The sequence below is a fragment of the Rhodanobacteraceae bacterium genome (genome assembly GCA_016713135.1).
Taxonomy (GTDB): domain Bacteria; phylum Pseudomonadota; class Gammaproteobacteria; order Xanthomonadales; family SZUA-5; genus JADKFD01.
This window is the reverse complement of record JADJPR010000007.1, coordinates 172,312-228,733: the sequence shown is the minus strand read 5'-3', so window position 1 is coordinate 228,733 and position 56,422 is coordinate 172,312. Positions and strand designations below refer to the sequence as shown.

Annotated in this window: 51 protein-coding genes, 1 tRNA gene and 2 pseudogenes (1 of these 54 cut by a window edge); 23 read left to right on the top strand and 31 right to left on the bottom strand. The window is 68.1% G+C overall.

The genetic code is table 11. The features are described from left to right. Positions 1–490 carry the 5' portion of a lipid IV(A) 3-deoxy-D-manno-octulosonic acid transferase gene (gene waaA / locus IPK27_09320; protein ID MBK8067812.1) on the bottom strand. 809 nt of this gene lie to the left of the window's left edge, so only the first 490 of its 1,299 coding nucleotides appear in the window; the start codon lies at positions 488–490; the stop codon falls past the left edge of the window. Between the two features lie 403 nt (positions 491–893). Between waaA and lpxL the strand changes: the two genes are divergently transcribed. The 4 genes from lpxL to IPK27_09300 all read left to right on the top strand — a co-directional run bounded on the left by lpxL (position 894) and on the right by IPK27_09300 (position 7,250). Next, positions 894–1,814, top strand: a complete 921-nt coding sequence (lpxL, locus tag IPK27_09315) for an LpxL/LpxP family Kdo(2)-lipid IV(A) lauroyl/palmitoleoyl acyltransferase (GenBank protein MBK8067811.1) — start codon at positions 894–896, stop codon at positions 1,812–1,814. Positions 1,815–1,829: 15 nt separating this feature from the next. Next, positions 1,830–2,762, top strand: coding sequence for a metalloregulator ArsR/SmtB family transcription factor (locus IPK27_09310; GenBank protein ID MBK8067810.1), 933 nt, complete (start codon positions 1,830–1,832; stop codon positions 2,760–2,762). Between the two features lie 2,764 nt (positions 2,763–5,526). Then, positions 5,527–6,558 (top strand): hypothetical protein, encoded by a 1,032-nt coding sequence (locus IPK27_09305; protein MBK8067809.1) that lies wholly within the window; start codon positions 5,527–5,529, stop codon positions 6,556–6,558. Beyond that, entirely contained in the window at positions 6,558–7,250 is a 693-nt protein-coding gene (locus tag IPK27_09300; GenBank protein ID MBK8067808.1) for a GNAT family N-acetyltransferase, read from the top strand. Before IPK27_09305 ends, IPK27_09300 begins: the two co-directional genes overlap by 1 nt. An 836-nt stretch (positions 7,251–8,086) precedes the next feature. Here the strand turns inward: IPK27_09300 and IPK27_09295 are convergent. Next, entirely contained in the window at positions 8,087–8,230 is a 144-nt protein-coding gene (locus IPK27_09295; GenBank protein MBK8067807.1) for a hypothetical protein, read from the bottom strand. Between the two features lie 487 nt (positions 8,231–8,717). Here IPK27_09295 and IPK27_09290 point away from each other — a divergent pair, with 487 nt between their 5' ends. Further along, a complete protein-coding gene (locus IPK27_09290; protein ID MBK8067806.1) occupies positions 8,718–9,749 on the top strand; it encodes a VIT1/CCC1 transporter family protein in 1,032 nt (343 codons plus the stop codon). Positions 9,750–9,761: 12 nt separating this feature from the next. Here the strand turns inward: IPK27_09290 and IPK27_09285 are convergent, their stop codons facing one another. The 5 genes from IPK27_09285 to IPK27_09265 form a co-directional block, all read right to left on the bottom strand. Beyond that, on the bottom strand, positions 9,762–10,382 hold the full coding sequence (locus tag IPK27_09285; protein ID MBK8067805.1) for a DUF2058 family protein: 621 nt from the start codon (positions 10,380–10,382) through the stop codon (positions 9,762–9,764). A gap of 97 nt (positions 10,383–10,479) precedes the next feature. Next, positions 10,480–10,986 carry a transcription/translation regulatory transformer protein RfaH gene (locus IPK27_09280; GenBank protein ID MBK8067804.1) on the bottom strand — a complete coding sequence of 169 codons (507 nt, stop codon included), beginning with the start codon at positions 10,984–10,986 and terminating at the stop codon, positions 10,480–10,482. Between the two features lie 239 nt (positions 10,987–11,225). Next, positions 11,226–12,533, bottom strand: coding sequence for an N-acetylmuramoyl-L-alanine amidase (locus tag IPK27_09275; GenBank protein MBK8067803.1), 1,308 nt, complete (start codon positions 12,531–12,533; stop codon positions 11,226–11,228). A gap of 137 nt (positions 12,534–12,670) precedes the next feature. Beyond that, a complete protein-coding gene (tsaE, locus tag IPK27_09270; protein MBK8067802.1) occupies positions 12,671–13,090 on the bottom strand; it encodes a tRNA (adenosine(37)-N6)-threonylcarbamoyltransferase complex ATPase subunit type 1 TsaE in 420 nt (139 codons plus the stop codon). Between the two features lie 59 nt (positions 13,091–13,149). Then, positions 13,150–14,649: an NAD(P)H-hydrate dehydratase gene (locus tag IPK27_09265; protein ID MBK8067801.1), complete on the bottom strand. Its 1,500-nt coding sequence runs from the start codon at positions 14,647–14,649 to the stop codon at positions 13,150–13,152. Between the two features lie 77 nt (positions 14,650–14,726). On the opposite strand from IPK27_09265, the gene queG reads away from it, so the two are divergent. Continuing rightward, a complete protein-coding gene (queG, locus tag IPK27_09260) occupies positions 14,727–15,872 on the top strand; it encodes a tRNA epoxyqueuosine(34) reductase QueG (GenBank protein MBK8067800.1) in 1,146 nt (381 codons plus the stop codon). Positions 15,873–15,962: 90 nt separating this feature from the next. Here queG and pgi read toward each other — a convergent pair whose 3' ends face one another. The 5 genes from pgi to pcnB all read right to left on the bottom strand — a co-directional run bounded on the left by pgi (position 15,963) and on the right by pcnB (position 21,525). Then, the gene (gene pgi / locus IPK27_09255) at positions 15,963–17,576 is read right to left on the bottom strand and encodes a glucose-6-phosphate isomerase (GenBank protein ID MBK8067799.1); all 1,614 of its coding nucleotides are present in this window, start codon (positions 17,574–17,576) and stop codon (positions 15,963–15,965) included. Between the two features lie 230 nt (positions 17,577–17,806). Then, on the bottom strand, positions 17,807–18,652 hold the full coding sequence (locus IPK27_09250) for a pantoate--beta-alanine ligase (protein ID MBK8067798.1): 846 nt from the start codon (positions 18,650–18,652) through the stop codon (positions 17,807–17,809). A gap of 145 nt (positions 18,653–18,797) precedes the next feature. Next, the gene (panB, locus tag IPK27_09245) at positions 18,798–19,625 is read right to left on the bottom strand and encodes a 3-methyl-2-oxobutanoate hydroxymethyltransferase (protein ID MBK8067797.1); all 828 of its coding nucleotides are present in this window, start codon (positions 19,623–19,625) and stop codon (positions 18,798–18,800) included. 14 nt (positions 19,626–19,639) lie between these two features. Continuing rightward, positions 19,640–20,155, bottom strand: a complete 516-nt coding sequence (gene folK, locus IPK27_09240) for a 2-amino-4-hydroxy-6-hydroxymethyldihydropteridine diphosphokinase (protein ID MBK8067796.1) — start codon at positions 20,153–20,155, stop codon at positions 19,640–19,642. Then, on the bottom strand, positions 20,152–21,525 hold the full coding sequence (gene pcnB, locus IPK27_09235) for a polynucleotide adenylyltransferase PcnB (protein ID MBK8067795.1): 1,374 nt from the start codon (positions 21,523–21,525) through the stop codon (positions 20,152–20,154). The genes folK and pcnB overlap by 4 nt, the downstream gene beginning before the upstream one ends. A 121-nt stretch (positions 21,526–21,646) precedes the next feature. Here pcnB and IPK27_09230 point away from each other — a divergent pair. Beyond that, positions 21,647–21,721, top strand: a tRNA-Glu gene (locus IPK27_09230). 21 nt (positions 21,722–21,742) lie between these two features. Beyond that, on the top strand, positions 21,743–22,066 hold the full coding sequence (locus IPK27_09225) for a ferredoxin family protein (GenBank protein ID MBK8067794.1): 324 nt from the start codon (positions 21,743–21,745) through the stop codon (positions 22,064–22,066). Positions 22,067–22,125: 59 nt separating this feature from the next. Here the strand turns inward: IPK27_09225 and bamC are convergent, their stop codons facing one another. Further along, entirely contained in the window at positions 22,126–22,674 is a 549-nt protein-coding gene (bamC, locus tag IPK27_09220) for an outer membrane protein assembly factor BamC (protein ID MBK8067793.1), read from the bottom strand. A gap of 41 nt (positions 22,675–22,715) precedes the next feature. Continuing rightward, positions 22,716–23,609: a 4-hydroxy-tetrahydrodipicolinate synthase gene (locus IPK27_09215; GenBank protein ID MBK8067792.1), complete on the bottom strand. Its 894-nt coding sequence runs from the start codon at positions 23,607–23,609 to the stop codon at positions 22,716–22,718. Positions 23,610–23,742: 133 nt separating this feature from the next. Between IPK27_09215 and IPK27_09210 the strand changes: the two genes are divergently transcribed. Continuing rightward, positions 23,743–24,303 (top strand): transcriptional regulator, encoded by a 561-nt coding sequence (locus IPK27_09210; GenBank protein MBK8067791.1) that lies wholly within the window; start codon positions 23,743–23,745, stop codon positions 24,301–24,303. A gap of 240 nt (positions 24,304–24,543) precedes the next feature. On the opposite strand, the gene IPK27_09205 is transcribed toward IPK27_09210, so the two are convergent. Beyond that, positions 24,544–26,589 carry a TonB-dependent receptor gene (locus IPK27_09205; protein MBK8067790.1) on the bottom strand — a complete coding sequence of 682 codons (2,046 nt, stop codon included), beginning with the start codon at positions 26,587–26,589 and terminating at the stop codon, positions 24,544–24,546. A gap of 148 nt (positions 26,590–26,737) precedes the next feature. Between IPK27_09205 and IPK27_09200 the strand changes: the two genes are divergently transcribed. After that, complete coding sequence (locus tag IPK27_09200) at positions 26,738–28,135, top strand: PhoH family protein (GenBank protein MBK8067789.1); 1,398 nt, start codon at positions 26,738–26,740, stop codon at positions 28,133–28,135. 200 nt (positions 28,136–28,335) lie between these two features. Here IPK27_09200 and IPK27_09195 read toward each other — a convergent pair whose 3' ends face one another. Then, positions 28,336–29,580 carry a hypothetical protein gene (locus IPK27_09195; GenBank protein ID MBK8067788.1) on the bottom strand — a complete coding sequence of 415 codons (1,245 nt, stop codon included), beginning with the start codon at positions 29,578–29,580 and terminating at the stop codon, positions 28,336–28,338. 50 nt (positions 29,581–29,630) lie between these two features. Between IPK27_09195 and thiD the strand changes: the two genes are divergently transcribed. Then, entirely contained in the window at positions 29,631–30,434 is an 804-nt protein-coding gene (gene thiD, locus IPK27_09190; protein MBK8067787.1) for a bifunctional hydroxymethylpyrimidine kinase/phosphomethylpyrimidine kinase, read from the top strand. Between the two features lies 1 nt (position 30,435). Here thiD and IPK27_09185 read toward each other — a convergent pair whose 3' ends face one another. Further along, positions 30,436–31,446, bottom strand: coding sequence for an isocitrate dehydrogenase (locus IPK27_09185; GenBank protein MBK8067786.1), 1,011 nt, complete (start codon positions 31,444–31,446; stop codon positions 30,436–30,438). A gap of 128 nt (positions 31,447–31,574) precedes the next feature. Between IPK27_09185 and IPK27_09180 the strand changes: the two genes are divergently transcribed. After that, complete coding sequence (locus IPK27_09180; GenBank protein MBK8067785.1) at positions 31,575–32,681, top strand: hypothetical protein; 1,107 nt, start codon at positions 31,575–31,577, stop codon at positions 32,679–32,681. Between the two features lie 15 nt (positions 32,682–32,696). Here IPK27_09180 and IPK27_09175 read toward each other — a convergent pair whose 3' ends face one another. From IPK27_09175 to IPK27_09150, 6 genes are all read right to left on the bottom strand, one after another. Next, a complete protein-coding gene (locus IPK27_09175) occupies positions 32,697–33,065 on the bottom strand; it encodes a carboxymuconolactone decarboxylase family protein (protein ID MBK8067784.1) in 369 nt (122 codons plus the stop codon). Further along, positions 33,062–33,328, bottom strand: coding sequence for a glutaredoxin 3 (gene grxC, locus IPK27_09170; protein ID MBK8067783.1), 267 nt, complete (start codon positions 33,326–33,328; stop codon positions 33,062–33,064). The genes IPK27_09175 and grxC overlap by 4 nt, the downstream gene beginning before the upstream one ends. Positions 33,329–33,573: 245 nt before the next feature. Further along, the gene (locus IPK27_09165; protein ID MBK8067782.1) at positions 33,574–33,900 is read right to left on the bottom strand and encodes a TusE/DsrC/DsvC family sulfur relay protein; all 327 of its coding nucleotides are present in this window, start codon (positions 33,898–33,900) and stop codon (positions 33,574–33,576) included. Continuing rightward, on the bottom strand, positions 33,891–34,178 hold the full coding sequence (locus IPK27_09160; protein ID MBK8067781.1) for a hypothetical protein: 288 nt from the start codon (positions 34,176–34,178) through the stop codon (positions 33,891–33,893). The genes IPK27_09165 and IPK27_09160 overlap by 10 nt, the downstream gene beginning before the upstream one ends. A gap of 1 nt (position 34,179) precedes the next feature. Then, the gene (locus IPK27_09155) at positions 34,180–34,503 is read right to left on the bottom strand and encodes a hypothetical protein (GenBank protein MBK8067780.1); all 324 of its coding nucleotides are present in this window, start codon (positions 34,501–34,503) and stop codon (positions 34,180–34,182) included. Beyond that, the gene (locus IPK27_09150; GenBank protein ID MBK8067779.1) at positions 34,500–34,847 is read right to left on the bottom strand and encodes a DsrE family protein; all 348 of its coding nucleotides are present in this window, start codon (positions 34,845–34,847) and stop codon (positions 34,500–34,502) included. The genes IPK27_09155 and IPK27_09150 overlap by 4 nt, the downstream gene beginning before the upstream one ends. Here IPK27_09150 and IPK27_09145 point away from each other — a divergent pair. The 7 genes and pseudogenes from IPK27_09145 to IPK27_09115 all read left to right on the top strand — a co-directional run bounded on the left by IPK27_09145 (position 34,846) and on the right by IPK27_09115 (position 43,853). Next, entirely contained in the window at positions 34,846–36,366 is a 1,521-nt protein-coding gene (locus IPK27_09145) for a M48 family metallopeptidase (GenBank protein ID MBK8067778.1), read from the top strand. The two genes, IPK27_09150 and IPK27_09145, sit on opposite strands and share 2 nt — an antisense overlap. Positions 36,367–36,567: 201 nt before the next feature. Next, on the top strand, positions 36,568–37,257 hold the full coding sequence (gene phoB, locus IPK27_09140; protein MBK8067777.1) for a phosphate regulon transcriptional regulator PhoB: 690 nt from the start codon (positions 36,568–36,570) through the stop codon (positions 37,255–37,257). Positions 37,258–37,295: 38 nt separating this feature from the next. After that, positions 37,296–38,600, top strand: coding sequence for a phosphate regulon sensor histidine kinase PhoR (gene phoR / locus IPK27_09135; protein ID MBK8067776.1), 1,305 nt, complete (start codon positions 37,296–37,298; stop codon positions 38,598–38,600). A gap of 14 nt (positions 38,601–38,614) precedes the next feature. Continuing rightward, positions 38,615–40,702: a polyphosphate kinase 1 gene (gene ppk1 / locus IPK27_09130; protein MBK8067775.1), complete on the top strand. Its 2,088-nt coding sequence runs from the start codon at positions 38,615–38,617 to the stop codon at positions 40,700–40,702. Then, positions 40,699–42,264 carry an exopolyphosphatase gene (ppx, locus tag IPK27_09125; protein MBK8067774.1) on the top strand — a complete coding sequence of 522 codons (1,566 nt, stop codon included), beginning with the start codon at positions 40,699–40,701 and terminating at the stop codon, positions 42,262–42,264. Before ppk1 ends, ppx begins: the two co-directional genes overlap by 4 nt. Positions 42,265–42,389: 125 nt before the next feature. Next, positions 42,390–42,835: pseudogene (locus tag IPK27_09120) on the top strand (Hsp20/alpha crystallin family protein). Between the two features lie 115 nt (positions 42,836–42,950). Further along, positions 42,951–43,853 (top strand): DnaJ domain-containing protein, encoded by a 903-nt coding sequence (locus IPK27_09115; protein ID MBK8067773.1) that lies wholly within the window; start codon positions 42,951–42,953, stop codon positions 43,851–43,853. Between the two features lie 201 nt (positions 43,854–44,054). Here the strand turns inward: IPK27_09115 and pilH are convergent, their stop codons facing one another. Together pilH and IPK27_09105 are read right to left on the bottom strand one after the other, a co-directional pair. Beyond that, complete coding sequence (pilH, locus tag IPK27_09110; protein MBK8067772.1) at positions 44,055–44,420, bottom strand: twitching motility response regulator PilH; 366 nt, start codon at positions 44,418–44,420, stop codon at positions 44,055–44,057. Positions 44,421–44,545: 125 nt separating this feature from the next. Further along, positions 44,546–45,565: an oxidoreductase gene (locus IPK27_09105; GenBank protein ID MBK8067771.1), complete on the bottom strand. Its 1,020-nt coding sequence runs from the start codon at positions 45,563–45,565 to the stop codon at positions 44,546–44,548. Between the two features lie 253 nt (positions 45,566–45,818). On the opposite strand from IPK27_09105, the pseudogene IPK27_09100 reads away from it, so the two are divergent. After that, positions 45,819–46,777 (top strand): annotated as a pseudogene (locus IPK27_09100) (GNAT family N-acetyltransferase). Positions 46,778–46,785: 8 nt separating this feature from the next. On the opposite strand, the gene IPK27_09095 reads toward IPK27_09100, so the two are convergent. From IPK27_09095 to efp, 5 genes are read right to left on the bottom strand one after another with little or no spacing between them, the layout of a single operon-like run. Continuing rightward, positions 46,786–47,529 carry a hypothetical protein gene (locus tag IPK27_09095; protein ID MBK8067770.1) on the bottom strand — a complete coding sequence of 248 codons (744 nt, stop codon included), beginning with the start codon at positions 47,527–47,529 and terminating at the stop codon, positions 46,786–46,788. After that, entirely contained in the window at positions 47,523–48,206 is a 684-nt protein-coding gene (locus IPK27_09090; GenBank protein ID MBK8067769.1) for an HAD-IA family hydrolase, read from the bottom strand. Before IPK27_09090 ends, IPK27_09095 begins: the two co-directional genes overlap by 7 nt. Further along, positions 48,203–48,898: a bifunctional 2-polyprenyl-6-hydroxyphenol methylase/3-demethylubiquinol 3-O-methyltransferase UbiG gene (gene ubiG, locus IPK27_09085; protein MBK8067768.1), complete on the bottom strand. Its 696-nt coding sequence runs from the start codon at positions 48,896–48,898 to the stop codon at positions 48,203–48,205. Before ubiG ends, IPK27_09090 begins: the two co-directional genes overlap by 4 nt. Next, positions 48,895–50,232 carry a TRZ/ATZ family hydrolase gene (locus tag IPK27_09080; GenBank protein MBK8067767.1) on the bottom strand — a complete coding sequence of 446 codons (1,338 nt, stop codon included), beginning with the start codon at positions 50,230–50,232 and terminating at the stop codon, positions 48,895–48,897. The genes ubiG and IPK27_09080 overlap by 4 nt, the downstream gene beginning before the upstream one ends. 24 nt (positions 50,233–50,256) lie before the next feature. Next, complete coding sequence (efp, locus tag IPK27_09075) at positions 50,257–50,826, bottom strand: elongation factor P (protein ID MBK8067766.1); 570 nt, start codon at positions 50,824–50,826, stop codon at positions 50,257–50,259. Between the two features lie 94 nt (positions 50,827–50,920). On the opposite strand from efp, the gene epmB reads away from it, so the two are divergent. Beyond that, complete coding sequence (gene epmB, locus IPK27_09070) at positions 50,921–52,054, top strand: EF-P beta-lysylation protein EpmB (protein ID MBK8067765.1); 1,134 nt, start codon at positions 50,921–50,923, stop codon at positions 52,052–52,054. A gap of 933 nt (positions 52,055–52,987) precedes the next feature. After that, positions 52,988–54,211 (top strand): EAL domain-containing protein, encoded by a 1,224-nt coding sequence (locus tag IPK27_09065; GenBank protein ID MBK8067764.1) that lies wholly within the window; start codon positions 52,988–52,990, stop codon positions 54,209–54,211. A gap of 148 nt (positions 54,212–54,359) precedes the next feature. Here the strand turns inward: IPK27_09065 and htpX are convergent, their stop codons facing one another. After that, on the bottom strand, positions 54,360–55,235 hold the full coding sequence (gene htpX / locus IPK27_09060) for a protease HtpX (GenBank protein ID MBK8067763.1): 876 nt from the start codon (positions 55,233–55,235) through the stop codon (positions 54,360–54,362). Between the two features lie 313 nt (positions 55,236–55,548). Between htpX and gluQRS the strand changes: the two genes are divergently transcribed. After that, positions 55,549–56,409: a tRNA glutamyl-Q(34) synthetase GluQRS gene (gene gluQRS, locus IPK27_09055; GenBank protein MBK8067762.1), complete on the top strand. Its 861-nt coding sequence runs from the start codon at positions 55,549–55,551 to the stop codon at positions 56,407–56,409. Positions 56,410–56,422: the final 13 nt, after the last annotated feature.

The following is a 56,422-nucleotide window of genomic DNA, read 5'->3' as shown; positions in this document are numbered from 1 at the left end:
TCAGGCTGCGCTCGGACAGGCGCGCATTGGCGATGAAGATCGGGATCCCGCGCTCGCGGCAGGCGAAATAGAGGTTCGGCCAGATCTCGGTTTCCATCACCACCGCGATGCGCGGCTTCACCCGCGCGAAGAAGCGCTCGACCGCCGCCGGCAAATCGTAGGGCAGGTAGACATGGAAGACCCGGTCGCCGAACTGCTTCTGCACGCGCTCCGAACCCGTCGGGGTGATCGTGGTCACCACCAGCGGCGTGTCCGGGTGCTTCTCCATCAGGGCCTTGATCAGCGGAATCGCGGCATTGAACTCGCCCACCGAGACCGCGTGCACCCAGATCGATTCGGCGAAACCAGGATCGCGGAACCAGCCGAAGCGCTCCAGCCAGCGCGAGAAATAGCCCCGGTTGCGCAGCCCCCGGAACGCCAGGCGATACAGGATCACCGGCATCGCCAGGTACATCGCCAGCGTGTAGAAGCGGCGCGAGAGGAGGCGCATGCGGTGGAGGCCGGGAGGGGGGCGCAGTATCGCGCAGCGAGGGGGCCTGGTGGGCCGGTTGTGGGTGCTGGTGAGGCCGGTTCTGGGTTCTGGGTTCTGGGTTCTGGGTTCTGGGTTCTGGGTTGTGGGTTCTGGGTTGTGGGTTCTGGGTTGTGGGTTGTGGGTGGGTGTGGGTTGTGGGTTGTGGGCAGCAAAGCTGGGACCCCGGGGGTCTGTGGGAGCCGACTCCGTCGGCGATCTTTTTGGAAAAGATCGCGGCTGAATCCCAGAGATCGGCGGTACCCGCGCTCTTGCCGCCCACAACCCACAACCCACAACCCACAACCCAGAACCCACAGCCCACAACCCACAACCAGCATGGCCCGGTGCCCAGAACCCGCGCCGCGCCCCTAGACTCGCCCCCATGCGCAAGGTCAAGACCGCCACCCGTTCGCTGTGGCACCCCTACTGCTGGCCCGGCTGGATTGGCGTGGCCCTGCTTTGGCTGATCGCCAGGATCCCGCACCGGGCGGCGCTGGCGTTGGGTGCGGCCTGCGGGCCGCTGGTGCTGGCGCTGCTGCCGCGCCGGCGGCGGGTGCTGGAGCGCAACCTGGCGCTGTGTTTCCCCGAATGGAGCGAGGCCGAACGCCAGCGCGCCGCGCGCGAGAACGCGCGCGAGTCGGGGCGTATGCTGGCGGCCTTCGCCTGGGGCTGGTTCGGCTCGGCGCGGCGCGTCGCCAGGCTGCCGGTCAGCATCGAGGGTATCGAGCACGTCGAGGCCGCACGCGCCGCCGGGCGCGGCGTTCTGCTGGTCGGCGGACATTTCAGCCACCTGGAACTCGCCGGGCGCCTGGTTTGCCGCTTCCTGCCGCTCGCCGGAATGTACCGTGAGCACCATGACCCGGCCTTTGAATGGGCGGTCAAGCGCGCGCGCCTGTGCTATGCCGACGCGATGTTCCGTCGCGACGAGTTGCGCGGCGTGCTGCGCTACCTCAAGTCCGGCGGGATGATCTGGTACGCACCGGACCAGGAGTACCGCCGCGGCGAGCGCGTGTTCGCGCCCTTCTTCGGCATTCCCGCCTCCACCCTCACCGCCACCCACCAGCTGGCACGCATGTCCGGGGCGGTGGTGATCGGCTTCGAGCACCGGCGCGAGCCGGACGGCAGCTATCGCCTGAAGCTGCATCCGCCGCTCGAGGATTTCCCCAGCGACGATCCACTCGCCGACACCGCTCGCGTCAACACCCTGCTCGAACAGATCATCCGCGCCGCGCCCGAGCAGTACCTGTGGCTGCACGCACGCTTCAAGACGCGCCCGACGCGCGACGAGCCCTCGCTGTACTGATTCCCGGAGATCCCCATCGAACTCACTGCCGCCACCGACCTGCTGCGCCTGTTGGCCGACGCCAGCCGCGTGCGCCTGCTGGCCTTGCTGACCGACGAGGAGCTGACCGTCGCCGAGCTGTCGAGCATCCTGCGGCTGAAGCAGCCGCGGGTGTCCACCCACCTGGCCAAGCTCAAGGAAGCGGGGCTGGTGGTCGACCGGCGCGCGGGCGTGGCTGCCTACTACCGCGCGGCACTCGAAGACTGGCCGGCGGCGACGCGGGCGCTGTGGGAAGGCCTGCACGCGAGCACCCGCGATGCCTTGCTGGCGGAGGACCGCGAGCGCCGCAGCGCGGTGCTGGCGGCGCGCATGGCCAGCGCCAACTGGGCCGACAGCGTGGCGGGGGACATGGAGCGCCACTACTCGCCGGGCCGTAGCTGGGAAACCACCATGCGCGCCTGCCTCGGCCTGCTGGAGTTGGGCGATGTGCTCGACGTGGCCTCCGGCGACGGCGCGCTGGCCCAGTTGCTCGCGCCGCGCGCGCGCTCGCTCGCTTGCGTGGACTTGAGCGAGCGAGTGGTCGAGGCCGCGCGGACGCGCCTTGCCGGCCTGCCGCAAGTACGCGTCCTGCAGGGCGACATGCACGAACTGCCGCTGGCGGGCGCCAGCGTCGACCTGGTGCTGCTGATGCAGGCGCTGCCCTATTCGGACCGGCCGGGCGAGGTGCTCGCCGAGGCCGCGCGCGTGCTGCGTCCCGGCGGAAAGTTGCTGTTGACCTGCCTGGATCGGCATGAGCACCGCTCGGTGGTGACGCCTTTCGGCCACCGCAACCTGGGGTTCACCGCCGACGAGTTGCGGGCCGCGCTGGTCGGCGCAGGTTTCGATGACGTGGCGATCACCTCCGGCGGCGTCGAAGCCCGGCCGCCGCATTTCGCCAGCTGGGTGGCGACGGCAAGGACGCCCGCGTAGGCCGGCGTATCGCGCCAGCGATTCACCGGCTCGGGCCGCCGCACATAGCGCCGGAGAGGCTCTGCGCCACTCCGGCCTACGCATCCCGCAACGCGCGCCCCGCCGCACAGCTCCAATCTTCCCGCGTACAATCCATCCTTCCATCGCGATGAAAGGATCGGCCGTCCATACGGCCGTACACGGATGATCGAACTGCCGTACAAGAATCCCGCCGAATCCGAACGCCTGATTGCCGACGCGCAACGCCGCATCCTGGTGCTGGACGGCGCGATGGGCTCGATGCTGCAGCGCTACCGGCTGGAGGAGAGCGATTTCCGCGGCGACCGCTTCCGCCACTTCGGGCATGACCTGAAGGGCAACAACGATCTGCTGGTGCTGACCCAGCCGAAGATCGTGCAGGCGGTGCACCAGGCCTACCTCGATGCCGGCGCCGAGCTGATCGAGACCAACAGCTTCAACGCGACGCGCGTCAGCCAGGCGGATTACCACCTGGAAGAGGCCACCTACGACCTCAACGTCGCCGCGGCGAAGCTGGTCCGGGAACTCTGCGACCGCAAGTCGGACGAGACCCCGGACCGCCCGCGCTACTGCGTCGGCGTGATCGGCCCGACGAGCAAGACCCTGTCGATCTCGCCGGACGTCAACAACCCGGGCTTCCGCGCGATCAGCTTCGACGAGCTGACGGCCGCCTATCGCGAAGCCGCCGAGGGCCTGATCGACGGCGGCGCGCAGATCCTGATGGTCGAGACCATCTTCGACACGCTGAATGCCAAGGCCGCGCTGTACGCCATCGACGAGGTCTACGCGCGGCGCGGCTACCGCCTGCCGGTGATGATCTCCGGCACCATCACCGACCGTTCCGGGCGCACCCTGTCCGGCCAGACCGCCGAGGCCTTTGCCTACTCGGTGCGGCATGTGCGGCCGTTCTCCATCGGGCTCAACTGCGCGCTCGGCGCGAAGGATTTGCGCCCGCACATCGAGGACCTGGCGCGCACCGTCGACGCGCTGGTCTCGACCCACCCGAACGCCGGCCTGCCGAACGCCTTTGGCGAGTACGACGAGACGCCGGCGGACATGGCCGGCACCATCGGCGAGTTCGCCGCCTCCAGCCTGGTCAACATCGTCGGCGGCTGCTGCGGCACCACGCCCGAGCACATCCGCGCGATCGCCGAAGCGATGGCCAAACTGCCGCCGCGCGAGATCCCCGCGCCGCCGACGCACACCCGGCTGGCCGGCCTGGAACCCTTGGTGATCACGCCGGAGCTGAACTTCGTCAACGTCGGCGAGCGCACCAATGTCACCGGCTCGGCGCAGTTCAAGAAGCTGATCAAGGACGACCGCTACGACCAGGCCGTCGAGGTGGCGCGCCAGCAGGTGGGCAACGGCGCGCAGATCATCGACGTCAACATGGACGAGGGCCTGCTCGATTCGGAAGCGGCGATGACCCGCTTCCTCAACCTGATCGCGGCCGAACCGGATATCGCCAAGGTGCCGGTGATGATCGACAGCTCGAAGTGGAGCGTGATCGAGGCGGGCCTGAAGTGCGTTCAGGGCAAGGCGATCGTCAACTCGATCAGCCTGAAGGAGGGCGAGGACGCCTTCCTGGAACACGCGCGCAAGGTGCAGGAATACGGCGCCGCCTGCGTGGTCATGGCCTTCGACGAGCAGGGCCAGGCGGACACCGTCGAGCGCAAGGTGGCGATCTGCAAGCGCGCCTACCACCTGCTGACCGAGAAGGTCGGCATGGCGCCGGAAGACATCATCTTCGACCCCAACATCTTCGCCATCGCCACCGGCATCGACGAGCACAACGATTACGCCGTGGCCTTCATCGAAGCCACGCGCCAGATCAAGGCCGCGATGCCCGGCGTGCACGTCTCCGGCGGCGTGTCGAATGTCTCCTTCGCGCTGCGCGGCAACAATCCGGTACGCGAGGCGATCCACTCGGTGTTCCTGTACCACGCGATCCGCGCCGGCATGGACATGGGCATCGTCAACGCCGGCGCGCTGGCGATCTACGACGAACTGCCGGCGGAATTGCGCGAGCGCGTCGAGGACGTGGTGCTCAATCGCCGCGCGGATGCGACCGAACGCTTGCTGGAGATTGCGCCGAAGCATCAGAGCGGGGCACGGGACGCGGGACCCGGGACCCGGGAAAGCGCCGAGTGGCGCACCTTGCCGGTCGAGAAACGCCTGGAGCATGCGCTGGTGCATGGCATCGACGAGTTCGTCGAGGGCGATACCGAGGAGGCGCGGGCGCGCGCGGTCAAGCCGCTGGAGGTCATCGAGGGGCCGCTGATGGCGGGCATGAACGTGGTCGGCGATCTGTTCGGCGCCGGCAAGATGTTCCTGCCGCAGGTGGTCAAGTCGGCGCGCGTGATGAAGAAGGCGGTCGCCTACCTGATCCCGTACATCGAGGAAGAGAAAAAGCGCAGCGGCGAGGTCGCGAAGAACAACGGCAAGATCCTGCTGGCGACGGTCAAGGGCGACGTGCACGACATCGGCAAGAACATCGTCGGCGTGGTGCTGGCCTGCAACAACTTCGAGGTGATCGACCTCGGCGTGATGGTGCCGACGCAGAAGATCCTCGACACCGCGCGCGAGGTCGGCGCCGACATCATCGGCCTGTCCGGACTGATCACGCCCTCGCTCGACGAGATGCACCACGTCGCCAAGGAAATGAAGCGGCAGGGCATGATCCAGCCGCTGCTGATCGGCGGCGCCACCACCAGCCGCGCGCACACCGCGCTGAAGATCGAGCCGCATTACGACCAGCCGGTGGTGTGGGTCAAGGACGCCTCCCGCGCGGTCGGCGTGGCGCAGAACCTGGTCAGCGTGGCCGAGCGCGCGCGCTTCGTCGCCGAGGTGCGCGCCGACTACGCCGACGTGCGCGAGCGCCACAAGGACCGCGGCCCGGGCAAGCGCCTGGTCTCGCTGGCGCAGTGTTCGGCCTGTGGCCGGCAAACAGCGTTGGCGAGGACGTGGAGGTGTACACGGGAGAAGCGGGACTGGGGACTGGGGACTGGGGGCTGGGGCCGGGGACGAAACCGCCTCGCAGGGCGCCAGCTCTGCATCCGCAGATCCTGAGCGAAGCGCCCCAGCCCCCAGCCCCCAGCCCCGCTCTGCAAACACGGATTCGGCACCGCGCGCCAGCTCCACGCCGGGCCTGCTCGCCTCGCTGTCCTTCCTGCGCCAGCAAGCCGACAAACCACCCGGTCGCCCGAACCTTTGCCTGGCCGACTTCGTTGCGCCGAAGAGCAGTGGCAAGCAGGACTGGATCGGCGCCTTCGCCTGTACCGCGGGGATCGGCATTGACGCGCGGGTGGCGGCATTCGAGGCCGCGCACGATGACTACAGCGCGATCCTGCTGAAGGCATTGGCCGACCGCCTCGCCGAAGCCTTCGCCGAACGCCTGCACCAGCGCGTGCGGCGCGAGTTCTGGGGCTACGCGGGTGATGAGTCGCTGGACAACGACGCGCTGATCGACGAACGCTACCGCGGCATCCGCCCGGCGCCCGGCTACCCGGCCTGCCCGGACCACACCGAGAAGCGCGTGATCTTCGATCTGCTGCAGGCCGAGACGAACGCCGGGATGGCGCTGACCGAGAGCTATGCGATGACGCCCGCCGCCGCCGTCAGCGGCCTGTATTTCGCGCACCCGGACAGCCAGTACTTCGTTGTCGGCCGGGTCAGCAAGGAACAGGTCGAGGACTATGCGCACCGCCGTGGCCAGTCGCTGCGCGAGGCCGAGCGCTGGCTGGCGCCGGTGCTGGACTACGATCCTGACGAGAACTGATGGACGCCGCGCCCGCGGCGGTCGCACTGCGACGCGCTCGTCTGGCCGATCATGACGCGATCGGCGCGCTGCTCTCGCAGGTCGATTCGATGCATCGCAGCGCGTTGCCTTGGCTGTTTCGGGAGCCCGTTGGCCCCGCGCGTCCGCTGGCCGAGTTCGAGGGCCTGCTGGCGGGGCCTGACAGCGCCGTCTGGGTGGTGCCCGATTCCGCCGACCAGCCGCTCGGCGTCGCCATCGGGCTGATGCGCCCGACCACCGTGCATCCGCTGATCCGGCCGGCCCGCTACGGTTTGCTCGATGTGCTGGTCGTCGATCAGGCGGCCCGCGGGCGTGGGCTTGGCCGCGCGCTGACGCAGGCTTTCGAGGCGTGGGCTCGGGGGCAACGGGCCGAGTGGCTGGAGGTGAAGGTCTACGCCTTCAACGAGCCCGCGCGACGGGCGTATGAGGCGCAGGGATATGCGCCGCTGGCGCTGCAGTTGCGCAAGCCGCTGGGGGGCGACTGCGCGGGCGCTGATGCCCGTTCCCACGTGCTCGCCGATGGCTCTTGCTGTAAGTGGGAGCGGGCTCCGCCCGCGATCTTTTCGCTGTGGCTGTGGCTCTTCGCTCTGCGGTCTGCGGTCTGCGCTTCAGAAGCAAAGCGTTTCGGCCTGACGGCCGAGTCACTTCTTTCTGCTTGCCCAGAAAGAAGGTGACCAAGAAAGAGGGCACCCCGCGTCCGCGCCCCGTGTGCGTCGTGCACACGGGGTCCCCTGCGGTGCTCACGAAGCGCAGGCCGCTGCGCAACTCGCACATCCCTGTGCTCGGACATGCTCGCTTTCCCCTGCGCTTCGCTCCGCTCCTCGGCGCTCCCGAGGGGCCCCGGGTTCCTTCGACTCGGCTTCCTGCCTGGTTCTTGAGGAAGGGCGGGCCGTCCGGCTTGCGGGTCTTGAGCGGAAGGAAGCCAACGGCAGAAGCAAAGCCAGAGTCAACATCGAAGCAAAGCCCGTAGAGCGAAGCCGAAGCCCGTAGGGCGGAGCTTGCTTCGCTGCTGTGGCCTCGCACCTGGCTGTGTCTGTGGCTTTGCTTCGGGCTGTGGCTTTGCTTCTGGCTGTGGCTTTGCTTCTGGCTGTGGCTTTGCTTCTGGCTGTGGCTTTGCTTCTGGCTTTGGCTTCGCTTCTGGCTGTGGCTTCGCTTCTGGCTTTGGCTTCGCTTCTGGCTGTGGCTTCGCTTCGCTCTGGCTTCCGTTCGGGAACCGATTCGCAAGCCGGCAGACACACTTCCCCTCGAAATCCAGGCAGGAAGCCGGGTCGAAGGATAATGGGGCCCCTCGGGAGCGCCGAGGAGCGGAGCGAAGCGCAGGGGAAAGCGAGCATGTCCGAGCACATGGACGTGCGAGTTGCGCAGCGGCCTGCGCTTCGTGAGCACCGCAGGAACTTGCCGCGCACGACGCGCGGCAAGCGCGGACGCGGGGTGGCCTTTCTTTTGGTGACTTTTCTTTGGCCACTCAAAGAAAAGACACTCGGCCGCCAGGCCGAAACGCTCTTGCTCTTCAGGCAGGAGCAAAAAGCAACAGCAACAGCGAAAAGATCGCGGGCAGAGCCCGCTCCCACAAGTGCCAAGGCGACAGCGACAGCGACAGCGACAGCGACAGCGACAGCGACAGCGACAGCGACAGCGACAGCGACAGCGACATTACCTTTGCCGAACCCCCGCAAGGGTTCCACCAACCCATCTTGCGGTCCGGCAAACCCATCGCTGGGTTTCCCAAACCCTCCGCTGCGTTGCGGGAACCGGCGCGAGCCCCGCGCCAATCAGCGCGAGCCATACCCGAACCGGCCCATGACTTTCAGAAAGCCGCGATTCGCGCGCAAGAACCTGAGCGCGGGTTTCCGCAGCCCGCGAGTCGCTTGCACCAACCAAAGTGCCCCGCCCGCGAACCAAAGCATCGCGTCTCGCAAGCTCAGCACGACGTGCGACAACCGGCACGCGGCTGGGCGCAATTCCACGCAGCCGCAGTCGTCAATTCCCCGAGAACACACCGCCGGCCGCGAACATGCCGGCAGGGGCCAGGATGCCCGGCAAGAGCAGCAAAACGGCGGAGAGCGGGCTGTTGTGCCCCAACAATCCCTCCCCGCGCCCGCACTGGCATATTGCAGGCCACGGAGATCGAGGAAGAGGCCATGTCGGCACCCGAAAGCTGGCTCGAAGAGACCCGCTCAGCCTGGCTGTACCGCCAGTTGGCGACAATCGAACCGGAGCAACGGGTGGCTGCGCTGTTCCGCTCGCTCGGGGACGAGGCCGAAAAACAGGCGCAGACCTGGGCGGCGATCGCCGCGCGGGAGAATGCGGCGTTGCCGGCATTCCAGCCGGGCGCGCGGGAGCGGCTGACCATGGCGCTGGCGCGACGCCTCGGCCCGCGGCGGGTCAAGACCATGCTGGCGGCGCTCAAGGTGCGCGGGCTTTCCGCCTACGATGCCGTAGTGCCCGGCCACGCCACGCCGATGCGCCTGGAAGACGTGGGGCACCGGCACAAGGGCTTCGGCGGCGGCAATCTGCGCGCGGCGATCTTCGGCGCGAACGACGGCCTGGTGTCGAACACCAGCCTGATTCTCGGCGTGATCGGCGCCTCGGCCTCCACCCAGGCCACGATCACCGCCGGGGTTGCCGGCCTGCTCGCCGGCGCGCTGTCGATGGCTGCGGGCGAGTACGTCTCGGTGCGCTCGCAGCGCGAGTTGTTCGAATACCAGATCGAGCTGGAACGCCAGGAGCTGGCCGAATACCCGGAGGCCGAGGCGGCCGAGCTGGCGCTGATCTACCAGGCCCGCGGGCTGTCGCCGGAAGAGGCGCTCGCGCTGGCGAATCGCCTGACCGCGGATCCGAAGATCGGCCTCGACGTGCTCGCGCGCGAGGAACTCGGCCTCAATCCGGATGAGCTCGATTCGCCCTGGGGCGCGGCCGGATTCTCGTTCGCGTCCTTCTCGATCGGGGCGCTGATCCCGCTGGTCCCGTTCTTCGCGGGCGGCAGCCTGCCGAATGCGGGGTACCTCGGTGCGGCGATGGCCGCGGTCGGGCTGTTCGCGACCGGCGCATCGTTGAGCCTGTTCACCGGGCGCTCGGCGCTGGGCGGCGGCGCGCGCATGCTCGCCATCGGTGCCGGCGCGGGCGCGCTTACGTGGTTAATCGGAGGTTTGTTCGGCGCGGCGGTCGGCTGACCGACAGGCCGATCACCAGACCAGGTCGTCCGGCACCTGGAAACGCGGGTCGCTGTAGTCCTCGTCCGGGTTGGCCGAGGCACCAATGCCATCAGGCACGAACAGCGCCACATGCTGCGGCGCCAATGCGAGCACTTCGCGGATGATGTCCGGCGCCAGGATCAGGAAACGGCCATCCACCTGAGCAACCCCCAACTCGCCCGCGTTCAGCTGGCGCAACTGCTCCGGGGTGACGTTGACCTTGCGGATCTTCTTGCCGTAGGTGAAGTTGCGCGCGTGTTCGCCGTTGGGATCGTTCTGCGCCTTGCCGGCGACCAGCGCGGACAGCTTCTGGCGCTGCTCGCGCTTGCGCTGGGCTTCTTCCTGGGCGCGCCGCTGGGCTTCCTCGCGCTCGCGTTTCTCGGTCTCGGCGCGGATCTGGTAGGCATGCGCCAACGAGGGCTCGCCGCCGGGCTTCGGCTCGCGCGGCGGCTGCGGCTGCTGCGGGCGCGCCTGTTCGGGCGGCTTGCCACCATGCCGCGCATGCGGCGGCTTGCCCTGCGGTGGCTTGTGGTCGCGCCGCGGCTTGGGCGGCTCGGGCGCAGGCGCCTTGAAGCCGGCAGCCAGCAACTGATCGCGTAGGGAGAGAGACATCGGGCGATGGGGTCCGGGCATCAAGGTCCGCGGAGCTTGCCGCGAACGCGTGGCCTATGCCAACTGCCGCCCGTCATGCGGGCGGCAGGATGGCGCTTCAGGCGGCGACCTGCGAGCCTTCGAGCTGGTCTTCCGGCAGGTTGACCTTGTTGTAGTCGCCCAGCACGCGCATCAGCAGGATGACGCGCTCGGAGCCATCGGTGGTCAGGAACACGCCACCGAAATCGACCAGCGCGCTGTCGGCGAACTTGGCTGCAACTGCCTGGCGCGCGGGGCCGGACAGGCGGATCACGCCACCCTGCTTGTCGCCGCAGAGTTGCAGTTCCTCGATGACCTCGGGCGGCACTTCGGCCGGCTCAAGACCAAAACGCACCAGATTGCGGACGCCGCGGGTGGAACGCACCCGTGCCAGGTTGTCCGTCATCGGGTTGGCGTGCAGGAACAGATAGTTGGGGAATAGCGACTCGACGCGGTCCACCAGACCCTTGGTGGTGCGCAAGGTGCGACGGATACGGGGATACAGGCACTGGTAGCCCTCACGGGTGAGGTGCTCCACTGCGCGCGCTTCTTCACGGGGACGGGTATTGACGACGTACCACTTCACGATCGCGGTCCTCTCCTGCAGATTGGCGAGTGCGAACCACCGTTCAAGGAAACGGGCGACCCCTCATCGTCGCGTAGACATTGCAGTCTGCACGCCGGGCAACTCGGGTGAAGCCGGCGCCGCTCAGGACGCCGTGGAGGGTGGATTCTAGAGGATGCCACCTGCCCCGACAATTCTTGACGGCGAGCACGGAACGTGCAGCAGTGTCCCGTCTGAACGCGATATTCAGCAGAGCCGATTCAGGAGGCAGTCGGAATCTTCAACACGGCACCGGCGCGAACCATGTCGGAACGCAGCGAATTCTCCTTGCGGATCTTCGCCACCGATACCCCGTGTCGCGAGGCGATTTCGCTCAGCGTCTCGCCGCGCGCCACCACATGCGCCCGGGTTTTCACGTTGGCAGCGATCCACGTCCCCGGCGGCGGCGCCGAGTGGAAATAGTCGCGGATCCCGAGCATCACGGCCTCGGCCAGGCGCGCGCGATGACGCGGATCGTTGAGCTTCTTCTCTTCCTCCGGATTGCTGATGAACCCGGTCTCGACCAGCAGCGAGGGCACGTCCGGCGAGCGCAGCACGACGAAGTTGGCGCGTTCGACCTGGCGCTTGTGCGCCTTGCCCATGCGCGTCAGCGAGGCCAGCACATGCTCGGCCGCGACCGCGCTGGCTTCGAGCGTGGCGCCCTGCGACAGGTCCAGCAGCACCGCGGCCAGCATCTTGTCCTTGTCGTTCAGGGACACGCCGCCGACCAGGTCGGCACGGTTCTCGCGCTCGGCGAGGTAGCGCGCCGCCTCGTTCGAGGCCCCGCGCGTGCTCAGCATGTAGACCGACGAGCCCTTGGCGCTGCGGTTCAGCGCGGCATCGGCGTGGATCGACACGAATAGATCGGCTTTTTCCGTGCGCGCCTTCTGGAAGCGCTCGTGCAATTGCACGAAGGTGTCGTCATCGCGGATCAGCACGGCGCGCATGCCGGGCTCGGCATTGATGCGCTCGGCCAACAGTTGCGCCACCTTCAGGGTGATCGCCTTCTCGTGCGTGCCCTTGGCGCCGATCGCGCCTGGATCCTGGCCGCCGTGGCCGGCGTCGATGGCCACAATCACCTCGCGCTCGCCGACCGGCGCCGCCGGCTGCGGAGGCGCAGGCGCAGCAACCGTTGCGACGGCCGCCGCAGCAGCACCCGCCGGAAGCATGTCGACCACCAACCGATGGCGTGCGCGCCCAGTCGAATCGAGCATGAAGCTCTTCGGACGAACGGGGCCGGCGAGGTCGAACACGATGCGCAATCGATCGCTTTCCGGCTGTCCGGAGCGCACCTTGCGCACGACGCCATCACCGTCGCCATCGATGTTGCCGCGCAGCCGTCCCTGACGGATGTCGACTACCAGGCGATCGGGATTCGCCAGCGTGAATACGCGGTAATCGGGCGAATCCGAAAGATCGATCGTGGCCCGCGTGTGATCGTCCGCCGCACGCACGCGCACGGACTTGACCTCGGTGGCCGAGGCCGCCGATGCGAGTCCGATCAACGTGAAAACGAAGGCGCGCAGCATCGAACAGCCATTCTGGTGACGAATACTGCCATTGAAACGCATCTGAGCCACCGATGACAAGTGTTTTTCTTGTTTATCCAATACTTGGCCGACATTCTTGAACAGATGCTTTACCAGAACCCCGAATCGGTCCTGCGCTATTCGGGCATGTGCGCCCGCGTCGCGCACAGAGCCGCCAGCCAGCCCTCCCCGCGAGGACTTCCGGCGAATATTGCGGCCCTGCGCGAATCGCCGTCATATTCCAGGTGAACTGTCAGGTCGGCGCCAGCCAGGCGCTCGCCGCCGCGCTCGGGCCATTCCACCAGCAGCAATTCGGCGTCTCGCGCGGAATCGCGCAGTCCCAGCGCGTCGAGTTCGTCGGCTGAACCCAGCCGGTACAGGTCCCAGTGGCTGACCGGGAACCGTCCAGTGGTGTAGGGCTCCACCAGGGTGTAGGTCGGGCTCTTGACCCGTCCGGCATGGCCCAGCCCGCGCAGGATCCCGCGCACCAGGCAGGTCTTGCCGGCGCCGAGTTCGCCCTCCAGGCGCACCAGCCCCGGGCCCAGCACCGCCGCCATCTGCGTGCCCAGCGCCAGCGTAGCCGCCTCGTCGGGCAGCGCGAGCGTCAGGCGGGTGTTCACGGCGGCGCCGGATTGGCCAGCCGCCGCAGGTGCGGCAGCAAATCGGCGGCAAGCAACCCGCGCTCGCCGTCGGCCGCCGCGGCCTGGCCCGCCAGCGCGTGCAGCAGCACCGCACAGCGTGCGGCATCCGGGGCCGACAGGCCCTGGGCGAGCAGGCCGCCGATGCAGCCGGCCAGCACATCGCCGGTGCCGCCGGTGGCGAGACCGGGATTGGCGATCGGACACACGCTGACCTGCTGCGGGCTGTCGCAAACCAGGGTGCCCGCGCCCTTGAGCACTGCGGTGGCCTGGAAGAACTCGGCGAGGCGTTGCACCGACCCGAAGCGGTCCGCCTGGATCTCGGCAGTGGTGCAATCGAGCAGCCGCGCAGCTTCGCCCGGGTGCGGCGTGATCACGACCTGTTCCGGCAACACGCACGCCGCCTGCGCCAGCAGGTTCAATGCGTCCGCATCCATCACCGTCGGCAGGCCGCGCTCGGTCACCGCCGCGAGCAGGGTCTGCGACCACATGCTCTGGCCCAACCCAGGGCCGACCACGATGACGCTGGCCTTTTCCAGCAGTGCTTCGAGCTCGCCGGGGCCGGACACGCCGCGCACCATCAGTTCCGGGCGTGCCGCCAGGATGCCGGCGACGTGCTGCGGCCGGGTGGCGACGCTGACCAGGCCGGCGCCAACCCTCGCGGCGGCCTCGGCAGCCAGGCGCACAGCGCCGCCGTAGCCTTCGTCGCCTCCGACCACCAGCACATGGCCAAAGTGCCCCTTGTGCGCATCGCGCGCGCGCGGCGGCAGGCTGGCGGCCAGCGTTTGCGGTTTCAGCAGGCGGACCACCGGCGGCACGCAGGCGAACAGCACCGCCGGCAGATCGAGGCTGTCGACCAGGATCCGGCCGGCGAGCGCCGGCGCGCGCCCGGTCAGCAATCCCTGCTTGAGCCCGATGAAACTGAGCGTGGTGTGCGCGCGCACCGCCTCGCCCGGCGTGGCGCCGGTATCGCCATCCAGGCCGGAGGGCACGTCCAGGGCGAGCACCGGCGCGGACTGCGCGTTCATTGCCGCGATCAGCGCCGCGCGCGCGCCCTCGGGCGCGCGCTTGAGGCCGATGCCGAACAGCGCATCCACCACCAGGTCCACCTCCGGCAGCGCGCCGCCGAAGATCGACATCTGCCCGCCAGCGGCCTGCCACGCAGCGCAGGCGCGCGCAGCCTCGCCGCTGGTGGGTAGCGCCTGGTCGGGCGCGTAGAGGTAGACCTCGCGACGCATCTCCAGCAACAGCCGCGCGAGCACGTATCCGTCGCCACCGTTGTTGCCGGTGCCGCAAACCACCGCGATGCGCTGCGCGAGCGGAAAGGCGGTGCGCACCAGCGCCGCCGCGGCGCGACCGGCCCGGTCCATCAGCAGGTCGCCGGGCAGTTCGAATGAGCTGCCGGCCAGGCGGTCCAGTTCACGCGACTGCGCAACGCTGTAGGCGACATCGGGCGTTGCATGCGGCTCGAGCGACATCGGATCCCCCGGTGGTGGACGCGGCGGCCCGCATCAGGCGGCCGAGTATACTGAGGCGGATTCGGCCTCCGGTTGTGATGATGTTGGACACGACCAGCGCGCTGGCGCTGAAGCGCGAGATCCGCAGTTGGGGGCAGGCCCTCGGCTTCCAGTCGGTAGGCATCGCCAACCTCGACCTCTCGCTGGCCGCGGAACGCCTGCGCGCCTGGCTCGCGGCGGGTCGTCAGGGCGAAATGGACTACATGGCGCGCCATGGCAGCAAGCGCTGGGCGGCCGACGAACTGGTGCCCGGGACCCTGAGCGCCATCAGTGCGCGGATGGATTACTGGCCGCCGGATACGCGCGATCCGCTGGATGTGCTGGCGCAACCGGAGCTGGGCTATGTTTCGCGCTATGCGCTGGGCCGCGACTACCACAAGCTGCTGCGCGCACGCCTGCAGCAGCTGGCCGACCGGATCGCCGTGCACATCGGTCCCTTCGGCCATCGCGTGTTCGTCGACAGCGCGCCGGTGCTGGAGAAACCGCTGGCGGCCAGCGCGGGCCTGGGCTGGATCGGCAAGCACACCAACCTGATCGCGCGCGATGCCGGCAGCTGGTTCTTCCTCGGCGAGATCTACACCGACTTGCCGCTGCCGCCCGATGAACCGGTGAGCGACCATTGCGGCTCCTGCCACCGCTGCCTCGACGCCTGCCCCACCGGCGCGCTGCCGGCGCCTTACCAGATCGACGCGCGCCGCTGCATCTCCTACCTCACGATCGAACTGCACGGCGAGATCCCGCATGAACTCCGGCCGCTGATCGGCAACCGCATCTACGGCTGCGACGACTGCCAGTTGGTGTGCCCATGGAACCGCTATGCGCGCCTCGCCGGCGAACCCGATTTCCGCGCACGCCATGGCCTGGATGGGTCCAGCCTGAGCGAGTTGTTCGGCTGGGACGAAGCGACCTTCCTGGCGCGCACCGAGGGCTCCGCGATGCGCCGCATCGGCCACACCCGCTGGCTGCGCAACATCGCCATCGCGCTCGGCAATGCGCCGCCCGCTGCGCAGATCGTCGCCGCGCTGATGGCGCGCATCGAATATCCGGATGAGGTGGTGCGCGAAGCCGTGCAGTGGGCGCTCGCGCGCCAGGCCGATCCGGCGCCGCGCCCGCCGGTGCCGTCGGCGCTCGTGTTCCGGGAGCGCGCGCGCGTGCCGGGGACGGCCCAATCCGACTCCCCGTAGCGCCGAGCTTGCTCGGCTGGCCCCCGGCGCAAGCGCCAGCGGAGCAAGCTCCGCTCTAAGGACCCTCGCGCCAGCGGAGCAAGCTCCGCTCTACGGCTGGCGGCGGTAGCGCTCCACCAGCGCCGCGGTGGAGCTGTCGAAGCCGCCGGGCGCCGGGCCGCCTGAGACCCATGGCAGCAGCTCGCCGCAAATCTCCTTGCCGAGTTCCACGCCCCATTGGTCGAAGGAGTTGATGCCGAGCATGCGGCCGGCGAGGTACACCTTGTGTTCCATCAGTGCCACCAGCGCGCCGAGGGTGCGCGGTTCCACGCGATCAAGCAGGATCGTGGTGCTCGGCCGGTTGCCGGGGAACACCCGCTGGCGGGCGCGCGCGATGGCGGCCGGATCGGCGGGATCGCGCTCTTGCGCCAGCGCCTCGTCGAAGCTGCGCCCGCGCAGCAGCGCCGCGCCCTGGGCCGCCATGTTCGCGATCAGTGCGTCGTGATGCGCCGGCCACTCGTGGCCCACGCTCGCCGCGGCGACGAAGCTGACCGGGACCACGTCGGTACCCTGGTGCAGGGCCTGGAAAAAGGCATGCTGCACACTGGTGCCGACACCACCCCAGACCACCGGCGCGCTCGGGAACGGCAGTGCCTCGCCGCTGACGTCGACACTCTTGCCGTTCGATTCCATCTCCAGCTGCTGCAGGTATTCCGGCAGCCGCGCGAGGCGCTCGTCGTAGACCACCACGGCGTGGCTGGGGTGGCCATAACCGCAGCGGTGCAGCAGCTCCACCAGCGCGAGCAGGAAGCCGGCATTGCCGGCCCACGGCGCCTCGTGCACATGGCGGTCGATGGCATGCGCGCCGGCCAGCAACTCACGAAAACGCTCGATGCCGAAGGCGTAGACCAGCGGGAAGCCGATCGCGCTCCACACCGAATAGCGCCCGCCGACCGCCTCGTCGAAGGCGAGGATGTGTTCGTCCGGCACTCCGAAAGCGCGCGCCGCCGCGGGTTTCGCGGTGACCGCGATCAGCCGCTGCGACACCTCCTGTTCGCTCAACCCGCGCGCGCGCATCCAGCGGATCGCGCTCTCCGCGTTCATCCGGGTTTCCTGGGTGCCAAAGCTCTTGGACGCGAGCACGAAAGCGCTCTTGCGCGGGTCGAGGTGGCGCAGCACGGCATCCAGTGCATTGCCGTCGACATTGGCGACGAAGCGCAGCCGGCGTCCGGGCAAGGCTTCGCTGGCCAGCGCGTCGTAGATCAGCCGCGGGCCGAGGTCGGACCCCCCTATCCCGAGGTTCACCAGCACCTCGATGCCCTCGCCCGCCAGATGCCCGGCCAGGGCCGCCATGCTGTGCAGGCTGCCCTGGATGTCGTCGTGGCGGTCGCGCAGGGCGTCGGCGACGGGACCATCGGCCGGCACGCGCAGCAGCGTATGCAGCGCAGCGCGGCCCTCGGTCGCATTGACGATGTGGCCTTCGAAGAGTTCAGACAACGCGCCGCGCAGGTCCATGCGTTCGGCGATCGCCGTCATGTCCGCCAGCAGACGCTCGCTGAGCGCCTGCTTCGACAGGTCCAGCCACAAGCCCGGCAGTTCGATGGCAAAGCGCGCCGCGCGCGCCGGATCGGTCGCGAACAGGGCCCGAAGATCGGTACCCTCGCCTTTCGCGTGTGCGCGCAGGCAGGCCACCAGTTGCTGGCGCAGCTCGGGGAAGGCGGACATCGGCGGCTCCGGTCGCAGGAATCAGGCCGCCAGTCTCCACGCCGAAAGGGCAAAAAAAAACCCTCTTCCAATGTGGAGAGGGTTTTAATCGGAGTGACGATTACCTCAACGCGCCCTGCGTACCCTGACCGGCTGATGTTGCTAAGCTGTCAGAGTGGTTGTAAACGTACCACAGCTTGTTGCAGGAATCCATACACCTGTTGCGCGCATTCAGAAGATTGCAACGTGCGTCAGGATTTGGTGAAACGCAGGTTGTCGATCAGCCGCGCCCGCCCGAGCCAGGCAGCCGCCAGCACCACCAGTTCGCGCTCGTCCACCGCCGGCAGCTGCAGGGATTGCGCGCTGCGCACTTCCAGGTAGTCGGGGCGGAAGCCCGCATCCTTCAGCTCCTCCAGTCCGCGGGCGACCGGCTCCGCAGCCTCGGCGCCGGCCGACACCGCGTCGGCCACGCTGCGCAGCACGCGATAGACGGTGCCGGCGGTCCGGCGTTCGTCGGCGGTCAGGTACTGGTTGCGCGAGGACAAGGCCAGGCCGTCGGCATCGCGCGCGGTGGGCGCGCCGACGATCTCGATCGGGAAGCCGAGATCGCGCGTCATCCGCCGGATCAGCAGCAGTTGCTGGAAATCCTTCTCGCCGAACACCGCCACATCCGGCGCCACGTGGTTGAACAGCCGCGCGACGACCGTCGCCACGCCGCGGAAATGCCCCGGGCGGAAGGCGCCGCAAAGGATGCCTGACAGGCTCGGCACATCCACCCAGGCCTCGGTCTCGCCATAGGGATACATGGCCGCGATGGTCGGCGTGAACAGCACATCGCAACCCGCTTCGGCCAGGAAAGCGGCATCCCGTTCCAGCGTACGCGGATAGGCCGCGTAGTCCTCGGAGGGACCGAACTGCGTCGGGTTGACGAACACACTCGCCACCACCTTGTCCGCCAGCCCGCGCGCCCGCTGCACCAGCGAGATATGGCCCTCGTGCAAATTGCCCATGGTCGGCACGAAAGCAATCCGCTGGCGTGCGATGCGCCATTCGCGCAGCAGTGCGCGCATCGGGGCGGGTTCGGTGTAGCGGTGCATGGCGCTCAATTCGGTTGTGAGTTGTGGGTTCTGGGTTGTGGGCTGCACACCTCCGAGCCCCGCGACCTCGCGGCGCGGGAAGCCTCTGGATCGGAGCGTGCCAGGGCTGCCCACAACCCAGAACCCAGAACCCACAACCGGCCTCTCAGAAACTGTGCTCAGGCCCCGGAAACCGGCGCGCGCGCACGTCCTCGGCATAGCGCTCGATGGCGCGGTGTACGCTGCCGGTCTCGATCAGGAAGTCCTTGGTGAAGCGCACGCGCTTGCCGGGGGTGATGCCGAGCAGATCGTAGCTGACCAGGATCTGGCCGTCGCAGTCGACTCCGGCACCGATGCCGATGGTCGGAATGTCGATTGCGCGGGTGATCTCTGCCGCCAGCTTCGCCGGCACACATTCAAGCACCAGCGCCTCGGCGCCGGCGGCGGCGACCGCGTGCGCCTGTTCCAGGATCTTCTTTTGCGCCGCCTCCTCGCGCCCCTGCACGCGGAAGCCGCCCATGCGCAGGATCGACTGCGGGGTCAGGCCGAGGTGCGCGCACACCGGGATCTCGCGCTCGGTCAGGAAACGGATCACATCGAGCACGCAGTCCTGGCCGCCCTCGAGCTTGACCATGCCGGCCTCGGCTTCCACCAGCAGGCGCTTGGCCGTCACCAGCGCCTGCTCGGGCGTCGCGTAGCTCAGGAAGGGCATGTCCGCCATCAGCAGCGCGCGCGACAGACCGCGGCGCACCGCGCGGCTGTGGTAAACGATGTCGTCCACGGTTACCGGCAGGGTGTTCGGATGCCCCTGGAAGACCATGCCGAGCGAGTCGCCGACGAGCACGACATCGATGCCGGCGGCGTCCAGCACATGCGCGAAACTGGCGTCGTAGCCGGTCAGCGCGACGATCGGCGTGCCGTCCTGCTTCATCTTGCGCAGTCCGGGCACGGAGACCGGCTTCTGCGACGGCGTGGTGGCGGCGGTGGCGTACATGGCGTCTCGCAGGATCAGCGGGGAGGCGTGTCGGCGCCGTCGGCGCGCCAGCACAGACTAGCGAATTCCGGCTTGAGCAAGGATTTCAGCGCGCCGATGCCAGGAATCTCCAGCCCCGGCGCCAGGTCATGCAGCGGCAGCAGCACGAATGCGCGCTCAGGCAAGCGTGGGTGCGGCAGCTGCAGGCCGGGCTCGTCGACGACCCGCGCGCCGTGCACCAACAAGTCCAGGTCCAGCGTGCGCGGGCCGTTGCGGCGGCCGCTACTGCGGTCGCGGCCATGCGCGAGTTCGATCCGCAGCAACTCGGCGAGCAACTGCTGCGGCGTGAGCGCAGTGTCGATCGCCGCCACCGCGTTGAGGAAATTGGCCTGGTCCGGATCGCCCCAGGGCAAGGATTCGTAGCCCGGCGAAACCGCGACCAGGGTCGAGCGTGGCAGCGCCGCCAACGCACGCACCGCGCTGGCGAGTTGCTGCGCGGGCTCGCCGAGATTGCTGCCGAGCCCGACGAAGGCGCGCTCGCGCCGGTTCATTCGGCGGGCGCAGTGGCCGGCTTGCGGCGACGGCGGCGACGGCGCTTGGCCGGCGCCTTGGCGTCGGATTCGGCTGGCAGGCGTGGTCCGGCGGGCACCGCAGCGAGGCCGCGGAACAGGCCGTCGAACTCGCCCTCGGCGCAGGTCTGCGCCGCCTCCCAGCGACGCGCCTGGTCCACCAGGTCCGGGTCCACCTCGGCGCGCAGCACGAGGAAATCGAAGGCGGCGCGGAAGCGCGGGTGGCGCAGCAGGCGGCGCGCGCGGCTGGGCGAATTGGTCGCGAAGCGCGGCTGCAGTTCCCAGATCTCGCGGGTGACCACGGAGAAGCGCTTGGGCAGCGCGACGCGCTCGACCGATTCGCGGAAGATCTCTTCGGCGGCATCGGCCATCGCGCCTTCCACCTGCACATCGATGTGCGCGCAGGCCATCTGGAACGGCTCCCACAGGAAGGCCGCGAACAGGAAGGCCGGCGTCACCGACTTGCCTTCGGCTACGCGCGCATCGGTGCTGCGCAAGGCGGCGCGGATCAGCGCATCGGCATAGGGGCGGCCGGTGTCGGCATCGACACTGACACTCGGGAACAGGTGCTCGAACAAACGCAGCCGGAGCAACTGGTCGTAGCTCTTCTCGGCGTGGCCGTAGAGAAACAGTTTCTGCAGATCGTCGAACAGGCGCGCTGGCGGGATGCCGTCGAGCAGACAGGCCAGGCGGCCGATGGGTTCCTCGGTGGCACGCTCGATCTTGAAGCCGAGCTTGGCCGCCAGCCGCGCCGCGCGCAGCATGCGCACCGGGTCCTCGCGGTAACGCTGCTCCGGGTCGCCGATCAGGCGCAGTTGGCGCTCGGCAAGATCGGCGAGGCCGCCGACGTAGTCGCGCACCGAGAAGTCGTCGATGCTGTAGTACAAGGCATTGACGGTGAAATCGCGGCGACAGGCGTCCTCCTCGATGCTGCCGAAGACGTTGTCGCGCAGGATCAGGCCCTCGGCCTCCACCTCGCGGTCCGGGTGCTCGTCGTCAGGGCCAATGCCGCCGCCCCCGCGGAAAGTGGTGACCTCGATGATCTCCTGGCCGAAGCGCACGTGCGCGATGACGAAACGGCGGCCGATCAGGCGGCAGGTGCGGAACACCTTGCGGATGTCTTCCGGGTGCGCATCCGTGGCAACGTCGTAGTCCTTGGGATCGGCGCCGAGCAGCAGATCGCGCACCGCGCCGCCGACCAGGTGCGCCTGGAATCCGGCCTCGCGCAGGCCGTAGAGCACGCGCACCGCGGCGGAGCTGATGCGCTTGCGCGAGATCGTGTGCGCCGCGCGATGCAGCACGATCGGCAGGTGCTCGTTGTGCGCCGGGTGATCGCTGGAGTTGCTGTCCATTTCCGTCATCTACTGTCCATGTATGGTTGCTGAGGGCTCACGCCTCGATCCATTCGTTGTTCTTGTGTGCGCCGGGTTGTGGGGCGCGTGGCGGGTCGCTATTATCGCAGAGCTCCGCAGCGCTCCCTTCGTCTAGCGGTCAGGACGTGGCCCTCTCAAGGCTAAAACACGAGTTCGATTCTCGTAGGGAGCGCCATTTTTCTGGTTGTGCTTGCCAATGCCCTTTGTTGTCGTCGAAAACTGCATCAAGTGCAAGTACACGGATTGCGTGGAAGTATGTCCAGTGGACTGCTTCCACGAAGGCCCGAACTTCCTCGCGATCGATCCGGACGAGTGCATCGACTGCACCCTGTGCGAGCCCGAGTGCCCGGCCAACGCGATCTTCCCTGAAGACGACGTGCCCAAGGGCCAGGAGCACTTCATTGCGCTGAACCGGGAACTGGCGGCCGGCTGGCCGACCATTACCGTGCGCAAGGAAGCGCCTGCCGACGCCAAGGACTGGGACGGCAAGCCCGGCAAGCTCCCACTGCTGGAGCGCTGAAAGCAGCGCCGGCTCAACGCAGGCGCGCTTCGACGACACCGAGCACGGTCATCGCCGGATCATCCCGGCGCGTGCCACCATCGGCATCCACCACGCTGACGGTGGCGCCGGTATCCGCCGCCGCCACCTGCAGCGTCATGATGGTCGATGGCGCATCGCCACCGAACATGCGCCTGAAGAAGCCACGCTTTGGGCGCCGCCGCGGTCAGTTCGACCTGGTAGCTCTTCGCCGCCGGGTCCCTGGACACCATGCGGCAGCAACCGCTGCGTTCCAGCGCGATGCCGACACGGCGGAAGGCGCTGTCGGCCTCGTCGTCCAGCGACAGCACGGCATTCGCCGCGCGCGGCAATCCAGCCCGCGCCACGGCTACCGTATTGCCCAGCGTCGGCGGGGCCGCATCCACATTCGACGCCATGCCGGCCACCGCCGGAATCTGCAGCGCCGGGTTCGGCGCCGGCGCGATCAGCCCGTTCGGCACCTGCAGCGGCGGCGTCTCACGCGCGTCCTCGTAGACGATCGGCCGGTTGATCAGGCTGCAGCCATAGGGCAGGCACAGGGCCGCCACCAGCACCAGTTTTCCAGCAGACGCCAAGCGCGCGCGCAACATTCGTGGTTCGATCCTCAACGTGTGTGGGTGCCGCGGGAGGCTCAGGCCGCCAGCTTCGGGGCGAGCCGGACACCGGCAGCTTCGAGCGCCGCCGCCAGCGCGGGCCTCAAGGGCTGCGACAGCGGCAACAGCGGCAGGCGCAGGACATCCCACGCCCGCCCCATCATCGCCAGACCCGCCTTCACCGGGATCGGATTCGGCTCGCTGGCGACAGCGGCATACAGGGGCGCAAGCATAGCGTCGATTTGCTGCGCTGCCTGCCCCTGTCCGGCGCGCGCGGCGCGCACGAGTTCAGCGAAGGTGCGGGGTACCAGGTTGGCGACCACCGAGATCACGCCATCCGCCCCGGCCAGCACGGCGCGCAGCGCGGTGGGATCGTCTCCGCTCAGCACGCCGAAGGACTCGCTGCGCAACTCAAGCAGGGCCTGCATGCGCGCCGGATCAGCCACCGCTTCCTTGATGCCGATGATGCGCGGGTGCGGCGCCAGCTGCGCCACGGTCTCCGGCAGCAAGTCGACACCGGTGCGTCCCGGCACGTTGTACAGGATCACCGGCAAGCCACCCTCATCGGCCAGCGCCGCGAAGTGAGCGCGCATGCCGGACTGGGTCGGGCGCGAATAGTAGGGGGTTACCGCGAGCGCCGCGTCGGCACCGACCTTGTGCGCCAACTGGCACAGGCGTAGCGCCTTGCTGGTGGCTGCGCCGCCCGTACCGGCAATCACCGGGACCTTGCCCGCGACGCGCCGCAGCGCGACTTCCAGCAGGCTGGCCAGCTCGGTTTCCTCGAGCGCACCCGATTCCCCGGTGGAACCGCCGACCACCAGTCCGTTGCTGCCCTCGTCCAGATGCCATTGCACCAGGGCATCGAAGGCCACCAGGTCGAGCGCGCCCGCGCGCTGGAACGGCGTCACCAGCGCCGGGATGCTGCCGGAAATGTGCACGTCGACGGGATCCTTCAAGGTCGTTGCGGCCGATCTTACTTGCGGGTTTTCCGAGCTGACAAGTATTCTGCAGGGCTGCCCGGGTCAGCTTCCGGGCAGTTCCATCCTGCAAGGCCAAGCTCCCGCCGTGTCCGATCCCGCTCCACGCCCCGCCGTCCCCGAGAATCACTTGCTGGTATCGGCCATCGCGCCCAACTCGGTGCCATTGCTGACGGTGCTTGGCAAACGCGTGCTGGACGCCGGCTGCAATCTGCTGGAGGCCCGGGTGGCCTTGCTCGGCCAGGAAGTGTCGGTGCAACTGCTGGCTTCCGGCGCCTGGGATGCGATCGCAAAATGCGAGAACGCCCTGACCAAGATCCAGCGTGACGACCAGATGGCGCTCACCATGCGCCGGACCAGCTCGCGCGAACTGACCGGCAGCAGCCTGCCGTACACGGTCGAGGTGATCGCGGCGGATCGTCCGGGCATCCTGTACCAGCTGGCCGAGTTCTTCTCGCGCCGCGGCATCACGGTCGAGGCGCTGTCATCGTCGCGCTACCGCGCGGCGCAGACCGGCGCCGAGATGTTCTCCGCGCAGATCTCCATCGGCATTCCGGCCTCGGCGCATATCTCCAGCCTGCGCGAGGACTTCCTCGAGTTCTGCGACACGCTGAACCTGGACGCAATCCTCGAGCCGTTGAAAGGCTGAAAGAACGGTTGTCGGTTGTTGGTTGTCGGTTGTCGGCAGCACGCCAGTGCCGACGCAACGCTTCCACCGCGAGCTTCGCTGCCGACAACCGACTACCCGCTCTCCCCAGACATGAAGGAACTGTGGGAGCGGGTTTATCCCGCGACCCAGACGCCTCGCGGTCGCGGGATGAACCCGCTCCCACAGTCGGTCTCCGTTCGATGCGCGCCGATGCGCGCCAAAGCGGTGCCGCTGGAGCTCTCAGAACTCCCGGCTCAGCGTCAGCCGCACTGCACGCGGTTCGAAGGCGTGGAAGTGGCGGTCCTCGATCCCGTCGCCAGGCTCGCCGGGCAAGCGCGAGGCGTAGAAGTACTCGATGTCGCGATCCTCGGCGTCCAGCAGGTTCAGCACCTCCGCGTCCACGCGCCAGCCGCCGAACTGGCGGCCGACACGCAGGTTGACGAGGTCGGAGCCGTCGGCGCGCTGCGAGTCGTCCTCGATCAAGGGATAGCCGCCGACGTGGCGCCAGCGCAGGGTCGCGTCCCAACCGCTGTCGAAGCGCGCATTGAGGCCGGCGGCGATCGTCAACGGCACCGCACCGGGGATTTCGCGGCCGGCAGGATCGGCGTCGGCAAAGCGCGCGTCGGTGTACTCGATCTCGAGTTCGGCGCCGATGCGTTTGCTGGCGAACCAGTAGAGTCCCAGTTCGGCGCCCCGGCGTTCGCTTGGACGGCTGGCCTCGGTGGTGCCGGCGTCGCCGACGTAGAGCAATTCGGAATCAAGGTCCAGGCGCCAGGCCGAGAGGGTCGCGTGCAGCCTCTGCGAGAGAAACCAGCGCGCGCCGAGTTCGCTGCCGCGCGAGCGTGCCAGCGGCGTCACCGGATCGGCCGGCTCGCCGCTGACGGGATCGACCCCCAACACGGTGCCGCGCGCATCGTTCGAATGGAAGCCTCGCCCCCAGGACAGGTAGAGCTCGAAGTCCGTGCGCGCGGCGTAGACCAGGCTCAGCTTCGGCGAGTTGATCGACGCATCGGCATCACCCGAGTTCGCCGGCTCGATGGCGGCGACCTCGAAGTCGTAACGGTCGTGCCGCCAGCCGAGGTAGCCGCGCAGGCGCTCGCCGAAGCGGTACTCGAAATCGCTCCACAGCGCGAGGCTGCGCTCGTCGACGCGGTCGCGGCGAATGTCGCGCACGCATTCGCGGCCGACGCTGCGGCACAAGCCGACCGCGCCGATGTCGTCGCGCTGCCCGGCGATCCCGACCCGCCAGCGCCAGCGCTCGCCCGCGAAACTGTCGCGCGCGTGGAAACCGGTCATGCGTCGGCGGTCGCGCTGGCGGAACTCGTCGCCCGCCTCCGGATCGTCCAGGAAATAGGTGAAGTTCGACCAGAGCCGCAGGTCGTAGTCGATCGCGTATGCGCCGGCCTCGAACTCGCCACCGGCCAGCGTCCCACGCCAGCCGCCGGCCAGCGAGGAGCGGCTGCTGACGCCGCCGAGATCGCGGTCGAGCGAGCCGAGGGCATCGATGAGTCCGCTTTCGATCGCGCGCTGCGGGATCTGGTCGGGCGAATTCCAGCGGTTGTGGTAGTCCATCAGGCTCAGGTGCGCGTGCCCGCCGCCGAGGTCGAATGCGCCTTTCAGCACCAGGTTGCGCTTGCGCACATCCTCTTCGATGTCGCTCCAGGGCCCGTCGTAGGCCTGGGTTTCGAGACCGTAGACGAGGCTGCGCGAGGAATCACCGAAGCCGCCCGCGGCGAGCCCTCGCAGGTACCCGTGCTCGCCAGCGCTGAAACGCAATCGCTGCCGCTCGAGGGTCTCGGCGAGGCGGAAGTCCGCGCTGCCGGCGGAGGAGAAATCGCCGACCTCGGCATGCCAGGTGCCTTTGCGATAGGCCAGTTCCTCCACCAGTTCCGGAATCAGGAAATTGAGGTCGGCGTAACCCTGTCCGTGGCCGTGGCTGCGCAGGTTGACTGGCATGCCGTCGACGAAACTTGCGAAGTCGGTGCCGTGGTCGAGGTTGAAGCCGCGCAGGAAGTACTGGTTGGCCTTGCCCGAACCCGAATGCTGGGTCGCGACCATACCCGGCACGTACTCGACGAGGTCACCGCTGCGCAGGCGCGGGCGCTCGGCCAGTTCGCCGGGACCGACCACGCCCTCCGAGGCGCTGATCGCGGAGCCGAGCAGATTCGCCTGGCGACCGAAGACCAGGACGGCGTCGAGCGCTTCCGGATCGGTCTCCGGCTGCGCGGCGTGGGAAGAAGTTGTTGCGAGCAGCAACCAGCAGACGCTGGCGAGGGTTCTGAGCATCGTAGGTTGGCCCGGCTTGCGTGCTGTCCTTACGTCCGCGGAGCCGCTCCCGGATGCGGCCGACATGCCGGCCGTCCGGCAATGCGTGCGTTGTCTCGGTTTTTTGGCATTCTCGGTGGGCGCGGTGATCCCGCCCGACGGAGAACTCATGAGCCAGCGAAAGCGTACCTACGTCCTCGACACCAATGTGCTGATGCACGACCCGACGGCGCTGTTCCGCTTCGAGGAGCACGACGTCTACCTGCCGATGATGGTACTGGAGGAACTGGACGCGGCGAAGAAGGGCACCTCGGAGGTTTCGCGCAATGTGCGCCAGGTCAGCCGATTTCTCAATGAGTTGATCGAGAGCCACGGCAACGGCAAGCTGGACCACGGCATCGCGCTCAAGCGCCCTGACGGGCTGGACCTCGGCCGCCATCGCCCACGCGGCCATCTGCGCTTCCAGACCTCCGAGCCCAATGCAGACGGCCTGTCCTTCGGTTCGGTCAAGCCGGACAACCAGATCCTGCTGGCCGTGCTGCAACTGCGCGAGGAGAAGACGCGCAACGCGGTGGTGCTGGTCACCAAGGACATCAACCTCCGGATCAAGGCCAAGATCCACGGGATCCCGGCCGAGGACTACGAGAACGACCGGGCGCTGGACGACCTGGCGCTGCTCTACAACGGCGTCGATGTGCTCAAGGCGGAGTTCTGGAGCAAGCACCCGGAACTGGAATCCTGGTCGGAGCGCGGGCGCACCTACTATCGCGTCAAGATGAAGCGCGACGAGCGCTGGCATCCCAACCAGTTTCTGCATTTCGGCGACGACAACCAGATCGCCCTGCGCGTGCTGAAAACCGAGGGCGGCCGCGCCACGCTGCAGATCGTCGACGATTTCCAGAGCGCACCGCACCGGGTGTGGGGCATCAGCGCGCGCAACCGCGAGCAGAACTTCGCGCTCAACGTGCTGATGGATCCGGAAGTCGATTTCGTCACCCTGCTCGGCACCGCGGGCACCGGCAAGACTCTGCTGGCACTGGCGGCGGGACTGGCGCAGACGATGGATCAGCAGCGCTACAAGGAGATCATCGTCACCCGCGCGACGGTGCCGGTGGGCGAGGACATCGGCTTCCTGCCGGGCACCGAGGAAGAGAAGATGACGCCCTGGATGGGCGCGCTGAACGACAACCTGGAAGTGCTCGCAAGCCCGCAAGACTCCAGCAACTGGGCGCGCCAGGCGACCAACGATTTGCTCTCCTCGCGGATCAAGGTGCGCTCGATGAGCTTCATGCGCGGGCGCACCTTCCTGTCGCGCTACGTGATCATCGACGAGGCGCAGAACCTTACGCCGAAACAGATGAAGACCCTGCTGACGCGCGCCGGCCCCGGCACCAAGATGGTATGCCTGGGCAACGTCGAGCAGATCGACACGCCCTACCTGACCGAGACCACCTCAGGCCTGACCTTCGCGGTCGACCGCTTCCAGTACTGGCCGCACAGCGCGCACATCACACTGCGCCGCGGCGAGCGTTCGCGCCTGGCGGATTTCGCCTCGGAAGTGTTGTAAGGGCGCAACGCATTCCACCAGGATGCAGCGGAGCACGCTCTACGTCACGCGCTCCAACACCGGTTGCGCCGGGCTGGCTCGGGCCTCGCGGGACGAAGGGAGCGGCTTGATGCAGAGACACGGAGAGAGGCACTTTCCATGCCTTTCTTCGCGCTCTCTCGGTCCTAGCGCTTAACGCGCCTGGAAAGCCTGGCGTCGGCTCAGAACCGCAGGTTCCACAGCGCTTCGAACTCGAAGTGCGTGGACTCGGTGGGATCGACATTGCGCACGAATGGCGAGCCGAGCACGTATTCCGCGCCCGCGAAACTGGCGGTCAGGCGGAAATCACCCAGCCCACCGAGCGAACGCCCGATGCCGAGCGACCAGTTCGAGTCGCTCTGGATGCCGTTGATCGCCTGCTGCAGCAACGGCGCCGTGGGATTGGGCTGCAGTCCGGTGCTGTAACGCACCGACCATTGCCAATTCTGCACACCGCCCTGCACCGTGGCCGAGTAGACCGTGAGGTCCTGCCAGGCGAAGCTCGGGCTGCTGCTGTCGCCCAGCAGCGCCAGAAAGCGGTTCGGCAACGCGTAGCTCGAGAAGCTGTTCACGTCGCTGTAGAACACGTATTCCGCGCCCAGCACCATGGTGGTCTTCGGCGCGATGTTCGCAGTGAAGCCCAGTGCTGCAGTGGCGGGAATGTCGAGGTCGCCCGGCTCGGAGTAGACGCCCTGATACGACTTGTAGGTGTTCATGTCGACACGCGAGCGCAGGCCGAGGCTCCAGCCCATGCGCTCGGTCAGCGGTGCACCGAAGGCGAGCGCCAGACCGGTTCCGCGCGATTCCTCGGCGGAAGCCACCGCACCCGGAAGCTGGCTGTCAGGCGCATCGACCAGCGGCGTCAGGCTGCCGCTCGCGAAACGCTGTTCGGCGAAGACCGCGTCGACACCGATGCCGAAACCGGACGGGGACTGCAACAGCAGACCTGACGTCAGCAGACGCCGCTCCAGGCCTCCATCGCCAATCGCGCGGACGGTCAAGTCTTCCGTCGCCTGGCGCGATGCGGGACGCCCGGTCAGGCGCGCAGCGCGCGCAAACAAGGCCCAATCACGGCTGGAGGCCAGCGGAACGACGAGGAGTTCGCCCAGCGCACGGTTGAGCGGGTTCAGCGACGGTGTCTCGATCAACGCGTCGACATCGACCCAGGAGAAGTCAGGCGCCAGCCGCTGCACAGCGGCCACCCGCAACGGACCCCGAAGCACCGCATGGCGCGCTTCGAAATCCCCCGAAATGCCTTCCATTGACGGTTGGGCGAGGGTAAAAGAGGGGACGGCGAGCAGCAAGCTCGCCGTCCCAATCAAGTTTTGCAAACGTGCTCTCGCCTGCATGCCCTCAAGCCCTGCTAGAAGGAAAGGAGTGTTGCTTCTAGCCGACGCCAGAATCGCAAAAAAACCACAGTGCGTCAAGCACGCAACAACCATATTTTTTCGTTGTATTTTTGCCACAGGGCTGTCACATGCAAAACGCCACCACGCCGCGCGCCTACGCCCTGACGATCGCTGGCTCGGACTCCGGTGGCGGTGCCGGCATCCAGGCCGATCTGCGCGCTTTCGCCAGCCAAGGCGTGTTCGGCCTGTCGGCGATCACTGCCGTCACCGCGCAGAACTCGCGTGCGGTCGACGCCGTGCAGGTCCTGTCCCAACGCATGGTGCGCGCACAGATCGACGCTGTCTGTACCGATTTCCCGGTATCCGCGATCAAGACCGGCATGCTGGCAACGCGCGCCATCGTGCGGCTGGTCGCGCGGCAGGCGGCAGCGCTGGCCTACCTGCCCTGGGTGATCGATCCGGTGATGATCGCCACCTCGGGTGCGGCGCTGCTGAGGGACGATGCCCAGCGCAGCGTGCGTGACGAGCTGTTGCCGCGTGCCGCGTTGCTGACGCCGAACATCCCCGAGGCCGAGGTCCTGCTCGGCCGGCGCATCCGCGGACTGCGCGACCTGGAGCCAGCAGCGCACCAACTGCTGCGACTGGGACCGCAGGCAGTGTTGCTCAAGGGTGGGCACATGCGCGGCAGTGAGGTGGTCGATCTCTATCTCGATGCCGCAGGTGGCCGCGAATTCCGCGCGCCGCGACAGCGCTTCAACGGCCATGGCACCGGCTGCACGCTTGCCTCGCTGTGCGCCGCGCGACTTGCGCTCGGCGAGGCGCGCCCGCTTGCAGTGGAGAATGCAATCTCGGCCTTCCGCCGGGCACTCGCCAGCGGCGTCAGCGTCGGCCGCGCCGCGATCTACGTGCCCTACCCCTTGCGCCAGGCCTGAATCAGCCCTGCAGCCGCGCCACCAGCGCGTCCGCGTACACGCTGGTGCTCGCGCTGCCGCCGAGATCCGCGGTCAGCCGGTCCTTCGCCTCGAGCGTGGCGCGGATCGCCACGCGCAGGCGCTGCGCGGCGTCGAGCAGGCCGAGGTGGTCGAGCATCATCGCCGCCGCCAGCAGCAGCGCGGTGGGATTGGCGATGCCCTTGCCGGCGATGTCCGGGGCCGAGCCATGCACCGCCTCAAAGATCGCCGCATCGGTGCCGATGTTCGCTCCCGGCGCCAGGCCGAGGCCACCGACCAGGCCGGCGCACAGGTCGGAGAGGATGTCGCCGAACAGGTTGGTGGTGACGATCACGTCAAACTGGTGCGGGTTCATGACCAGCTGCATGCAGGCGTTGTCGACGATCATCTCGTTGAAGCTGAGTCCCGGATAATCGGCAGCCACCGCGCGCGCGGTCTTCAGGAACAGGCCCGAGGTGGTCTTCAGGATGTTTGCCTTGTGCACGATGGTCACGCGCTTGCGTCCGGTGCGCACGGCCAGATCGCAGGCATAGCGCGCGATGCGCTCGGAGCTGCGGCGGGTCACCTGGATCAGCGACTGGGCAGTCTCGCCGTCTGCGGACAGGGTCTGGCCCTCGCTGCGATAGGCACCCTCGGTGTTCTCGCGCACCGTCAGCAAGTCGATGTTCTGGTAGCGCGAGCGGGTGTTCGGGAAAGACAGCGCCGGACGCACGTTCGCGTACAGGTCGAAGCGCCGGCGCAGGTCCACATTCAAGGAAGAGAAGCCCTCGCCGATCGGCGTGGTCAACGGTCCCTTCAGAGCCACGCGCGTGCGCGTGATCGATTCGATGGTCGACGTCGGCAGCAGCGAGCCATGTTCCTCCAGCGCACTGACGCCCGCGCTGGCGAACTCATAGCTCAGCCCGCACTGCAGCGCGTCGAGTACGCGCAATGTGGCGTCCGTGATTTCGGGGCCGATACCGTCGCCGCGCAGAACCGTGATCGTCTTGCTCATGAGTCTTGCCAAGAATTGTGACTTCCGCCGGGGTGGCGCAGGGCGTAAACTAGACGCGAGGGATGGTAGCGGCAACTCGCCTAAGGTCGCGTGTTGCTGCGCCGTTCAGCGGCTTGGTCGAGGACGACATGCAGAAATCGAAATGGTGGTGTGCGATCTTGCTGGTGCCAACCGTGGCGCTGGCGCAGGTGTCGCCGCATCGCATCGAGGTACTCCCGAGCGATCCAGCCGCACGGGTGAGCCCTCAGTTGCGCGTCAGCGGCCCCTGGCCGAACGCCTGCGCCCCCGAGTTGCTGCCGGTGTTTGTCGATGGCCCGTACATCGACATCGCCGTGCGACAGGTCGGGGAAGTCTGCGGACAGGCAATCTCCCAGTATTCGGTGACCGTCGACCCGGCCGCTGCGAACGGATTCGGAAGTGTGCCAGACGGCATTTACCGCGTGCGCTTCTCGGTCAAGGATGCCGCGAGCCAGGCAACGCTTCTGGCCTTCCGCGTGGTCGACATGACGCCTGCCAACGGCCGCCGCGTCACGCCCGAGCCCGGGTTCTGGGCTCCGAATGTCGCAGGCGAATTCCTGACCAGCGGCAGCGGCATCGGATTCATGATCGAACGCCAGGGCGGCACGCTGGCGATGACCACCAACGCCTACACACTCGGCGGCAACTCGGCTTGGTACTTGAGCGCCGGAGCGCTCGGGCGTAGCCATTTCAATGGCGATCTCTTGCGTTCGCTCGGCGGTCAACCGCTTTGGGGGACCTACCGCGGTCCGCAATCGGTGGAACCAGCGGGCAGCGTGGACATCGAGTTCAGTTCAAACTCGACCGGCGTGGTGTGGTATGCCAAGGCCAGCGGCGAGGGCATCCTTGACCCGCTGGATCTTATGCCGGTCTCGGTCCAACGCATGAACTTCGCGCTGCCCCTCAACGGCGAGGCACTCGCTGGCCAGTGGGTCGTCAGCAGCACTGAGGGCAACCTGGAGGCGGTGCCTGTGGCGTTGCGACTGCGCTTCGAGCGCGATTTGTCCTCCGCCCGCGAAGCCGTGCTGGGCGATGGTGCGAAGGGTTACCAGTTGCGCTGCGCGATCGACTCAGCGCGCGCGGATGCCGCGCCCGCAAGGTGCCAGCTGACGCGCAATGGTGCGCCCGCCGGCGAATTCGACAACAACGGATTGTCGCGCCTCAGCGGCCGCGACGCGAATGGCCTGAGCCTGGCCATGGTGCGCGTCAGCGACTAACGCCGACGCGCGCCCTCACTCCGCCGCAGGCGCGGCCTCCGCGGCGGCGAGCTGGTCGAGGAAGTCGACCGCACGCCGCAAATGCGGGATCACGATCGACCCGCCGACCACCAGCCCCACGCTCATTGCCTCGAAGATTTCCTCGAAGCTGAGGCCTGCCTGGCGGCACTGGGCCAGGTGGTAGCTGACGCAATCGTCGCAACGCAGCACCAGCGAAGCCACCAGCCCAAGCATCTCCTTGGTGCGCACATCGAGGCGCGGCCCCTCGGAATAACACTGGCGATCGAGCGAGAAGAACCGTTTGGTCAGCTGGTTGTCGATACCGAGGATGCGCTCGTTCATACGCTGACGGAACGAAACGAACTGCTGCACGCGGTCGCTCATGACGCCACCCCCTGCAGCAGTGGCTCCAGCTTGCCAGCTCGGTCCAGCGCGACCATGTCGTCATGCCCGCCGACGTGCACCCCATTGATGAAAATCTGCGGCACCGTGCGCCGCTGCGTGCGCCGGATCATCTCGTCGCGCAACACCGGATTCAGGTCGACACGGATCTCTTCGATCGCCGTATGTCCCTTGCGCGCGAGCAGCCCCTTGGCTGCCATGCAATAGGGACAGATCGCAGTGGTGTACATCTGGATGGTGGCCATGGGTTGGGTTGTGGGTCGTGGGTGACTGGGAAAAGGGTTGTGGGTTGTGGGTTGTGGGTTGTGGGTTGTGGGTTGTGGGTTGTGGGTTGTGGGTTGTGGGTTGTGGGTTGTGGGTTGTGGGTTGTGGGTTGTGGGTTGTGGGTTGTGGGCAGCAAGGCTCGCACCTCGTGGGCCTGGGGGAGCCGACGCTGCCGGCTACCCTTTCAGATCGCTGCTCGGGCCTTGCCCACAACCCACGACCGGCTTCAAAGGCACCCTTCAGGTTTGGGCAGCCCGGCGATCTTGCAAGCCTGCCTTGCCGGGCCATCCGGAAACAACTGGTACAGACGGCGGCTGGTGGCTTTCGGTTCACCCAGCAGCGGCGCGATGGCCTTGACCAGCACGCGCATCGGCGGGCTGTGCTCGAACCGTGCGTGATATTCGCGCAGGAATTGCAGCACCTGCCAATGATCGGGCCCGAGCGCGATGCCCTCCTCCGCAGCCACGGCCGCGGCGAACTCAGGGGTCCAGACGGACGCATCCAGGAGGTAGCCAGCCGGATCGCGGGCGTAGATCCCGCCATTCAGTTCCATTCGACGAGCCTCTCCCCTGCCGCGACCAGCGCCCACCAGGCGGCATCCGCGATCAGCGCCAACGGAGCAGGCAAGCCCGCACCCGATGGCCACTCGACCGCCGGCACGTACCAGCGCGCGGCCACCGATGAGGCGCCAATGATGCGCGCGACGATGTCGGCGTCGCGTATCGCCTGGTCGAGCAGCACTACCATGTCGCCATCGGCAAGCGTATCCAGCAGCACCGCCCAGGCCGCATGATCGGCGGGCTCGAGCGAGACGTGGTGGAGCACACCCATCTCACCAGACCTGCAACGGTGCGCGGCGCAACCAGTCGCGCCAGGCCTGCTCGCCGAGCGGCTCCAACGGCAGCGCGGCGGGTCCGGCGAGCGCCGCCGGCACGCACGCGGCAGCAACGTCGAGCAGACTCAAGCTGGCGAATCGCGCATAGCTCGCGGGACGGCTGCCGTCCGGGTTGAGCGTGATCAGCAGCAGGCCGTCACCGGCAAATCCCAGCTCCAGCGGCGAGTCGAGCGCGGCGGCCGCCTGCGCCAGGTCGAAGCCCGCACGCCAGATGGCCTCGTTCCCTGGACCATGGGCGAACAACAGGCGCAACGGCGTCATGTCGCGAGAGTCCCGAAGCGCAATACGCGGTCGCTGCGCTCCACCGCGGCCACCCAGTCGGCCAGCCCGCCCAGGCGGAAAGGTGCTGGCGGATCGCCGTTGCCGCCCAAGCGCTCCCAGGCCGTGCGACACACCACGCAGACCAGCCCGGCTCCGCTGGCCAGGCGCTGCCAATCCGGATGCGCCTGACCGGCCGGATTCAGAGCCGCATAAGTCCCGTTGTGGTACAAGAACGCGGTATCCAGGGCATGCCCGTCGGCGTGGGCCAACTCGAGCGCCCGCAGCGCGACGCGCTCGGCGCTGGAATGCGCAGGGTTGCCGAGTACCATTACGGACAGACGCATGAGCAGCGAGAAAAACCAGGCCGGTCGCAAGAGCATAACCGGGCGCCGGCGCGCCGGCGCCGTCGCGCTCGCGGCATGGATGAGCCTTTCGGGCGGCGTAGCCGGCGCACAGACGGATGGCAGTGAGCTGCCGGACCTCGGGGACTCCTCGGCACGAGTGATGTCAGCCGAGACCGAGCGCGAGTACTCCGAGGGCTTGCTGCGCCAGTTGCGCAACTACGACCTCAGCATCGACGATCCGGAGTTGGTCGAGTACCTGGAAACCCTGGCTTTCCGCCTGGTGCAGGGCAGCGGCCGCACGACGACCAATTTCCATTTCGAATTGATCAATGTGCCGGTGGTCAACGCCTTCGCCTCGCCCGGCGGCCTGGTCGTGACCTTTTCGCAACTGATGCTGTATGCCGAGACCGAGAGTGAACTCGCCGGCGTGCTGGCGCACGAGATCGCGCACGTCACCCAGCGCCACATCACCCGGCGCATGGAAAGCTCGATGGAGGACGTCATCCCGATCCTGCTCGGCACCCTGGCGCTGGCGGTGGCCACCCGCGGCGAGGGCGATGGCGCGCAAGCGGCGATGGCCTCCGGCATGGCGCTGATGCAGCAACGGCAGATCAACTTCACCCGCGAGAACGAGCACGAGGCAGACCGCGTAGGCATCCAGACCCTGGCCAAGGCCGGCTTCGATCCGGTCGGCATGGGCGATTTCTTCGCGCGCATCGGCGCCTTGCACCGCACCGGCGGCGAGAAGCCACCGGAGTACTTGATGACCCATCCGGTCAGCACCACCCGCGTCGCCGAGGCCAAGGCGCGCGCCGACAAGCTGCGCAAGGGCACGCAACTGACCAGCATCGAGTTCAAGCTGATGCGTGAACGCCTGCGCGTGATCACCTCGACCGATTTGCCGGCGCTGGTGCGCTTCTACCAGGATGCGCGGCGTTCGAAGGAGATCGATCCAGTCGCTTTGGACTATGGCCTGGCCCTGGCGCGCTCGCGCATCGGCGACCAGGATGCCGCGCACCAGGCGCTGGAACGCCTGGCCAAGGCCGATCCGCACCGGCTGAGTTACCAGCTCGCGCTGGCCGAGACCGAGCGCGCCGCGCGCGACTTCGACGCCGCCGACCGGCGCTATCAACGTCTGCTGGAAGAGCGACCGAATCACCGCGTGGTCAGCATTGCCTTCGCCCGTTCGCAGATCGAGCGCGATGGCGAAGCGGCCGGGCGGCGCGCGGTGGAGACCCTGCGTCCGCTAATGAGCGAGTACGGCGACGACCCCTCGTTGCAGCAGTTGTACGCCCGCGCGAACGAACTTGCCGGCGACAAGGTGCGTGCCGCCGAAGCCTACGCCCAGGCCTATTTCCTGCGCGGCAAGTACGAGGACGCGATGCGCCAGCTGGAACAGACCGCCGCCCGCAACGACCTCGACTACTACGAACGCGCCCGCATCGACGCCCAACTCGCCGAATGGCAGCCCATCGTGCTGCGCGAGCGGCGCCGCGCGGAAGAGGATGAGCGCGGCTGAGGGGGCGGGTTGTGGGTTGTGAGTTGTGGGTTGTGGGCGGCAACACCCGGCGACCCCAACGCTGTCGCGACCGGAGCGAGCTTCGCTGCCCACAACCCACAACCCGGAACCCACAACCCTCTCGATGACACTGTCACACCCCTGTAATGTTCCCCGCCTTCAATGGCAGGGTTGACGGACTGGCGACAGCAGGGGTGGACCTTGGAACAACGCGTGCTGGTGGTGGAGGACGAGACCGCCATTCGCGACATGATCGCGTTCGCGCTCAAGCGTGCGGGGATTGCCCCGATGCTGGCGGAGGACGCGCGCGCGGCGCAGCTGGCGATCGCCGACCGCTTGCCGGACCTGATCCTGCTCGACTGGATGCTGCCGGGCACCAGCGGCCTGGAACTGGCTCGGCGCCTGCGCCGGGAGGACCTGACACGCGAGATCCCGATCATCATGCTCACCGCGCGCGGCGAGGAAGATGACCGCGTGCTCGGACTGGATGCCGGGGTCGACGACTACATCGTCAAGCCCTTCTCCACCCGCGAGCTGATCGCGCGCATCCGCGCGGTGCTCCGGCGCACCCAGCCGCATGGCGAAGGCCAGACCATCAGCCTGGGCGGGCTGACCCTGGACACGCTCAGCCACCGGGTGTTTGCGCAGGAAAAGCCGGTGCAGCTCGGGCCCACCGAATACCGCCTGCTGGCCTTCTTCATGAGCCACCCCGAGCGCGTCTACACCCGCAGCCAATTGCTCGATAACGTCTGGGGCAGCGGGGTCTATGTCGAGGAACGCACGGTGGACGTGCACATCCGCCGCTTGCGCAAGTGCCTGGAACCCTGCGGGCTGGAGGAATACATCCAGACCGTGCGCGGCGCCGGCTACCGCTTCTCCACCACGGTCTGATCACGCGCTGGCCGGCGCGTTCCTGCGATCATCGCGTGATGACATCCCTCCGCGCGGTTGAACGCAGCGTCGCGGTGCTGGTGGCCCTCGGCGGCACCGGCCTGCTGCTCGGCTGGCCGTTCGGCCACGCCGGTTTCGGCATGGCTTTCGGCCTGTTGGGGTGGGCTGCGCTGCAACTGCGCCAGCTCGCCCGACTGCAGGGCTGGCTGCTGTCGCGGCGGATGCATGCGCCAGAGTCGAACGGCGCATGGCAGCCGGTGTTCGACTGTCTGGAGCGCCGGCGCAAGGCCGACCGGCGGATCCGCCGGCGGCTGCTCGACGCGCTGGAATCGGTACGCGACGCCGCGCGCGCATTGCCCGACGGCATCATCGCCATCGACGATGCCGACACCATCCACTGGTTCAACAAATCGGCGCGACGGCTGCTCGGCTTCCGTTACCCGGCGGACATCGGCAACCACCTGACCCATCTGGTGCGCTCGCCGCGCTTCGTCGAATGGCTGTCGCACGGCCGGCTGGACGAACCGCTGATCGACCTGCCCTCGCCCGACGACGAACGGGTGCGGCTGCTCTGCCGACTGATCAGCTATCGCCCGGGCTTCCGCATGCTCATCGTGCGCGACGTCAGCAACCTGATGCGCCTGGAACAGGTGCGCCGCGATTTCGTCGCCAATGTCTCGCACGAGCTGCGCACGCCGCTGACCGTGATCAATGGCTACATGGAAACCCTGGAGCCGGATGAACTCGGCGAGTTCTGCCCGCTGTTCATCGAGATGCGCCAGCAGAGCCGGCGCATGGCCCATATCGTCGACGACCTGCTGACCTTGTCGCGGCTTGAGGCCCAGGGCAGCCCGGTCGATGAGCCGGTGGCGATCAATGCCCTGCTCAACGCGGTCCGGCGCGACGCCGAGGGCCTGAGCGCGGGCCGCCACCGCATCAGCCTCGACAGCACGCTGGACCTGGACCTGCGCGGCTCCGGCAAGGATCTGCACAGCGCTTTCTCGAACCTGGCCGTCAATGCGGTGCGCTACACCCCAAATGGCGGCAGCATCCGCTTGCGCTGGGATGCTCACCCCGAAGGCGCCGCCTTCAGCGTATGCGACACCGGTCAGGGCATCCCGGCCCAGCACCTGCCGCGGCTGACCGAGCGTTTCTACCGGGTCTCGACCAGCCGTTCGCGCGAGAGCGGCGGCACTGGCCTGGGCCTCGCCATCGTCAAGCACGTGCTGAATGCGCACGGTGGGCGGCTGGAGATCGAATCCGAACTCGGCCGTGGCAGCACCTTCCGCTGCGTGTTCCCGCGCACCCGCCTGGTCGCCCGAGCGGCAGGCAGCGACACCTGATTCTGCTAGCTTTGATGACCTCCCCAGCCCTCCCCGACGCCGTGACTGCCCGCGACCCGCGCCTGTTCCTCAACCGCGAGACCAGCCTGCTGGCCTTCCATCGGCGGGTCCTGGCGCAGTCGCAGGACGAGCGCGTGCCGCTGCTGGAGCGGCTGCGCTTCCTGTGCATTTCCTGCACCAACCTCGACGAGTTCTTCGAGGTGCGCGTCGCCACCATCCGCCACCAGTTGAACTTCGCCGGCAGCCTGCCATGGCCGGATGGGCGCACCCCGAACGAGGTGCTCGCGGCCATCCGCGAAGAGGTGCTCTCGCTGGTGCGCGAGCAGTACCAGACCTGGAACCAGCAGCTGAAGCCGGAACTGGCCGCGGCGGGCGTGCGCTTTCTCTCGCGCGACGACTGGAATGCGCGCCAGCGGCGCTGGCTGCACACCTATTTCCACGATGAGCTGATGCCGGTGCTGAGCCCGCTGGGTCTCGATCCCGCACACCCTTTCCCGCGCATCCTCAACAAGAGCCTGAATGTCGCGGTGGCCCTCAAGGGCAAGGATGCTTTCGGCCGCGAGGCCGATCTCGCGCTGGTGCGCGCGCCGCGCTCGCTGCCGCGCCTGGTGCGCCTGCCGAAGGACGTCGCCGGCAGCGATCACGACGTGGTGCTGCTCTCCGCGATCCTGCAGGATTTCGTCGACGATTTGTTCCCCGGCCTCAAGGTCAAGGGCGTCTATCCCTTCCGCGTGACCCGCAACTCGGAGCTGTGGGTGGACGAGTTCGATGTCGAGAACCTGGCCCACGCGCTGAAGGACGAATTGCTCGACCGCGGCTTCGCCCGCGCGGTGCGGCTGGAGATCCACGACACCTGCCCGCGCTCGCTGGGCCACTTCCTGCTGGAGCACTTCGAGCTGACCGAAGACGACATGTACCGCGTCAACGGCCCGGTCAACCTCAACCGGGTGGGCGTGGTCTACGACATGGTCGACCGCCCGGACCTCAAGTACCGCCCGTTCAGCCCGCGGGTGCAGGCGCCCAAGCCCGGCGCCAATGCGTTCGACATGGTGCGCGAGCGCGATGTGCTGTTGCACCATCCCTACGACAGCTTCTCCACGGTGATCGACTTGCTCAAGCAGGCCGCTGCCGATCCGGATGTGCTGGCGATCAAGCAGACGCTGTACCGCACCGGGCGCCGCTCGGTGCTGGTCGACTACCTGATCGAGGCGGCGCGTGCCGGCAAGGACGTCACGGTGGTGGTGGAACTGCGCGCGCGCTTCGACGAGGAAGCCAATATCGACCTGGCCAACCGGCTGCAGGACGCCGGCGTGCAGGTGGTTTACGGCGTGGTCGGCTACAAGACCCACGCGAAGATGCTGCTGATCGTGCGCCGCGAGAATGGCAAGCCCAAGCGCTATGTGCACCTGGGCACTGGCAACTACCACCAGACCACTGCAACGATCTACACCGACATCGGCCTGATCACCTGCGACAAGGACGTCTGCGAGGACGTGCACAAGCTGTTCCAGCAGCTCTCCGGCCTCAGCCAGGCGATGAAACTGAAGCAGTTGCTGCACTCGCCGTTCACCCTGCACCCGGAGCTGATCGCCAAGATCGACCGCGAGGCGAAGCACGCCCGCGAGGGCCGCCAGGGCAAGATCCTGGCGCGCATGAACGCGCTCAGCGAGCCGAATGTGATCGAGGCACTGTACCGCGCCTCGCAGGCGGGGGTGGAGATCGTGCTGTTCGTGCGCGGCATCTGCGTGCTGCGCCCCGGCGTACCCGAGGTCAGCGAGAACATCCGCGTGCTGTCGATCGTCGGCCGCTTCCTCGAACACAGCCGGGTGTTCTATTTCCGCAATGGCGGCGAGGAGGAGCTGTACGCCTCCAGCGCCGACTGGATGGAACGCAACCTGCTGAACCGGGTGGAGACCTGCTTCCCGATCCTCGACCCCAGCCTGCGCCAGCGGGTGTTCAACGAGACCCTGGAGAACTATCTGGCGGACAACTCGCAGGCGTGGAAGCTGGAAGCGGACGGCCGCTACACCCGGATCGAAACCGGCGAGGACATGCCGCATTCGGCGCAGGCCTCGCTGCTGGCCAGGATCTGCGGCGGATGATCGACTCGCGCCCGCCCGATCTGCGCGACCACGAGCCGCTGGCTGCGGTCGACCTCGGCTCCAACAGCTTCCACATGATCGTCGCCCGCTTCACCGACGGCGGGCTGCAGGTGATCGACCGCCTGCGCGACCCGGTGCGGATGGCCGCCGGCCTCACGCCGGACGGCCAGCTGACGCCGGAGATCCGCGAGCGCGCGCTCGGCAGCCTGGCGCGTTTCGGCCAGCGCCTGCGCGGGATCAAGCGCAACCGCATCCGCGCGGTCGCCACCAACACGGTGCGCCAGCTGCGCAATCCGCGCGCCTTCCTGATGACCGCCGAGACCGCGCTCGGCGCGCCGATCGAAGTGGTTTCCGGGCGCGAGGAAGCGCGCCTGATCTACCTCGGCGTCGCACATGGGCTGAACGACCCGCGCCAGCGACAGCTGGTGATCGATGTCGGCGGCGGCAGCACCGAGCTGATCATCGGCCAGGGCTTCGAGACCCTGGAGACCGAGAGCCTGCAAATGGGCTGCGTGGCGACCACCCAGCGCTACTTCGCGGACGGGCGGATCACGCGCAAGCGCTGGCAGGAGGTGCAACTGCGCCTGCCGATCGAATTCGCGCCGATCATCTCGGCCTACAAGGCGCGCGGCTGGAAGCGCGTGATCGGCAGCTCAGGCACGATCAAGTCGATCGCCAGCATCCTCGCCGCCGCCGGCGGCCGCGAGCGCGAGATCACCCGCGCCGGGCTGGTCGAACTGATCGACCACCTGATCGAGATCGGCGCGATCGAGCGCGCGCGGCTGCCCGGCCTGAGCGAAGATCGCCGTCCGATCCTGCTCGGCGGCCTGGCCGCGCTGTGGGCCTGCTTCGAGGCGCTCGACCTGCAGCAGCTGCGGGTCAGCGACTACGCGATGCGCGAGGGCCTGCTGTACGACTCGCTTGGCCGCTTCCAGCACCAGGATCCGCGCGAGCGCAGCATGAAGACCCTGGCGAAGCGCTACACCGTGGACCAGGCGCACGCCGAGCGGGTGCAGCAGACCGCGCTCAAGCTGTTCGACCAGATCGCGACACCCTGGCGCCTGGGCGACGAGCATCGCGAGACGCTGCGCCACGCCACCCTGGTGCACGAGATCGGCCTGGCCATTTCGCACACCCAGCACCACAAGCACGGCGGCTACATCATCGAGCACTCGGATCTGCCCGGCTTCTCGCGGCGCGAACTGGAGCAGGTGGCGGCGTTGGTGCGCGGCCACCGCCGCAGCGTTCCCGAGTCCACCTTCGAAGACGTCTCGCCGCGCGATGTCGAGGCGCTCAAGCGCACGCTGGCGCTGTTCCGCCTGGCCGCGGTGCTGCACCGCTCGCGCGCCGAGGAGCCGCTGCCGGAGCTCGCACTGGAAGTCGCCGGGCGCGAGCTGCGCCTGAGTTTCCCGCGCGGCTGGCTGACCCAGCACCCGCTGACCTGGGCAGATCTGCGCCAGGAGAAGGACTTCCTCGAAGCCATCGGCATCCGCCTGCGTCTGCGCATCGACCGCGATGCGCGCAACCCGCTGGTCACGGAACTGCTCGACAAGGCGCAATAGCGCTGTCGGGCAGCGCGTCGGGACACCTGGGCGGTCGCCCGAAATCTTGAAAGTGCCTGCCCGGACCCCACTTTCTGGCCATCGGCGGCAGCGGTGCCGCCTCATTCGACAGCGAGGCAAACGTCATGGCCATCACCCGATACAACCCGTGGAACCTGCCGGCCCGAGTCCCCAACGAGTTCCGCGACTTGTTCGAGAAATTCTTCAGCGAAGAGCAGCAGGACCAGTCCAATGTGGTCACCAGCCAATGGGCACCGCATGTGGACATCAAGGAAGAGCCGGGCCGCTTCGTGATCCTCGCTGACATCCCCGGCGTGGACCCGAAGGACATCGAAGTGCACATGGAGAAAGGCATCCTCTCGATCAGGGCGAGCGCAAGAGCGAGACCAAGGAGGAGAACGAGAAGTTCACCCGCGTCGAACGTTCGCGGGGCGTGTTCTACCGCCGCTTTGCGCTGCCGGACAGCGCGGATGCCGAGGGCATCACCGCCAACGGCAAGCACGGCGTGCTCGAGATCGTGATCCCGAAGCGCCCGGAAACCACGCCGCGCCGTATCGCCATCAACCAGTAAGCCAGCGTCCTTCCGGGGCAGCCTGCGCCGGCTGCCCCGGGTCCCGTCCCGTACCCACCCCGACCTGCGCCGGAGGGGGTTATCCTCGACCGCTTTCCTTCGGCCTGCGACCCGCATGCGATTCAAGGATTACTACGAAGTGCTCGGCGTCAAGCCGGATGCGTCGGCCGACGAGATCAAGTCGGCCTACCGCAAGCTCGCGCGCAAGTACCATCCGGACGTCAGCAAGGAAAAGAACGCCGAGGATCGCTTCAAGGACATCAACGAAGCCTTCGAGGCACTCAAGGAGCCTGAGCGACGCGCCGAGTACGACCGTGCGCGCGCTGGCGGCTTCCGTGCCGGCGACGAGTTCCGCCCCGGCGGGCCGGGCGGCTTCGAGTTCGACTTCGGCGAGGGCGGCAACGGCCAGTTCAGCGACTTCTTCGAGTCGCTGTTCGGACGCATGCGCGGCGGCGCCCCGGGCGGCGGGCGGCGCGCGCGCCAGGAGCACAACGACGGCGAGGTCCGCGCGGAACTGGAAGTCGACCTGGCCACCGCCTTCGCCGGCGGCAAGCAGCGTTTCAGCCTGCAGGGTCCGCGCGGTGCGCGCACTCTGGAGGTGAAGATTCCGCGCGGGATCCAGTCCGGACAGACCATCCGGCTGTCGGGCCAGGGACATGTGGGCAGCGACGGCACGCCCGGGGATCTGTTGCTGCAGATCAAGTTACGCCCGGATCCGCGCTTCCAGGTCGACGGCCGCGACATCACCGTGCAACTGCCGGTTTCGCCATGGGAAGCCGTGCTGGGGGCCCGCGTGTCGGTGCCCACCTTGGGCGGCGATGTCGAGATGGGCATCCCGCCCGGTTCGCAGAGCGGCCGCAAGCTCCGCCTCAAGGGACGCGGGCTACCCGGCAAGCCGGATGGCGACCAGTTCGTGGTGCTGCAGATCCACGCACCGCCGGCGGTCAGCGACAGCGACCGCAAGGCCTGGGAGGCCCTGCGCCTGCACTACGGCGACTTCGATCCGCGCCGGCGCTGAGTCCACCTGGACGTAGCCCGGAGTACCGCGCAGCGGTTCTCCGGGTAGCGGCAAGCACCCGGAGCACGCGCGTGCGCGTACTCCGGGCTGGGGAACCTGTGATCGATGCGCGAGAGCGCGCACCGACCCGTGGTGATCGGGAGCCGCGCATACACAAAGGGCGCCCTCGGGCGCCCTTTGTGTATGCCGATGCCGATCGCCTCAGCGCGGCAAGTGTTCCTGGATCGCCTTGATCAACTGGCCTTCGTTGACCGGCTTGGTGATGTAGCCCTTGGCGCCCTGTCGCAGGCCCCAGACCCGGTCCGTCTCCTGGTCCTTGGTGGTCACCAGGATCACCGGGATGTGGCTGGTGGTCTTCTCGCGCGCAATCGTGCGCGTTGCCTGGAAGCCATTCAGGTTGGGCATCACCACGTCCATCAGGATCAGGTCCGGGATGTGCTTCTTGGCCGCATCCACGCCCTGCTGACCATCCTCAGCGGTGATCACCTCATGCCCCTGCCCCTCGACGATGCGCTTGAGCACCAGGAGCTGCGAAGGCGAATCGTCCACGATCAAGACCCGAGCCATAGTTACCCCGCCGTTAAGCTTGTTCCATCCGTCCGATTCTACCCATACGCAGGGATGCGCGGACAAGTTGTCAGCACACTTCGCAACCTCGCCGGTCGCCGATTGCGTGCCGCCCCACTCCCGTGTCAATCGCCCATCGATTCGCCATCCGGCGCGCCGATGCGCACCAGTGTACGCCCCAACGCGCCGCCCGCCATCAGCTTGTCGAAGACCTGCGGCAACTGGTCCAGCGTCGCCTCGCCGGTGACGATGCGGTCGAGGTGGCGCGGACGCCATTCCTGCGCCAGCCGCTGCCAGAGATCCACCCGCACCGGGTACGGCGTACCCGAGGAATTGATCCCGAGCAGGCTGACCCCGCGGATGATGAAGGGCATCACCGTGGTGTGCAGTTCGATGCCACCGGCCAGGCCGCAACTGGCGATCGCGCCCCACGGCCGGATCATGCGTGTGAGCCCCGACAGCAGCTCGCCGCCGACGTTGTCCACCGCCCCGGCCCAGGTAGCGCTCTCCAGCGGGCGCTGGCCGAGGTAAAGCCCCGCGCGCGCGATGCACTGGCGCGCGCCGAGCGCAATCAGCGCCTCGAACTGCTCGGGCTTGCCGGTGATCGCATGCATCTCGAAGCCGGCGCGGCTGAAGATATCGATGGCCAGCATGCCGACACCGCCGGTGGCGCCGGTCACCACGATCGGCCCCATCTCCGGCTTCTGGCCGACGCTCTGCATGCGCCACAGGCACAGCGCGGCGGTGAATCCCGCGGTGCCGATCGCCATCGCCTCGCGCAGCGACAGCGTGGGCGGCAACGGCACCACCCAGTCAGCCTCCAGCCGCGCGTACTCGCTGTAGCCGCCATCGCGCGTCTCGGAAAGCCCCGAGCCCGTCACCAGCACCGCATCGCCCTCGCGGAAACGCGGATCGCGCGACTCCACCACATGGCCGGCGACATCGATGCCGCCGACCAGCGGGAACTGGCGCAGGATCTTGCCCTGCCCGGTGCCGGCCAACGCATCCTTGTAGTTCACGCAGGACCAGTCGACCTTGATGGTCACCTCGCCGACATTCAGGTCGTCGATCGAGATGTCCTCGACCCCCGAACGATGCGGGTTGCCGTGGATGCGAAAGGCACGGAAACGGGCAGGAATGGTCATCGCGGAATCCTGCTCGGGAATGCGCGGAGTCTACGACCGCCGGGAGCGGTGTTGGTTGTTGGTGCTGGTGTTGGCGAAAGCAGGTGTTGGTGTTGGTTGTCGGTGTTGGCAGGGGCGGTTTGCGGCAAGCGGCCGACGTGCGGCCTTTTCCAACACCAACACCAACACCAACAACCAACACCAGCACCAACAACCAACACCAGCCCCTCCGCACCGCTATCCTTCCCGCCACGCCCCTCGCGGAGCCTGCGCCATGATCGAAGACCGCTACTACATCGAGCCGGCCGTCTGGTCGGTCGACTCGGCGCCGCTGAAGGCGGTGCGCACGGCCGTGTTCATCGAGGAGCAGCAGATTCCCGAGGCCGAGGAATGGGACGAGGACGATGCGCACGCCGACCATGCGCTGGCACGCACCACGTCGGGCGAGCCGATCGCGACCGGCCGCCTGACCGCGGACGGCCGCATCGGGCGCATGGCGGTGGTCAAGGCCTGGCGCGGACAGGGTGTGGGCATGGCGATCCTGCGCCATTTGATGGAGCGCGCCGCTGCGCGCGCATCCGCCACCTGAAGCTGCATGCGCAGAGCTATGCAATCCCGTTCTATGCGCAGGCCGGTTTCGCCCCGGTGGGCGCGGAATTCACGGAATGCGACATCCCGCACCAGACCATGGTGCTGGACCTGCCAGGCGTCAGCGCCCAGCCGCCGGCGGTTTCACTGGTACCCGCAGCGCCGACAGCCCGGCGACTCAGTGCCGAGCGCGCGCCGGAGCTGGTGGATGCCACGGCCGATCTGCTCGCGAGTGCGCGCCGTGAAATTTGCATCTATACGCGCGACCTGGAGCCGGCGGTGTACGAAAGCCCGGCGGTGCTCGAAGCCATTCGCAAGGTGGCAGTTTCGGGGCGTGGCGCGAGCGTGCGCGTCCTGCTGCAGGACACCGCGCGCGTGGTTCGTGAGGGACATCGCCTGGTCGAGCTGGCGCATCGGCTGTCGAGCGTGGTGCAGATCCGCCAACCGTGCGAGGAAGATCGCAACTACCCTGGTGCGTACGCCCTGACCGACACCGGCGGCTACCTCTACCGGACCTTCGGCGACCGCTTCGATGCCGACGGCGACATCTGCTACCCGCCGCGGCGCGACGAACTCAAACGCCAATTCGATGAAGTGTGGGAGCGCGCGGAGCACCCTCCGGAGCTGCGTCGCCTCGGCCTCTGACGCGCGGCTCAGCGGGCGCGGCGGGCGGCGCGCCAGGCGGCGAACACATCGAACAGCCGCAGGCGCTCGTCGCCGGAGTCGCCGATGCGCGCCAGCCAGCGCTGCTCGAGGGCCGCCAGCGCCGCGGGCGCCGCGCCCCGCGCTTCCCGGGCAGGTGCCATGCCTGTGCTCACCTCGGCGAGCAGACTGCGCCGCCGCGCAGGATCGAGTTCCGGCCATTGCGACCGCCTGAGGCTATGGCGCGCGCAAACATCCAGCGGCAACAGCGCGCCTCCGGTGGCCGCGCCGACCAGCGCCTGGCGCGCCGCCAGCCCCAGCCACACCGCATCGTCGCCGCTGTCCGCCAGCGCCGGGCTGGCGTCGCCGGTCGCGGCCAGTGCGCGCAAACGCGCGCGCAGTTCATCCTGGCTCTCCGGCGGCGCTTCCATCCACGCATGCACCTGCTGCACCCATTGCGCCAGCCCTGGCGCTGCGGTCGCGGCATCCAGTCCCAGCGCAAGCGGGTGCCGCGGGTGTCCCTGCAGCCAGTAGCTCGCCTCGTCCGACCACCACATCAATCGCGCCTCGGCGACCCGCCGCTCCGAAATCGCCAGCAGCGTCTGCGCCAGTTCCCGCGCCAGGACCTGAGCCGCGAGGAAGCGCGCCCGCCCGGCGCCTTCGGCGGCGAACTGGCAGGCGAACAGCAGGCGCGGCTCGCGCGCCAGCCAGGGCTCGCAGAAGCCCAGCAACTCGCTGTCGACGCCGCTCAGCACGGCGCCGCAACGCGGTCGATTCGGGCGAGCAAGGCGGGCAACACCTGCATGGGCGTGGCGACCGTCACGTCGGCCGCCCAATCCGCGGCGCGCACGCCTGGCTCCAGATACCCATAGGCCGCGGCGATCGTCAGGCCGCAGCCGGCCGCCCGCCCGGCCTGGATGTCGCGTTCGTCGTCGCCGACCATCGCGGCCTGCGCCGGCGCGATGCCGAGCGCCACGCAGGCATGCCACACCGGCTCTGGCGCCGGCTTGCGCACCGCGAGCGTGTCGCCGCCGACCAGCACCCCGAAGCGCGCGCCCCAGCCGATCTGCCGCAGCAGCGCCGTCGCCAGCGCCTGCGGCTTGTTGGTCACGATGCCAACGGGCACGCCCCGCTCGGCCAGCGCATCCAGCATCGCCTCAATCCCGGCATACGGGCGGCTCAGCCGCGCCAGGCGCGCGCCGTAGAGTTCGAGGTAACGCGGCAGCAGGCGCTCGACCGCCTGCGGATCCTCGGGGAAACCGAGCGTCAGGATGCCGCGCCCGCCGCGCGCGGCGACGGCCGGCGGCAGCGATGCTGCGCAGGGCGGCAGGCCGAGTTCGGCGCGCACATCGTCCAGGGTGCCGAGCAAATCGGCAGCGGTGTCGATCAAGGTGCCGTCGAGGTCGAACAGCACCGCCCAGATGCGGCTCATGGACGGACCGCGGCCACCAGGTAGTTGATCGACAGATCCGCGCTCCGGCGGGCGTGCCGGGTGAACGGATCGTAGCTCAGGCCTTCATATTCGAGCTGGTCGAAACCCAGGTCCACCAGCGCCCGGCGCAGCTCCGAGGGCTTCAGGAAGCGCTCGTAGCGATGGGTGCCGCGCGGCAGCAGGCCGAGCACGTACTCGGCGCCGACGATGCCGAGCGCGAAGGCCTTCGGTGTGAGGTTCAGGGTCGACAGGAACAGCCGGCCGCCGGGCTTCAGAAGCGCGGCGCAGGCGCGCAGCACGGACAGCGGATCGGGCACGTGTTCGAGCATTTCCAGGCAGGTCACGGCATCGAACTGCCCCGGCATTTCCGCGGCCAGCGCCTCGGCTGCGACCAGCCGGTAGTCGACGGCGATGCCGGACTCGAGCGCGTGCAGCTTCGCCACATCGAGCGCCTCGGGGGCGAGGTCGATCGCCGTCACCTGTGCCCCGGCGCGCGCCATGGCTTCACTGAGGATGCCGCCACCGCAGCCGATGTCGACGATGCATGCGCCCTTCAGCGGCTGGCGCGCGGCGATAAAGGCGAGGCGCTCGGGGTTGAGTTCGTGCAGCGGGCGGAAGGGGCCGTCCGCATCCCACCAGCGCGCCGCCACCTCGTTGAAGCGCGCCACTTCCTGGCTGTCGACATTGCTCATGACTTGGGCCCACCGACCGCGGCGCGCGCCAGCGCCGACCAGCGCGCGGCATTCGCCATCAGGCTCTCGGTATCCACGCCGACCAGGGTGCGCTCGCGCACCCGGCGGACGCCATCCACCCAGACATCGCTGACATCGTTGCGCGAGGCGGCATAGACCAGGTGCGACAGCGGGCTGTAGACCGGCGCCAGGCGCAGCGAGCCGAAATCCACCGCGGCGAGGTCGGCGCGTTTGCCGACCTCGATGCTGCCGATGCGGCTTTCGAGGCCGATCGCGCGCGCGCCGCCGAGGGTGGCGCAGTTGAGCGCGGTGGCGGCGTCCATCTCCTGCGGATCCAGGGTCACGCCCTTGGCCAGCAGCGCGGCGGTGCGCATCTCGCCGAACATGTCGAGGTCGTTGTTGCTGGCGCTGCCGTCGGTGCCGATGGCCACGCTCACGCCGGCGCGCAGCAAATCGCCCACCGGGCAGAAGCCACTGGCCAGCTTGAGGTTGGACTCCGGGCAGTGCGCGACCACCACATTGTGCCGCGCCAGGTCCTCGATCTCGCCCGGTGTCAGCTGGGTCATGTGCACCGCAGTCAGGTCCGGGCCCATGAAACCCAGGCGCTTGAGCCTGGCGAGCGGGCGCTCGTGGTGCTGGCGCACCGCGTCCTCCACCTCGAAGGCGGTCTCGTGCACGTGCACGTGCACGCGCAGGCCGAGCTGGTCGGCATAGGTGCGGATGCGGCGGAAACTGTCGTCAGAGACCGTGTAGGGTGCGTGCGGCGCAAAACAGGGATGCAGCAGCGGATCGCCCGTCAGCTGGTCTGCCAGCGCCAGACCACGCGACAGGTATTCGTCCGCGCTGCGCGCGTAGGGCGTCGGGAATTCCAGCAGGATCAGGCCGATGGCCGCGCGCATGCCCATGCGGCGGTAGACCTCGACCGCCGCCTCGGGGAAGAAGTACTGGTCGTTCACTGCAGTGGTGCCGCCGAGCAGCATCTCGGCCGCCGCCAGCTCCACACCGTCGGTCACGTAGGCCGGGGAGATCAGCGCGCCCTCGGCCGGCCAGATGTGCTCGTTGAGCCAGGTCATCAGCGGCAGATCGTCGGCCAGCCCGCGCATCAGCGTCATCGCCGCGTGGCAATGGGCGTTGACCAGGCCCGGGATCAGCGCGTGCCGCGGCAGCGATACGCGCTCCGCCGGCAGGTAGCGATCCTGCACATCGGCGATCGGCAGCAGGCCGCAGATCTGGCCCTGGTGCACCACCACGGCGTGGTCTTCGAGGACCACGCCATGCGGCACCACCGGCACCACCCAGCGCGCCTCGATCACCTGGTCGACGACCATCACCATCGGCGCGCTTCCCTGTTCAGTGGCTTACTTGCTGGCGCGGCCGACGTATTCGCCGCTGCGGGTGTCGCAACGGATCACTTCGCCGTTCTCCACGAACAGCGGCACGCGCACCACCGCGCCGGTTTCCAGCTTGGCCGGCTTGCCGCCGCCCTGCGCGGTGTCGCCGCGCACGCCCGGATCGCACTCGACGATCTTGAGCTCGACGAAATTCGGCGGGGTCACCGACAGCGGCGCGCCGTTCCACAGGGTGATGATGCACATGTCCTGCTCGCGCAGCCATTTGGCGGCGTCACCCGCGGCGGCCTTGTCGGCCTGGAACTGTTCGAAGGTCTCCAGCTGCATGAAGTGCCAGAACTCGCCGTCGGTGTACAGGAACTGCATGTCGGTATCGACCACGTCGGCGCCTTCCACCGAGTCGCTGCCCTTGAGCGTGCGCTCGACGGTGCGGTCGTTCTTGAGGTTGCGGATCTTGATGCGGGTGAAGGCCTGGCCCTTGCCCGGCTTGATGAAATCGGTGTCGACGATGGTGTACGGATCGCCATCCACCAGGATCTTGAGTCCGTTGCGGACGTCGTTCATGCCATAGCTGGCCATCGGGAATCTCCATGCGCGAGCCGCGCACGCCGCGCAGCTATGATTGGGAAAGGATGCACGCGCCGCGGGCGCACCCACGGCGATAAACCTCGGAATGATAACCGCTAGTCCTGTTTGCGCACCAGAAACCGTCTCGCTCCCTCCACGCGGGTGGCAGGCCAGCCTGCGCGAGGCCTTCCGCGACGTGGATGCCCTGCTTGGCTTCCTCGGCCTGTCGCGCGCGGACGTGGCCCTGGACCCCGCGACGACATTTCCGCTGCTGGTGCCGCGCGCCTTCGCCGCGCGCATGCGCTTCGGGGACGCCGGCGATCCCTTGCTGCGCCAGGTGCTGCCGCTGGCGGCGGAAGCGCTTTCGCCGGCGGGATTCCTGGCCGACCCCGTGGGCGACCTGGCGAAATCGCGCAGCCCGGGCCTGATCCACAAGTACGCCCATCGCGTGCTGCTGATTGCCACCGGCAGTTGCGCGGTGCATTGCCGTTACTGCTTTCGCCGGCACTTCCCGTATGCCGACGAACTCGCTGCCCGCGATGGCTGGCGCGCCGCGCTGGCCACCATCGCCGCCGACGCAAGCATCCACGAGGTCATCCTGTCGGGCGGCGATCCATTGTCGCTGGCCACCACAAAGCTGGCAGAACTTGGCGAGGCGCTGCGGTGCATCCCGCATGTGCGCCGGCTGCGCATCCATACGCGCTGGCCGGTGGTACTGCCCGAGCGGATCGATGCCGAGCTCTGCGCCTGGCTGGAGCGCCTGCCCTGGCCGGTCACCGTGGTGCTGCACGCCAACCATGCCAACGAGATCGACACCCATGTGGCGTCCGCCTGCAAGCGCCTGCGCGCGGCCGGCGCGGTGCTCCTGAACCAGGCGGTGCTGCTGCGCGGAGTGAATGACACGCCCGAGGCCCTGCAAGCGCTGAGCGAGGCGCTGGCGGCGAATGCCGTCCTGCCCTACTACCTGCACCTGCTCGACCGGGTCACCGGCGCGGCCCACTTCGAGGTGGGCGAACGCCGCGCGCGCGCCCTGATCCGGGCGCTCCGCAGCGAACTGCCCGGCTACCTCGTCCCACGCCTGGCGCGCGAGGTGGCGGGCAAGGACAGCAAGCCGGGGACCCCCGAACAAGTCCGGGCACTGGGGGCTCCTTGGATGCCGAGACCCTGCCGCCACCCGTGGGGCGTCCCTGGGCCGCCGGAACACGGCACAAGGCGGCAAAACAGGGCGATTTGCGACTGAAAATGCGCCGTCCGTCTGGCAATTTGCTACGCCTTTCGGTCAAAATCCGCAGTTCATCCGCCGAGCACCGTGTCTGCCCCATGGCCAAAGCCGAGAAGGTCGTCCTGCGCATTCTCCTGGTGGAGGATTCCGTCGAGGACGCCGAGCAGGTCATCAGCCTGTTGCGCAACGCCGGGATTGCCGTGCGCCCCAATCGCGTGGACAACGCCGACCAGTTGCGCGCGTCGCTGGAGAGCGGCGCCACGGACCTGGTGCTCGTCAGCCCGAAAATCAAATCGCCGACGCTGCCGGAGATCGCCGGCATCGTCAATCGCAGCGGCAAGGACATGTCGCTGATCCAGCTGGTCGACGGGATCACCCAGGAGACTCAGCTCAAGTACTTGCGCGAAGGTGCGCGCGAGGTGGCACTGCGCAGCGTCGCCGACCACCTGCAGATGATTGTCATGCGCGAGTTCGAGAACCTCACGACGCGACGCAACCTGCGGCGCATGGAGGCTGCCTGGCGCGAGAGCGAGCGCCGCGCGCATTCGCTGCTCGGCAGTTCGCGCGATCCGATCGCCTACGTCCACGAGGGCATGCACGTCTACGCCAACCGTGCGTATCTTGAGATGTTCGGCTTCGAGGAATTCGAAGAGATCGAGGGTCTCGCGATCCTCGACCTGATCGCCAGCGAGGATGCGGAGAAGTTCCGCAACGTGCTGAAGATGCTGGGCCGCGGCGAGAAGCCGCCGGAGAAACTGGATCTGCGCGCACAGCGCCCGGACGGCGGCACTTTCGACGCGATGATGGAGCTGTCCGAAGCCAGCATCGAGGGCGAGCCGGCCACCCAGATCATCTTCCGCCAGCAGACGGTGGGCGCCGAACTGGCGCAGCAGCTGGACCAGCTCAAGCGCCAGGACCTGGTCACCGGGCTTGTTCAACCGCCAGCACTTCATGACCGAGCTGGACAAGGCGGTCGCGAGTGCCAACAGCGGGCGGATCGACCAGGCGATTTTCTATATCGAGATCGACAACTACCGCAAGGTGCTCGACCAGATCGGCGTCGGCGGCGCCGACCTCATGCTGGGCGACGTGGCCCAACTGCTGAAGGAGACTGCGTTGCCGCAGGATGTGGTCGCGCGCTTCGCCGATCACACCTTCACGGTGGTCGTCAGCGGGCGCCCGCATGAAGCGCTGATCCAGTTCGCCGAGCAGGTGCGCAAGCGCTTCGAGGAACGCATCTTCGATGTCGGCAAGCGCTCGGTCAGCCTGACCGCGAGCGTCGGCGTCTGCCTGCTGACCGAGAAGGTCCCCGGCTCCCAGTTCGTGCTGGACAAGGTCAACGAGGCCGCGCGCAAGGCGCAGGCGGACGGCGGCAACCGCATCCAGGTGTTCGACCCGGCGGCGCAGGACAAGGCGGACGCCGCCAAGGACCGCGAATGGCTGGAACTGATCAAGCGCGCGGTCGAGAAAGACGGCTTCGTGCTGTTCTACCAGCCGATCATCTCGCTGCAAGGCCAGGAAGGCGAGTTCTACGAAGTCCTGCTGCGCATGCAGGGCGACAAGGGCGAGATCATGCCCGGCCAGTTCCTGCCGATCGCCGAGCGCTTCGGCATGCTGCCGCAGATCGATCGCTGGGTCGTGGACCACGTGCTCCGCGTGCTGCAGGAGCGCCACAAGCAGGGGCGCACCACCACTTTCTTCGTCAAGCTCACGCCGCAAGCCATCGACGATGGCACCCTGCTGCCCTGGTTGGCGCAGCAGCTGAAGGCGGCCCGCGTGCCGGGCGACCGCCTGGTCTTCGAGATGTCCGAGAGCATGGTGGTCACCCATTTGAAGCAGGCCAAGTTCTTCCAGAAGGGCCTGGAACAACTCAAGTGCGGCTTCGCACTGGAGAAATTCGGCTCCGGCCTGAATTCCTTCCAGTTGCTCAAGCACGTCGGCGCCAACTACGTGAAGCTGGACCGCACCTACATGGCTGACCTGGCCAAGAGCGCAGAGCACCAGGCCAAGATCAAAGACATGTGCGAGCAGGCCCACGCACTCGGCCGGATGACCGTGGCCGAGTTCGTCGAGGACGCCGCCAGCATGTCGATCCTGTTCTCCTGCGGCGTCAATTTCGTGCAGGGCAACTTCCTCGCCGAACCCGAGAAGGTGATGTCGTACGATTTCGGCTAGCGTGGTGTTCCCTGCCATGAGTTGGTTGAAGGGCGTCGACCCGTTGAATCGGTGTGCCTTGGACGTGCCGCAGACGGCACCATCGCCATGCTGCCGGTGAGTACGTAACAGCCAGGCGGGCGAGCGCCCGCCTGGCTCGCAGGCAGCGTCAACCGTTGCGCAGCCGCGCGATGCGCTCTTCCAGCGGCGGATGGGTCATGAACAGCTTCTTCATGCCACTGGCGATGCCACCGGAAATGCCGAAGGCCTGCACCTGCTGCGGCAGCGCGGTCTGCCCGTGGTTCAGCATCAGGCGCTCCAGCGCCGCGGCCATCTTGTGGCGGCCGGCCAGTTGCGCACCGGCGGCGTCCGCGCGGAACTCGCGCTGGCGCGAGAACCACATCGCGATGATCGAGGCGAGGATGCCGAACACGATCTCCAGCACCATCACGATGATGTAGTAGCCGAAGCCCGGGCCCTCGTCCGCGCTGCGCTTGAACACCGCCTGGTCGATGATCTGGCCGAGCACGCGCGAGATGAAGAACACGAAGGTGTTGAGCACGCCCTGGATCAGCGCCATGGTCACCATGTCGCCATTCGCCACGTGGCCGACCTCATGCGCCAGCACTGCCTCGACCTCGTCGCGGCTCATGCTGCGCAGCAGCCCGGTGCTCACCGCCACCAGCGCGTTGTTGCGGCTCATGCCGGTGGCGAAGGCATTCAGGTCCGGCGCGTCGTAGATCGCCACCTCGGGCATGCCGATGCCCGAGGCTTCCGCCTGGCGGCGCACGGTCTCGACCAGCCAGCGCTCTTCCGGGGTGCGCGGGTTCTCGATCACCACCGCGCCGGTCGAGGACTTGGCCAGCCACTTGGACGCCGCCAGCGAAATGAACGAGCCGGTGAAACCGACCACACCGGCCAGGATCAGCAGGCCCACAGTGCCGCGCGGGTTGATACCCAGCACCGGGCCCAATAGATTGGTCACCAGCCCCAGCATCACCAGCACGGCGAGGTTGGTGCCGAGGAACAACATGACGCGGTTCATCGATACGCTCCTGTGGAAGTCGAGATGGTCAGCATGTACGCACCGGGGTGGTGGCGGTGTCGATGGCTTTCAAGCGGGCGGGAAGTCATGGGGGAGGGAGAGTGCACAGGCGGGGCAGGGGTCAGGGGGCGGGGGGCCTGCCTGGCTGCCTCTTCCGACCATGCGGCTAGTACGACATGAACTGCAGCACCGGCTCCCGGCGTGCAATCCCACTTTGCTGCCTGAGCCGGCCCAGGGCCAGCTCCCCTGCCCCCTGCCCCTTGCCCCGCTTCAAATTCCAGCACCCCGCAATGGCCATCAGGCGCCCGCCCGCATGACCCGCTACCGCGGCCGCTTCGCCCCCTCGCCCACCGGCCCCTTGCACCTGGGCTCGCTGCTCGCGGCCGTGGCCAGTTGGGCCGACGCGCGCGCGGCGGGCGGGCAGTGGCTGGTGCGCATCGAGGACATCGATCCGCCGCGCGAGCAGCCGGGCGCGAGCGCGTCCATCCTGGGCTTGCTGTCCGCCATCGGCCTGGCGTCTGATGAGCCGGTGCTCTGGCAGAGCCGCCGCGGCGCGGCCTACGACGCTGCGCTGGCGCAGTTGCTTGCTGCCGGCCTGGCCTTCGAGTGCCGCTGCAGCCGCAGCGATCTGGCGCCCGCGGGCGGGATTCACCGCGGCGACTGCACTGCCAGCGATCCGTCCCGGGCACCAGCGATCCGCCTGCGCGTGCCGGACCAGCGCGTCGAGTTCGACGACCGGATCCAGGGACGCCAGGGCCAGTCGCTGCGCGAGGAAGTCGGCGACTTCGTGCTCCGGCGCGCGGATGGCCTTTACGCCTATCAACTGGCAGTGGTCGTCGACGACGCCGCGCAGGGCATCACCGACGTGGTGCGCGGCTCCGACTTGCTCGATTCCACCCCGCGGCAGATCTGGCTGCAGCAGTGCCTGGGCCTGCCCACGCCGCGCTACGCGCACCTGCCGGTGCTGCTCGGCGCGGACGGGCAGAAGCTCAGCAAGCAGAACCTGGCGCCGGCAATTGCCGCGGACGAGGCACAGCACTGGCTGCCGCGGATCGCCCGCTGGCTCGGGCAAGCACCTCTCGACCCGGCGCCTGTCGAAATCATGTTGCGGCAGTTCGCGCTGCAGTGGCGGATCGATGCCGTGCCGACGGTGATGGCGCTTGCGCCGTCGTAGCTCGCCGCGCTGA

Bases quoted from the DNA above. Each gene is read 5' to 3' on its own strand.
- IPK27_09265 (MBK8067801.1), bottom strand. From the start codon at position 14,649: ATGTCGCTCGAGCCGCATGCAACGCCCGATGTCGCCTACAGCGTTGCG.
- ppx (MBK8067774.1), top strand. From the start codon at position 40,699: ATGATCGACTCGCGCCCGCCCGATCTGCGCGACCACGAGCCGCTGGCT.
- IPK27_09150 (MBK8067779.1), bottom strand. From the start codon at position 34,847: ATGCGTCTGTCCGTAATGGTACTCGGCAACCCTGCGCATTCCAGCGCC.
- IPK27_09290 (MBK8067806.1), top strand. From the start codon at position 8,718: ATGTCGGCACCCGAAAGCTGGCTCGAAGAGACCCGCTCAGCCTGGCTG.
- pilH (MBK8067772.1), bottom strand. From the start codon at position 44,420: ATGGCTCGGGTCTTGATCGTGGACGATTCGCCTTCGCAGCTCCTGGTG.
- IPK27_09145 (MBK8067778.1), top strand. From the start codon at position 34,846: ATGAGCAGCGAGAAAAACCAGGCCGGTCGCAAGAGCATAACCGGGCGC.
- IPK27_09065 (MBK8067764.1), top strand. From the start codon at position 52,988: ATGACCGAGCTGGACAAGGCGGTCGCGAGTGCCAACAGCGGGCGGATC.
- IPK27_09160 (MBK8067781.1), bottom strand. From the start codon at position 34,178: ATGGGTGTGCTCCACCACGTCTCGCTCGAGCCCGCCGATCATGCGGCC.
- gluQRS (MBK8067762.1), top strand. From the start codon at position 55,549: ATGACCCGCTACCGCGGCCGCTTCGCCCCCTCGCCCACCGGCCCCTTG.
- IPK27_09285 (MBK8067805.1), bottom strand. From the start codon at position 10,382: ATGTCTCTCTCCCTACGCGATCAGTTGCTGGCTGCCGGCTTCAAGGCG.
- IPK27_09165 (MBK8067782.1), bottom strand. From the start codon at position 33,900: ATGGAACTGAATGGCGGGATCTACGCCCGCGATCCGGCTGGCTACCTC.
- grxC (MBK8067783.1), bottom strand. From the start codon at position 33,328: ATGGCCACCATCCAGATGTACACCACTGCGATCTGTCCCTATTGCATG.
- IPK27_09180 (MBK8067785.1), top strand. From the start codon at position 31,575: ATGCAGAAATCGAAATGGTGGTGTGCGATCTTGCTGGTGCCAACCGTG.
- IPK27_09155 (MBK8067780.1), bottom strand. From the start codon at position 34,503: ATGACGCCGTTGCGCCTGTTGTTCGCCCATGGTCCAGGGAACGAGGCC.
- phoR (MBK8067776.1), top strand. From the start codon at position 37,296: ATGACATCCCTCCGCGCGGTTGAACGCAGCGTCGCGGTGCTGGTGGCC.
- tsaE (MBK8067802.1), bottom strand. From the start codon at position 13,090: ATGGCGGCGGTGCTGGGCCCGGGGCTGGTGCGCCTGGAGGGCGAACTC.
- ppk1 (MBK8067775.1), top strand. From the start codon at position 38,615: ATGACCTCCCCAGCCCTCCCCGACGCCGTGACTGCCCGCGACCCGCGC.
- lpxL (MBK8067811.1), top strand. From the start codon at position 894: ATGCGCAAGGTCAAGACCGCCACCCGTTCGCTGTGGCACCCCTACTGC.
- IPK27_09250 (MBK8067798.1), bottom strand. From the start codon at position 18,652: ATGCACCGCTACACCGAACCCGCCCCGATGCGCGCACTGCTGCGCGAA.
- bamC (MBK8067793.1), bottom strand. From the start codon at position 22,674: ATGTTGCGCGCGCGCTTGGCGTCTGCTGGAAAACTGGTGCTGGTGGCG.
- IPK27_09175 (MBK8067784.1), bottom strand. From the start codon at position 33,065: ATGAGCGACCGCGTGCAGCAGTTCGTTTCGTTCCGTCAGCGTATGAAC.
- thiD (MBK8067787.1), top strand. From the start codon at position 29,631: ATGCAAAACGCCACCACGCCGCGCGCCTACGCCCTGACGATCGCTGGC.
- IPK27_09115 (MBK8067773.1), top strand. From the start codon at position 42,951: ATGCGATTCAAGGATTACTACGAAGTGCTCGGCGTCAAGCCGGATGCG.
- IPK27_09080 (MBK8067767.1), bottom strand. From the start codon at position 50,232: ATGGTGATGGTCGTCGACCAGGTGATCGAGGCGCGCTGGGTGGTGCCG.
- queG (MBK8067800.1), top strand. From the start codon at position 14,727: ATGATGTTGGACACGACCAGCGCGCTGGCGCTGAAGCGCGAGATCCGC.
- ubiG (MBK8067768.1), bottom strand. From the start codon at position 48,898: ATGAGCAATGTCGACAGCCAGGAAGTGGCGCGCTTCAACGAGGTGGCG.
- IPK27_09090 (MBK8067769.1), bottom strand. From the start codon at position 48,206: ATGAGCCGCATCTGGGCGGTGCTGTTCGACCTCGACGGCACCTTGATC.
- IPK27_09275 (MBK8067803.1), bottom strand. From the start codon at position 12,533: ATGCTGCGCGCCTTCGTTTTCACGTTGATCGGACTCGCATCGGCGGCC.
- htpX (MBK8067763.1), bottom strand. From the start codon at position 55,235: ATGAACCGCGTCATGTTGTTCCTCGGCACCAACCTCGCCGTGCTGGTG.
- IPK27_09105 (MBK8067771.1), bottom strand. From the start codon at position 45,565: ATGACCATTCCTGCCCGTTTCCGTGCCTTTCGCATCCACGGCAACCCG.
- pcnB (MBK8067795.1), bottom strand. From the start codon at position 21,525: ATGGACAGCAACTCCAGCGATCACCCGGCGCACAACGAGCACCTGCCG.
- folK (MBK8067796.1), bottom strand. From the start codon at position 20,155: ATGAACCGGCGCGAGCGCGCCTTCGTCGGGCTCGGCAGCAATCTCGGC.
- epmB (MBK8067765.1), top strand. From the start codon at position 50,921: ATGATAACCGCTAGTCCTGTTTGCGCACCAGAAACCGTCTCGCTCCCT.
- IPK27_09185 (MBK8067786.1), bottom strand. From the start codon at position 31,446: ATGAGCAAGACGATCACGGTTCTGCGCGGCGACGGTATCGGCCCCGAA.
- IPK27_09295 (MBK8067807.1), bottom strand. From the start codon at position 8,230: ATGTCGCTGTCGCTGTCGCTGTCGCTGTCGCTGTCGCTGTCGCTGTCG.
- efp (MBK8067766.1), bottom strand. From the start codon at position 50,826: ATGGCCAGCTATGGCATGAACGACGTCCGCAACGGACTCAAGATCCTG.
- pgi (MBK8067799.1), bottom strand. From the start codon at position 17,576: ATGTCCGCCTTCCCCGAGCTGCGCCAGCAACTGGTGGCCTGCCTGCGC.
- IPK27_09225 (MBK8067794.1), top strand. From the start codon at position 21,743: ATGCCCTTTGTTGTCGTCGAAAACTGCATCAAGTGCAAGTACACGGAT.
- IPK27_09200 (MBK8067789.1), top strand. From the start codon at position 26,738: ATGAGCCAGCGAAAGCGTACCTACGTCCTCGACACCAATGTGCTGATG.
- IPK27_09205 (MBK8067790.1), bottom strand. From the start codon at position 26,589: ATGCTCAGAACCCTCGCCAGCGTCTGCTGGTTGCTGCTCGCAACAACT.
- panB (MBK8067797.1), bottom strand. From the start codon at position 19,625: ATGTACGCCACCGCCGCCACCACGCCGTCGCAGAAGCCGGTCTCCGTG.
- IPK27_09300 (MBK8067808.1), top strand. From the start codon at position 6,558: ATGGACGCCGCGCCCGCGGCGGTCGCACTGCGACGCGCTCGTCTGGCC.